At 73.2% G+C, this 54,355-nt stretch carries 57 protein-coding genes (1 of these 57 cut by a window edge); 27 read left to right on the top strand and 30 right to left on the bottom strand.

Annotated elements, in window-relative coordinates:
• On the top strand, positions 1-463 hold the 3' portion of the coding sequence (locus ACFW3D_RS28860) for an SDR family NAD(P)-dependent oxidoreductase (RefSeq protein ID WP_500508787.1). Its footprint begins 230 nt before the window's first position; 463 of the gene's 693 nt are visible here — the last part of the coding sequence; the start codon falls outside the window, past its left edge; it ends in the stop codon at positions 461-463.
• An 8-nt stretch (positions 464-471) separates the two neighbouring features.
• On the opposite strand, the gene ACFW3D_RS28855 is transcribed toward ACFW3D_RS28860, so the two are convergent.
• The gene (locus ACFW3D_RS28855; RefSeq protein ID WP_500508785.1) at positions 472-1,758 is read right to left on the bottom strand and encodes an MFS transporter; all 1,287 of its coding nucleotides are present in this window, start codon (positions 1,756-1,758) and stop codon (positions 472-474) included.
• 3 nt (positions 1,759-1,761) lie between these two features.
• Here ACFW3D_RS28855 and ACFW3D_RS28850 point away from each other — a divergent pair, with 3 nt between their 5' ends.
• Positions 1,762-2,439, top strand: coding sequence for a FadR/GntR family transcriptional regulator (locus ACFW3D_RS28850; RefSeq protein ID WP_500508782.1), 678 nt, complete (start codon positions 1,762-1,764; stop codon positions 2,437-2,439).
• 20 nt (positions 2,440-2,459) lie between these two features.
• Here ACFW3D_RS28850 and ACFW3D_RS28845 read toward each other — a convergent pair whose 3' ends face one another.
• On the bottom strand, positions 2,460-2,822 hold the full coding sequence (locus tag ACFW3D_RS28845) for a DUF1330 domain-containing protein (RefSeq protein ID WP_500508779.1): 363 nt from the start codon (positions 2,820-2,822) through the stop codon (positions 2,460-2,462).
• Between the two features lie 538 nt (positions 2,823-3,360).
• Here ACFW3D_RS28845 and ACFW3D_RS28840 point away from each other — a divergent pair.
• The 4 genes from ACFW3D_RS28840 (at position 3,361) to ACFW3D_RS28825 (ending at position 7,219) form a co-directional block, all read left to right on the top strand.
• Entirely contained in the window at positions 3,361-4,215 is an 855-nt protein-coding gene (locus ACFW3D_RS28840) for a serine hydrolase (RefSeq protein ID WP_500508777.1), read from the top strand.
• A 270-nt stretch (positions 4,216-4,485) separates the two neighbouring features.
• Positions 4,486-5,133: a helix-turn-helix transcriptional regulator gene (locus tag ACFW3D_RS28835; protein WP_500508775.1), complete on the top strand. Its 648-nt coding sequence runs from the start codon at positions 4,486-4,488 to the stop codon at positions 5,131-5,133.
• The gene (locus ACFW3D_RS28830; RefSeq protein ID WP_500508773.1) at positions 5,130-6,263 is read left to right on the top strand and encodes an aminotransferase class I/II-fold pyridoxal phosphate-dependent enzyme; all 1,134 of its coding nucleotides are present in this window, start codon (positions 5,130-5,132) and stop codon (positions 6,261-6,263) included. The genes ACFW3D_RS28835 and ACFW3D_RS28830 overlap by 4 nt, the downstream gene beginning before the upstream one ends.
• The gene (locus ACFW3D_RS28825; RefSeq protein WP_500508770.1) at positions 6,260-7,219 is read left to right on the top strand and encodes an ornithine cyclodeaminase family protein; all 960 of its coding nucleotides are present in this window, start codon (positions 6,260-6,262) and stop codon (positions 7,217-7,219) included. The genes ACFW3D_RS28830 and ACFW3D_RS28825 overlap by 4 nt, the downstream gene beginning before the upstream one ends.
• Positions 7,220-7,248: 29 nt before the next feature.
• On the opposite strand, the gene ACFW3D_RS28820 is transcribed toward ACFW3D_RS28825, so the two are convergent.
• Together ACFW3D_RS28820 and ACFW3D_RS28815 are read right to left on the bottom strand one after the other, a co-directional pair.
• Positions 7,249-8,079 (bottom strand): thioesterase family protein, encoded by an 831-nt coding sequence (locus ACFW3D_RS28820; RefSeq protein ID WP_500508813.1) that lies wholly within the window; start codon positions 8,077-8,079, stop codon positions 7,249-7,251.
• A gap of 89 nt (positions 8,080-8,168) precedes the next feature.
• A complete protein-coding gene (locus tag ACFW3D_RS28815) occupies positions 8,169-8,675 on the bottom strand; it encodes an ATP-binding protein (protein ID WP_500508767.1) in 507 nt (168 codons plus the stop codon).
• A 142-nt stretch (positions 8,676-8,817) separates the two neighbouring features.
• Between ACFW3D_RS28815 and ACFW3D_RS28810 the strand changes: the two genes are divergently transcribed.
• A complete protein-coding gene (locus ACFW3D_RS28810; protein ID WP_500508764.1) occupies positions 8,818-9,435 on the top strand; it encodes a TetR/AcrR family transcriptional regulator in 618 nt (205 codons plus the stop codon).
• A 21-nt stretch (positions 9,436-9,456) separates the two neighbouring features.
• Here ACFW3D_RS28810 and ACFW3D_RS28805 read toward each other — a convergent pair whose 3' ends face one another.
• Entirely contained in the window at positions 9,457-11,028 is a 1,572-nt protein-coding gene (locus ACFW3D_RS28805; protein ID WP_500508762.1) for a glycerol-3-phosphate dehydrogenase/oxidase, read from the bottom strand.
• Positions 11,025-11,624 carry a TetR/AcrR family transcriptional regulator gene (locus ACFW3D_RS28800; RefSeq protein WP_500508759.1) on the bottom strand — a complete coding sequence of 200 codons (600 nt, stop codon included), beginning with the start codon at positions 11,622-11,624 and terminating at the stop codon, positions 11,025-11,027. The genes ACFW3D_RS28805 and ACFW3D_RS28800 overlap by 4 nt, the downstream gene beginning before the upstream one ends.
• A gap of 84 nt (positions 11,625-11,708) precedes the next feature.
• Here ACFW3D_RS28800 and ACFW3D_RS28795 point away from each other — a divergent pair, with 84 nt between their 5' ends.
• The 6 genes from ACFW3D_RS28795 to ACFW3D_RS28770 all read left to right on the top strand — a co-directional run bounded on the left by ACFW3D_RS28795 (position 11,709) and on the right by ACFW3D_RS28770 (position 17,610).
• The gene (locus ACFW3D_RS28795; RefSeq protein ID WP_500508811.1) at positions 11,709-13,295 is read left to right on the top strand and encodes an FAD-binding oxidoreductase; all 1,587 of its coding nucleotides are present in this window, start codon (positions 11,709-11,711) and stop codon (positions 13,293-13,295) included.
• 31 nt (positions 13,296-13,326) lie between these two features.
• Complete coding sequence (locus ACFW3D_RS28790; protein WP_500508757.1) at positions 13,327-14,208, top strand: diacylglycerol kinase family protein; 882 nt, start codon at positions 13,327-13,329, stop codon at positions 14,206-14,208.
• 26 nt (positions 14,209-14,234) lie between these two features.
• Positions 14,235-14,906: a class I SAM-dependent methyltransferase gene (locus tag ACFW3D_RS28785; RefSeq protein WP_500508754.1), complete on the top strand. Its 672-nt coding sequence runs from the start codon at positions 14,235-14,237 to the stop codon at positions 14,904-14,906.
• Positions 14,907-14,980: 74 nt separating this feature from the next.
• Positions 14,981-15,754, top strand: a complete 774-nt coding sequence (locus ACFW3D_RS28780; protein WP_500508751.1) for a MerR family transcriptional regulator — start codon at positions 14,981-14,983, stop codon at positions 15,752-15,754.
• 45 nt (positions 15,755-15,799) lie between these two features.
• Positions 15,800-16,561 carry a hypothetical protein gene (locus tag ACFW3D_RS28775; protein WP_500508747.1) on the top strand — a complete coding sequence of 254 codons (762 nt, stop codon included), beginning with the start codon at positions 15,800-15,802 and terminating at the stop codon, positions 16,559-16,561.
• 83 nt (positions 16,562-16,644) lie between these two features.
• A complete protein-coding gene (locus ACFW3D_RS28770; RefSeq protein ID WP_500508744.1) occupies positions 16,645-17,610 on the top strand; it encodes an RNA polymerase sigma factor in 966 nt (321 codons plus the stop codon).
• Positions 17,611-17,650: 40 nt separating this feature from the next.
• On the opposite strand, the gene ACFW3D_RS28765 is transcribed toward ACFW3D_RS28770, so the two are convergent.
• From ACFW3D_RS28765 to ACFW3D_RS28755, 3 genes are all read right to left on the bottom strand, one after another.
• Entirely contained in the window at positions 17,651-18,151 is a 501-nt protein-coding gene (locus ACFW3D_RS28765) for a lamin tail domain-containing protein (protein ID WP_500508742.1), read from the bottom strand.
• Between the two features lie 77 nt (positions 18,152-18,228).
• Positions 18,229-19,104 carry a hypothetical protein gene (locus ACFW3D_RS28760; protein WP_500508740.1) on the bottom strand — a complete coding sequence of 292 codons (876 nt, stop codon included), beginning with the start codon at positions 19,102-19,104 and terminating at the stop codon, positions 18,229-18,231.
• Positions 19,101-19,313, bottom strand: coding sequence for a hypothetical protein (locus ACFW3D_RS28755; RefSeq protein ID WP_500508737.1), 213 nt, complete (start codon positions 19,311-19,313; stop codon positions 19,101-19,103). The genes ACFW3D_RS28760 and ACFW3D_RS28755 overlap by 4 nt, the downstream gene beginning before the upstream one ends.
• 296 nt (positions 19,314-19,609) lie before the next feature.
• Between ACFW3D_RS28755 and ACFW3D_RS28750 the strand changes: the two genes are divergently transcribed.
• Positions 19,610-20,116 carry a tetratricopeptide repeat protein gene (locus tag ACFW3D_RS28750; RefSeq protein ID WP_500508735.1) on the top strand — a complete coding sequence of 169 codons (507 nt, stop codon included), beginning with the start codon at positions 19,610-19,612 and terminating at the stop codon, positions 20,114-20,116.
• A 482-nt stretch (positions 20,117-20,598) separates the two neighbouring features.
• Positions 20,599-21,381: a maleylpyruvate isomerase N-terminal domain-containing protein gene (locus tag ACFW3D_RS28745; protein ID WP_500508733.1), complete on the top strand. Its 783-nt coding sequence runs from the start codon at positions 20,599-20,601 to the stop codon at positions 21,379-21,381.
• Here the strand turns inward: ACFW3D_RS28745 and ACFW3D_RS28740 are convergent.
• The 3 genes from ACFW3D_RS28740 to phtC are packed head-to-tail and all read right to left on the bottom strand — an operon-like array spanning position 21,375 to position 23,700.
• Positions 21,375-21,788 carry a GNAT family N-acetyltransferase gene (locus ACFW3D_RS28740; protein ID WP_500508730.1) on the bottom strand — a complete coding sequence of 138 codons (414 nt, stop codon included), beginning with the start codon at positions 21,786-21,788 and terminating at the stop codon, positions 21,375-21,377. The genes ACFW3D_RS28745 and ACFW3D_RS28740 overlap by 7 nt on opposite strands.
• 33 nt (positions 21,789-21,821) lie before the next feature.
• Positions 21,822-22,919: an ornithine cyclodeaminase family protein gene (locus ACFW3D_RS28735; RefSeq protein ID WP_500508728.1), complete on the bottom strand. Its 1,098-nt coding sequence runs from the start codon at positions 22,917-22,919 to the stop codon at positions 21,822-21,824.
• A 13-nt stretch (positions 22,920-22,932) separates the two neighbouring features.
• On the bottom strand, positions 22,933-23,700 hold the full coding sequence (gene phtC, locus ACFW3D_RS28730; RefSeq protein ID WP_500508726.1) for a 3,4-dihydroxyphthalate decarboxylase: 768 nt from the start codon (positions 23,698-23,700) through the stop codon (positions 22,933-22,935).
• Positions 23,701-23,810: 110 nt separating this feature from the next.
• Here phtC and ACFW3D_RS28725 point away from each other — a divergent pair, with 110 nt between their 5' ends.
• Both ACFW3D_RS28725 and ACFW3D_RS28720 read left to right on the top strand, forming a co-directional pair.
• A complete protein-coding gene (locus ACFW3D_RS28725) occupies positions 23,811-24,596 on the top strand; it encodes a FadR/GntR family transcriptional regulator (protein ID WP_500508724.1) in 786 nt (261 codons plus the stop codon).
• Between the two features lie 174 nt (positions 24,597-24,770).
• Positions 24,771-25,781, top strand: a complete 1,011-nt coding sequence (locus ACFW3D_RS28720) for a cupin domain-containing protein (protein WP_500508722.1) — start codon at positions 24,771-24,773, stop codon at positions 25,779-25,781.
• Positions 25,782-25,856: 75 nt separating this feature from the next.
• On the opposite strand, the gene ACFW3D_RS28715 is transcribed toward ACFW3D_RS28720, so the two are convergent.
• The 12 genes from ACFW3D_RS28715 to ACFW3D_RS28660 all read right to left on the bottom strand — a co-directional run bounded on the left by ACFW3D_RS28715 (position 25,857) and on the right by ACFW3D_RS28660 (position 40,082).
• Positions 25,857-27,377: a CehA/McbA family metallohydrolase gene (locus ACFW3D_RS28715; protein ID WP_500508720.1), complete on the bottom strand. Its 1,521-nt coding sequence runs from the start codon at positions 27,375-27,377 to the stop codon at positions 25,857-25,859.
• Positions 27,378-27,605: 228 nt separating this feature from the next.
• Complete coding sequence (locus ACFW3D_RS28710) at positions 27,606-28,523, bottom strand: AAA family ATPase (protein WP_500508717.1); 918 nt, start codon at positions 28,521-28,523, stop codon at positions 27,606-27,608.
• 16 nt (positions 28,524-28,539) lie between these two features.
• Complete coding sequence (locus ACFW3D_RS28705; protein WP_500508714.1) at positions 28,540-29,607, bottom strand: cupin domain-containing protein; 1,068 nt, start codon at positions 29,605-29,607, stop codon at positions 28,540-28,542.
• A 73-nt stretch (positions 29,608-29,680) separates the two neighbouring features.
• A complete protein-coding gene (locus ACFW3D_RS28700) occupies positions 29,681-30,901 on the bottom strand; it encodes an MFS transporter (RefSeq protein WP_500508711.1) in 1,221 nt (406 codons plus the stop codon).
• A gap of 3 nt (positions 30,902-30,904) precedes the next feature.
• Entirely contained in the window at positions 30,905-32,041 is a 1,137-nt protein-coding gene (locus ACFW3D_RS28695) for an ABC transporter ATP-binding protein (protein ID WP_500508709.1), read from the bottom strand.
• Positions 32,042-32,058: 17 nt separating this feature from the next.
• Positions 32,059-33,864 (bottom strand): ABC transporter permease, encoded by a 1,806-nt coding sequence (locus ACFW3D_RS28690; RefSeq protein ID WP_500508706.1) that lies wholly within the window; start codon positions 33,862-33,864, stop codon positions 32,059-32,061.
• 6 nt (positions 33,865-33,870) lie between these two features.
• On the bottom strand, positions 33,871-34,773 hold the full coding sequence (locus ACFW3D_RS28685; protein ID WP_500508704.1) for an ABC transporter substrate-binding protein: 903 nt from the start codon (positions 34,771-34,773) through the stop codon (positions 33,871-33,873).
• Complete coding sequence (locus ACFW3D_RS28680) at positions 34,770-34,982, bottom strand: hypothetical protein (RefSeq protein WP_500508702.1); 213 nt, start codon at positions 34,980-34,982, stop codon at positions 34,770-34,772. The genes ACFW3D_RS28685 and ACFW3D_RS28680 overlap by 4 nt, the downstream gene beginning before the upstream one ends.
• A gap of 48 nt (positions 34,983-35,030) precedes the next feature.
• Positions 35,031-36,140 (bottom strand): ABC transporter substrate-binding protein, encoded by a 1,110-nt coding sequence (locus tag ACFW3D_RS28675; RefSeq protein WP_500508699.1) that lies wholly within the window; start codon positions 36,138-36,140, stop codon positions 35,031-35,033.
• Between the two features lie 312 nt (positions 36,141-36,452).
• Positions 36,453-38,051 (bottom strand): ethanolamine ammonia-lyase reactivating factor EutA, encoded by a 1,599-nt coding sequence (locus ACFW3D_RS28670; protein ID WP_500508696.1) that lies wholly within the window; start codon positions 38,049-38,051, stop codon positions 36,453-36,455.
• Between the two features lie 28 nt (positions 38,052-38,079).
• Positions 38,080-39,216 carry a cupin domain-containing protein gene (locus tag ACFW3D_RS28665; RefSeq protein ID WP_500508694.1) on the bottom strand — a complete coding sequence of 379 codons (1,137 nt, stop codon included), beginning with the start codon at positions 39,214-39,216 and terminating at the stop codon, positions 38,080-38,082.
• Positions 39,217-39,320: 104 nt separating this feature from the next.
• Positions 39,321-40,082: a 2,3-bisphosphoglycerate-dependent phosphoglycerate mutase gene (locus tag ACFW3D_RS28660; protein ID WP_500508692.1), complete on the bottom strand. Its 762-nt coding sequence runs from the start codon at positions 40,080-40,082 to the stop codon at positions 39,321-39,323.
• Positions 40,083-40,224: 142 nt separating this feature from the next.
• On the opposite strand from ACFW3D_RS28660, the gene ACFW3D_RS28655 reads away from it, so the two are divergent.
• The 5 genes from ACFW3D_RS28655 (at position 40,225) to ACFW3D_RS28635 (ending at position 44,178) form a co-directional block, all read left to right on the top strand.
• Entirely contained in the window at positions 40,225-40,548 is a 324-nt protein-coding gene (locus ACFW3D_RS28655; RefSeq protein WP_500508689.1) for a 2Fe-2S iron-sulfur cluster-binding protein, read from the top strand.
• Between the two features lie 96 nt (positions 40,549-40,644).
• Complete coding sequence (locus ACFW3D_RS28650) at positions 40,645-41,931, top strand: aromatic ring-hydroxylating dioxygenase subunit alpha (protein ID WP_500508686.1); 1,287 nt, start codon at positions 40,645-40,647, stop codon at positions 41,929-41,931.
• Between the two features lie 76 nt (positions 41,932-42,007).
• Positions 42,008-42,433, top strand: coding sequence for a 3-methyl-2-oxobutanoate hydroxymethyltransferase (locus tag ACFW3D_RS28645; protein WP_500508683.1), 426 nt, complete (start codon positions 42,008-42,010; stop codon positions 42,431-42,433).
• 11 nt (positions 42,434-42,444) lie between these two features.
• A complete protein-coding gene (locus ACFW3D_RS28640) occupies positions 42,445-43,290 on the top strand; it encodes a 3-methyl-2-oxobutanoate hydroxymethyltransferase (RefSeq protein WP_500508681.1) in 846 nt (281 codons plus the stop codon).
• 27 nt (positions 43,291-43,317) lie between these two features.
• Positions 43,318-44,178 (top strand): alpha/beta fold hydrolase, encoded by an 861-nt coding sequence (locus ACFW3D_RS28635; RefSeq protein WP_500508679.1) that lies wholly within the window; start codon positions 43,318-43,320, stop codon positions 44,176-44,178.
• A gap of 188 nt (positions 44,179-44,366) precedes the next feature.
• Here ACFW3D_RS28635 and ACFW3D_RS28630 read toward each other — a convergent pair whose 3' ends face one another.
• Positions 44,367-44,984, bottom strand: coding sequence for a hypothetical protein (locus tag ACFW3D_RS28630; protein WP_500508678.1), 618 nt, complete (start codon positions 44,982-44,984; stop codon positions 44,367-44,369).
• Here ACFW3D_RS28630 and ACFW3D_RS28625 point away from each other — a divergent pair.
• A complete protein-coding gene (locus ACFW3D_RS28625) occupies positions 44,983-45,162 on the top strand; it encodes a hypothetical protein (RefSeq protein ID WP_500508676.1) in 180 nt (59 codons plus the stop codon). The genes ACFW3D_RS28630 and ACFW3D_RS28625 overlap by 2 nt on opposite strands.
• On the opposite strand, the gene ACFW3D_RS28620 is transcribed toward ACFW3D_RS28625, so the two are convergent.
• The 3 genes from ACFW3D_RS28620 to ACFW3D_RS28610 all read right to left on the bottom strand — a co-directional run bounded on the left by ACFW3D_RS28620 (position 45,122) and on the right by ACFW3D_RS28610 (position 47,208).
• Positions 45,122-45,628 (bottom strand): hypothetical protein, encoded by a 507-nt coding sequence (locus ACFW3D_RS28620; RefSeq protein ID WP_500508674.1) that lies wholly within the window; start codon positions 45,626-45,628, stop codon positions 45,122-45,124. The genes ACFW3D_RS28625 and ACFW3D_RS28620 overlap by 41 nt on opposite strands.
• 133 nt (positions 45,629-45,761) lie before the next feature.
• On the bottom strand, positions 45,762-46,235 hold the full coding sequence (gene rpiB / locus ACFW3D_RS28615) for a ribose 5-phosphate isomerase B (protein WP_500508672.1): 474 nt from the start codon (positions 46,233-46,235) through the stop codon (positions 45,762-45,764).
• 22 nt (positions 46,236-46,257) lie between these two features.
• Positions 46,258-47,208, bottom strand: a complete 951-nt coding sequence (locus ACFW3D_RS28610) for a substrate-binding domain-containing protein (RefSeq protein ID WP_500508670.1) — start codon at positions 47,206-47,208, stop codon at positions 46,258-46,260.
• Positions 47,209-47,316: 108 nt separating this feature from the next.
• Between ACFW3D_RS28610 and ACFW3D_RS28605 the strand changes: the two genes are divergently transcribed.
• Genes ACFW3D_RS28605 through ACFW3D_RS28590 form a run of 4 tightly spaced genes read left to right on the top strand, consistent with a single transcriptional unit; the run spans position 47,317 to position 51,149 of the window.
• Positions 47,317-48,432, top strand: coding sequence for a zinc-dependent alcohol dehydrogenase (locus ACFW3D_RS28605; protein ID WP_500508668.1), 1,116 nt, complete (start codon positions 47,317-47,319; stop codon positions 48,430-48,432).
• On the top strand, positions 48,429-49,130 hold the full coding sequence (locus ACFW3D_RS28600) for a 4-carboxy-4-hydroxy-2-oxoadipate aldolase/oxaloacetate decarboxylase (protein WP_500508665.1): 702 nt from the start codon (positions 48,429-48,431) through the stop codon (positions 49,128-49,130). Before ACFW3D_RS28605 ends, ACFW3D_RS28600 begins: the two co-directional genes overlap by 4 nt.
• Positions 49,120-50,142 (top strand): amidohydrolase family protein, encoded by a 1,023-nt coding sequence (locus ACFW3D_RS28595; RefSeq protein ID WP_500508663.1) that lies wholly within the window; start codon positions 49,120-49,122, stop codon positions 50,140-50,142. The genes ACFW3D_RS28600 and ACFW3D_RS28595 overlap by 11 nt, the downstream gene beginning before the upstream one ends.
• Before the next feature lie 8 nt (positions 50,143-50,150).
• Positions 50,151-51,149 (top strand): substrate-binding domain-containing protein, encoded by a 999-nt coding sequence (locus ACFW3D_RS28590; protein ID WP_500508660.1) that lies wholly within the window; start codon positions 50,151-50,153, stop codon positions 51,147-51,149.
• Positions 51,150-51,231: 82 nt separating this feature from the next.
• Here the strand turns inward: ACFW3D_RS28590 and ACFW3D_RS28585 are convergent, their stop codons facing one another.
• A complete protein-coding gene (locus ACFW3D_RS28585) occupies positions 51,232-51,597 on the bottom strand; it encodes a protein-tyrosine phosphatase family protein (RefSeq protein WP_500508658.1) in 366 nt (121 codons plus the stop codon).
• Between the two features lie 221 nt (positions 51,598-51,818).
• Positions 51,819-53,702: a sigma-70 family RNA polymerase sigma factor gene (locus ACFW3D_RS28580; RefSeq protein ID WP_500508656.1), complete on the bottom strand. Its 1,884-nt coding sequence runs from the start codon at positions 53,700-53,702 to the stop codon at positions 51,819-51,821.
• Positions 53,703-54,355 lie beyond the last annotated feature (653 nt).

The following is a 54,355-nucleotide window of genomic DNA, read 5'->3' as shown; positions in this document are numbered from 1 at the left end:
GGTCAACTGCGCGGGGGCTTTCGAGGGCATGCGCGGGGCCGAGGAGGTCACCGCGGACGTCATGCGCCACGTCTTCGAGACCAATGTCTTCGGCGTGGTGCGCATGACGCACGCCTTCCTGCCGCTGCTCGCGGTCTCCGAGGCACCCGTCGTCGTCAACGTCAGCTCGGCGTTCGGCTCGTTCGGGATGGTCACCGACGCGGGCCGCCCGGAGGCCGCGATCCTCCTGCCGGTGTACGCGTCGTCGAAGGCGGCGCTGAACATGCTCACGGTCCAGTACGCGAAAGCCCTGCCCGGCCTGCGCGTCAACGCCGCCGAGCCGGGGCTGACGGGGACGGATCCGTACGGAAGGGGCAGCGGCACGGTCGAGGAGGCCGCCGAGGTGATCGTCCGGCTGGCGACCCTCGGCCCGGACGGACCCACGGGCACCTTCTCCGGCCCGGACGGCGCCCTGCCCTGGTGACACCGCGCTCAGCCCACGCTGCGGTCCCGCCCCGCGAGCAGGCCGGCGATCAGCTGCGCCACCATCAGGACGGCCATGACCACCAGCGGAACCCGCCAGCCGCCGGTGCGCTCGTACAGGGCGCCGACCAGGAACGGGACGGGGATCGAGAGCAGGTAGCCCGTGCTCTGCGCGAAGGCGGAGAGGCGCACCACCGTCGCGCTGTTCCGGCCGCGCAGTCCGATCATCGTCAGGGCGAGCGGGAACGAGCAGTTGGCGACGCCCAGCAGCACCGCCCACACCCAGGGCGCGGCGGCCGGTGCCGCCCACAGCCCCGCGTAGCCGGCCAGCCCGAACACCCCGAGCGCGACCGCGATGCCGCTCTGCCTCCGCAGCCGCCCCGCGAGGGCGGACAGCGCGAAGGACAGCGGCACCCCCAGTAGCGAGGTGACGGCGAACAGCAGGCCCGCCGTACCGGCCGACAGCCCCGCGTCGCGGAACACCTGGGGCAGCCAGCCGATGACGACGTAGGCGGCACCGGCCTGCAGACCGAAGTAGGCGGCCAGCGCCCAGGCGGTGGGGGAGCGGGTCATCCGCACGCCGGACGCGGACCCGGACCCGGACCCGTACGAGGTGCCGGGTCCCGGCCCGGCGCCGGGCGGCGGCACGGACGCGGGCTCCGGCGCCCGGTCCGCCGTACGGACCCGGGCCAGCACGAGCCACGGCGGCACCGCCACCGCGGCGACCACGCCCCAGGCGCCCAGTCCCCACCGCCAGTCGCCGCCGAACGCCCCGGACAGCGGCACGGTGGCGGCCGCCGCGACCGCGGCACCCAGGTTGAGCGCCATGGAGTACAGGCCGGTCATCCGGCCGACCTGACCGGGGAAGCGCTGCTTGACCACCACCGGCAGCAGCACGTTGGCCACCGCGATCCCGGCGAGCGCGACGGCGCTGAGCGCCAGGAACCGAGCGGTGCCGCCGGCGAGCGGCCGCAGCACAAGGCCCACGGCGACCACGGCCGTACCCGCGGCGACGACTGCCGAGGGCCCGTACCGGCGGGCCAACCGGGGCGCGGCGACGCCGACCAGGGCGAAGCAGAGCGCCGGCACGGAGGTGAGCAGCCCGGCCACGGCACCGCTCATTCCCAGGGCCGACCGCGCCTCGGCCAGTACTGGGCCGAGGCTGGTGACGGCGGGGCGGAGGTTGAACGCCACCAGCAGCAGCGCCACCACCGCGAGGCCGCGGGTGCGGCCGCCTTGCCGCGCCGCGTTACGCCGTACCGCGGACGGGCCCGGGACCCTGCGGCGTATAATCATGGGATGAGTCTACGTCCCGTGTCCCGTCCTTCCGGACTCTTCGAGCAGGTGGTGTCCGGACTGCGCCGCCAGATCACCTCCGGGGCGTGGCCGGTGGGCTCGCGCATCCCGACCGAGCCGGAACTCGTACGGCAGTTGGGCGTGGCCCGCAACACCGTCCGCGAGGCCGTGCGCGCCCTCGCCCACAACGGGCTGCTGGACATACGCCACGGCTCCGGCACGTACGTCGCGGCGACCAGCGAGCTCGCCGGGGTGATGCAGCGCCGCTTCGCGGAAGCCGGGCAGCGGGACGTGACCGAGGTGCGCGGAGCCCTGGAATCGGCCGCGGCCGGCCTCGCCGCGACACGCCGCACGGCCGACGACCTCGCCCGCCTCGACACGCTGCTGGACCGGCGTGAGCACGCCTGGGCCTCGGGTGACCGGGACGCCTTCGTGGACGCGGACAGCGCCTTCCACCTGGCGGTGGTGGCGGCCTCGCACAACGAGGTGCTGGCCGAGCTCTACGCGGACCTGGGTCAGGTCGTCAGGGACTCGCTGAGGGACCACTTCGGCGCCCGCGCCCTTGGCGCCGAGGACCACATGGACCACACGCGGCTGCTGGACGCCATCCGCGCCGGCGACGCGGCCACGGCGGCGGGGGAAGCCGCCTCCCACACCTCGGGCTGCGGTCCCGGCGGCTGAGCCCGGGGGCGTGCGGCCCGTCACGCCGGCAGCGCGCCCGTCCGCGTCGCCTCCTCCCTGAGCCGCGCGGCGGTCCGGGTGACGTCGTAGCCGGGGCCGACCCCTTCGACGAGGACGACCTCGCCGTCCAGGTGGCGGGTGCGGAGCGGAAGGATCTCCTGGTAGGCGCTCGACCGGTACCAGGCGCGGGCCCGGTCCATGTCGGGGAACCCGATCATGACGACCGTGCCCGGCCACCGCCCCTCGACGGCCTCCACGGTCGCGCCGTGGACGAGGAACCGGCCCCCGAAGGGGTCCATGGTGGCCTGGATGCGCTCCATGTAGGTGAAGACCTCCTCGTGGGGCTGCGCGGGGCGGAGGTGGGCGACGGCGTAGGCGGTCATGTCTGCTCCCTGGGGTCGAGGTGCCCGGCGTCCGTCCTGCCGTGCCGGACCTCCTTGATCGTGCCGGGGCGGGTACGGGCCGGTCGATGACGCCGGAGGTAATGAGGGCGTGCGAGCTTCATCACATTCGGGTCATATCGGCATGCTTCGGACGATGCTGTGCGGCGCGGCCCGGGGCCCCGCTCGGAGAGGTCGTGGGCGACCGGGGTGACGCCCGTCCTCCCGGGTGGTGGCGCTGCCTCGGGGTCGCCGCTCCCGCGTCGCCGGCCGGCCGCCAACGGCGCCCCGCGGCCCGCGACTTGGGGGCGCCCGGCATGCCGCGGCGGCGGCGCGGAACGTCGTCACGCCGCCGCCCGGCAACGGCCCCCGGGGTGTGCCCCGGTGAACCGTCCGGCCACCCGCGGACCTCGCCGCGCCCGGCCCGCCGGGGCCCCCGCCGCACGGCCGGACGTAGCGGACATCACATCCCGTCCCGTCCAACCGTCCGCCCACACTGGGCAGTCAGCCCGGACGGCAGCAACCCGATGGACGGAGTGACATGGGTCATACGCGAATATCCCGGCGAGCCCTGGCAGCCGCGATCGTCGCAGGCGTCGCGGTTCCCGTGGCCGCGGGAGCCGCGACGGCGGAGGCCGCCGCCGCGACGCCTCGGGTGAGCTGCAGCTCGACGGCGCCCGGGCTGGCCGCGGAACTCCAGCGGGACATCACGACGGCCCTGGCGGGCGGCACCGCCCGTACCGCCGTCTCCCTGCACGACCGCACGACCGGCACGTCGTGCACGCTGCGCGCGGACCAGCACTTCGACTCCGCCAGCACGGTCAAGGTCACCGTCCTGGCGACCCTCCTGCGGGACGTGCAGCAGCACCACCGCCACCTCACCTCCCGTGAGGCCGGACTCGCCACCGCCATGATCACGAAGTCGGACAACGACGCCACGACCGCGCTGTGGAAGCAGCTCGGCGTCGCCAAGGTCAACGGCTTCCTGGCCGCCGCCGGGATGAGCCACACCGTGCCGGACGGGGCCGGGGCCTGGGGTCTCACCCAGATCACCGCCGGGGACGAGCAGAAGCTGCTGGACCTGCTCACCGCGCCGAACGCGGTGCTCGACGACGACGCACGCGCCTACGCCCTCAAGCTGATGAACCAGGTCGTCCCCGCCCAGCGGTGGGGCACCCCCGCGGGCGCGCCCGGCTCCGCTGCCGTCCACGTCAAGAACGGCTGGCTCTCCCGTGCCACCCATGGGTGGCGGGTGCACAGCCTGGGCGCCTTCACCGGCGGCGGGCACGACTACACCATCACCGTCCTCACCGACGACGACAAGACGATGGCCTCCGGCGTCGCCACCATCGAGGCCGTCTCCCGCGCGATCCACCACGACCTCGACGCCGCTTAGGCGTGCGGCCCGGGCTGAAGGCCCTGGAGCCGCTGCGCCGGGGCCCGGGAGCGCGCCGTGCCCATTGCCTCGGGCGGCCGCGGTCCGTGCGGTCCCCGCGTGCTGCCGGCGGAGGCGGGAAGCGCCCGCCCCGGCGGAGTGACGCCATCGGGCGCGTGACGGCTGCCGCACGACGGCGAGCCTTCCCTTGCCGCGTCGCAGGGTCCCAGGACCGCGCCCGTGGCTACCCCGGGCTGTACTTTCCGTCCAGACTGGACGTACAGTCCAGCCATGGAGAAGGTGCGAGTCGCCGAGAGCGACCCCCGGGTACGGCAGTGGGCCCCGGTGTGCCAGGCCGTGGCCCTGCTGCTGAGCCCCTACGCCGAGGTGGTCCTGCACGACGTGGCCGAAGACCGCGTGCTCGGCATCTGGAACCCGATGACGCGGCGCACCGCGGGAGACCCCTCGCTGCTGGGCGAACTCGACGGGCTGGACCCGTCCGCGCGGGACGTCTACGGGCCGTACGAGAAGCTGCTCGCCGACGGGCGCAGGCTCTCGTCCGTGAGCGCGGTCCTGCGGGACGCCGACGGCGAGCCCTCGGCGGTGCTGTGCGTCAACCTCGACCGGACGCCGCTGGAGCAGGCGGCGTCGGTGCTCACCGCCTTCGCCGCGCCCACCGTGCCGCGCCCCGAGCCGCTGTTCGAGCAGGACTGGACCGAGCACGTGCAGCGGACCGTCGGCACCTACACCCGTGAGCGGGGCTGCCCGGTGGAACGCCTCGGCCGCGAGGACCGCCTCGCGATCCTCGAAGAACTCGACCGGGCCGGGGTGTTCGCGATGCGCCGCGCGGTGCCCGTCGTGGCCGGCGCGCTTCAGGCGTCGCGCTCCACCGTCTACGCCCTGCTCGCCGATCTCAAAGCACAGAGGAAGCACCCGTGAGCCGACTGCCCGACTTCCGGCTGGAAACGTACTTCTCCCGCTGGGAGTTCACCGCCCGTCATCATCTGACCGCCTCCGACGCGGAGACCATGACCCTCCCCGCGCTGCTGGAACTCGCCGACGCCGAGGACCGGCACGCCTGGGAGACGCTCTCCCTCGGGTACACGCAGACCTACGGCGATCCCGGGCTGCGCGAAGCGATCGCCGCGACCTACGAACGGGCCGGAGCCGAGGACGTGATCTGCTTCGCCGGCGCGGAGGAGGCGCTCTACCTGGCGATGCAGGTGCTCCTCGGGCCCGGGGACCACGCGGTCGTCGTCACCCCCAACTACCAGGCCGCCGAGACCGTGCCGCTCTCGCTGTGCGAGGTGACGGGCGTGCCGCTCGACCCCGAGCGGGACTGGGCCCTGGACGTGGACCGGGTGGCTGCGGCGCTCCGCCCCCACACCCGCGTCGTCTCCGTGAACTTCCCCAACAACCCGACCGGCAAGGTCATCGGCGGCGCCGAGTTCGCGCGCCTGGCCGAGCTCTGCGACGAGCGCGGCATCCACCTGTTCAGCGACGAGGTCTACCGCGGTCTCGAACGCGACCCGGCCCGCACCCTGCCGCAGGCCGCCGACCTGTCGGAACGGGCGCTGTCGCTGAACGTCACGTCCAAGTCGCTCGGCCTGCCCGGGCTGCGGATCGGCTGGATCGCCTGCCGGGACCGGGAGTTGCGCTCGCGCCTGGAGCGCGCCAAGCACTACACCACCATCTGCAACGCCGCGCCCAGCGAGGTGCTCGCCCGGATCGCCCTCAAGGCCCGCGGCCGGATCCTGGACCGCAACCGCGCCCTGATCGCCGCCAACCTCCCGCTCTTCGACGCCTTCTTCGCCGAGTTCGACGACCTGTTCACGTGGCGGGCCCCGGACGGCGGCTGCGTCGCCTACCCCCGCTACCTCGGCGCCGAGGGCGTGGAGCGCTTCTGCACCGAACTGGTCGAGCAGGCGGGGGTCCTGCTGCTCCCCGCGAGCATCTACCGCTCCGAACTCACCGAGACGCCCGCCGACCGCTTCCGCGTCGGCATCGGGCGCCGCGACCCCGCACCCGCCCTGGACGCCTTCGCCGCCTGGCTGCGAGCGCGCCGATGACCGTACCCGTCCTGGGCCCGGACGAGATCGGCGCCGCCGCGCGGCCGGGGCTGGTGCTGGACGCCGTCCGCGCCGCGCTGATCGCCCACGCGGCCGGCCGCACCACGGTGCCGCCGCCTACGCATCTGACCTTCCCCGCCGCGGACGGCGACTGCCACGTGAAGACGGGCTGGCTCGACGGGTCCGACGACTTCACCGTGAAGATCGCCTCGGGCTTCTACCGCAACCCGCAGCGCGGCGAACCCGTCAACCACGGCCTGGTCTGCGTCATCAGCGCGCACACCGGCCGGGTCCGCGCCGTCCTGGACGACGGCGGACGCCTCACCGCCTGGCGCACGGCTGCCGCCGGTGCCCTCGCCGGCCACGCCCTGGCCCGCCCCGGCGCCCGCACCGTCGGGGTGTTCGGCACCGGCGAGCAGGCCCGGCTGCAGGTGCGGTGGCTGGCGATGCTGCGCCCCGTCGGCCGGGTCCTCGTCCACGGCCGGGACGAACGCCGGGCGGCCGCCCTCTGCGAGCATCTCGCCGCACACGGGCTGGATGCCGTCCCCGCTTCCGCGGCGGAGGCCGCGGGCGCCGACATCGTCGTCACCGCGACGCCGGCCACCGTCCCGGTGCTGGACGCCGACGCGGTCCGTCCCGGGGCGCACGTCACCGCCGTCGGCGCGGACATGCCGCACAAGAACGAACTGCCGCCCGCGCTCTTCGCCCGCGCCGGCGTCATCGCCACCGACGACCACGAGCAGTGCCTCCACCACGGTGACCTCGGGCACGCCGTCCGCGCCGGCGCGGTCCGGGAGGACGCCGACGTCCCGCTCGGTGCGCTGCTCCGCACCCCACCGGGCCGCACCGACCGCACCGAACGCACCGACGCCGCCGTGACGATCGCCGACCTCACGGGCGTCGGCGCCCTCGACGCCGCCGTCGCCTCCGCCGTGGTCCGGGAAATCCTGCACTGATGGGGTGCCGGGCGGCGGCCCGGTCCGTCCTATCGGCGCGGGGCGACGAACAGGCTCTGCACGCCGCGCCCGATGGGGCCCTGCTCGTCGTGGAGGGAGGTCTCCGCCATGCCCACCCCGTACGGGTCGACCGTGGTGCGGGCGTCGAGGCAGACCCACTCGCCCACCGGGTGGCGGTGCAGGTGGACGGTGAGGTCGGGGTTGACGAAGAGGTGCGTGGAGAAGTCCAGCACATTGCTCACGCCGTTGCCGGAGTCCGCGGCGACCAGCACACGATCCAGAGGAGTGGTCTTCTCACCCGCGACGAGCGGCACGCGCATCCGCAGCCAGCAGGTGGCGGGGCCGCGGCCGAGGAAGGAACCGGCGGCGAAGCGGGCCTCCATGGCCGTGTGGTAACCGGTGTCCCACGGCACGGGGAAGAACGGCTCGGGGCGGGCCTGCCCGGGTCCGGGAACGGCGGGCCCCGGGGCGCCGGCGCCGGGATCGCCGCTCGGGTCCGCGGCGGGTACGGTGCCGGGCGCGGTGCGGATGCGAAGGGCCCGTGCGCGCATGACCTCCGCGCCCCCGTCCGGCGCCAGGGAGGCCTCGACCAGCTCCACGCTGCGGCCCTCGCGGAGCACGCGGGTGGTCACGGTGAGCGGGGCGAGCGGCACCGGGCTGTGGATCTCGAAGGTGATCCGGACCAGGCGCATGTCCTCGCGGGCGCCCGGACGCGTCTGCACCGCGCGGCCGAGCAATGCCGCGGGTGGCCCGGCGTGCTGGCTCGCGGCGTCCCAGGGGCCGCGTGTGCGACCGGTCGGGACGAAGCGCTCGTCCGCCACCCGCTCGAAGAAGGCCTCGACATCACTGTGGTCCGGCATGCTCACCGCTGCTCTCCCGCCCGCTGACGACGGAACAGAGGCTACTGGCGGGTAAGTGCCGTGTCACCCGGGCGGGCCTGTCCGTCCCGTCAGGCGGCGGGCACCGTCAGCTCGAACCACGTCGTCTTGCCGGTCGCCGTCCGGTCGGTGCCCCAGGCGTCGCTGAGCAGGTCGAGGATCTCCATGCCGCGTCCGCCCTCCGCGTCGCTGCCGGCGGCACGGCGGACGGCGGCGCGGGGGCTGACGTCCTCGACCTCGCACCGCAGGGAGGCGTCCTGGACGAGCAGGTTCAGCCGGACCGGCCCGCGCGCGTGCCGCAGGGCGTTGGTGACCAGCTCGCTGACCAGGAGTTCCACGGTGTCGGCGAGAGCGTCGAGGCCCCACTCGCCCGTCTGCGCCGTGACCAGCCTGCGGGCGCGGCCGACGGAGGTCAGCTCGCGCTCCAGAGGCCACGAGGAGTCCCGGGCCGTGATGCGCCCGGCCGGAGCGTGCAGGGGACGCACGGGCTCCAGGGCCCGGGACCACAGCCTGAACTGCCTGGCGAGCCAGGACGCGGGGATGCGCGTCTCGTCCGTGCCGACGGCCTGGGCGGCCATGGGGATCATTCCCTTCTCTGCCGGGGCCGAGGGCCCGGCGACCTTTCCTGTAGCACCCGCTACATCTATCAAATATACATGTAGCGGGTGCTACGGTAAAGAAAGCGGCAAATAGTTATGAATCGGCCATCCGGAGGATGTGATGTCACGACGGGCCGATCCCGCCAAGCGGCGGGAACTCCTCGACCGTGTGCGGGAGTACGTGGTCGCGCACGGCCTCGCGGACCTGTCCCTGCGGCCGATGGCCAGGGCGCTGGGCACCAGCGACCGGATGCTCCTCTACTACTTCGGAACCAAGGAACGCCTGGTCGCCGAGGCGCTCGCGCTGGACGCCGACCGGCCGATCCTGCGCTTCCGCAGGATCGTCGCCGCCGTCGGCACCCCCCGGGACGCGGCCGGCACGCGGCGCCTGGCGGAGGCGGTGTGGCAGGAGCTCCGCAGCCCGGAGCGCCGTGCGCTGCTGCCGCTGTACTTCCAGACGATGGCCGCCTCCATGCTGCGGCCCGAGCGGCACGGCCCCTATCTGGGCGGCCTGATCACCGAGTGGACCGAGCTCTTCGTCCCCGTCTTCGAGAGCCTGGGCATCAGCGGGGAACGTGCCCGCATCGAAGCCCGCATGCTGGTGGACGGCGCCTTCGGAATGCTCGTCGCGTTCCTCGCCGACGGCGACGAGGAGCGCGCGGACCGCGCTTTCGGTACGTTCCTCGACCGCCTCGAAGCCGGCTGGTGCGCCGGGTCCGCACCTCCGGGAGCGCCGTGACCCCGTGATCCCGGGCCGGGTTCAGCCGCCGGCCAGTGCCTCCTCGGCCGCCTTCAGCGCCGTGTCGCGGTCGGCCGGCACGAGCCCGACGCGGGTCCGCCGGTCGAGGAGGTCGCCGGTGTCGAGCGCCCCCTCGTGCCGTACGGCCCACATCAGTTCGGCGCGTGTGACGGGGTGACCGGGGACGATCCGCTCCCGCAGGGCGGGGTCGGCTGCGCCGAGGGCGTGCACGGCGGGGGCCTCGGTGCCGTAGCGCTGCACCAGGCGGCGCGGTGCCTTGAGGCCGGTGAGCACGTGCGGCGCGGCGGCGCCCACGAGGGGGAGCGACGTGGTCCGGCAGCGCCCGGCGCCGAGCCCGCGGGCCGCGACGGCCGCGTCGACGGCGTCCTGGGCCATCCGGCGGTAGGTGGTGAGCTTGCCGCCGACCACGGTCACCACCCCCTCGGCGGAGGTGAGCACCGCGTGCTTGCGAGAGATGTCGGCGGTGCGGCCCGAGCCGTCGGCCGCGGTGTCGAGCAGCGGGCGCAGCCCGGCGAACGCGCCCACCACGTCGTCCCGGTGGACGGGTACGTCGAGCGCCGTGCCGAGCACGTCGAGCAGGAAGCCGATGTCCGTCTCGGGCACCTCCGGCACGTCGGGGACGGCGCCGTCGACCGGCTCGTCGGTCAGCCCCACGTAGACCCGGCCGTCGCCCTGCGGCAGGACGAGCACAAAGCGGTTGGACTCGCCGGGGATCGGTATGTGCAGGCCCGCGGGCAGGCCGCCGAGACCGTCGGAGCGCAGGACCAGATGCGTGCCCCGGGAGGGCCGCAGCCGTACGCCGTCGACCAGGCCGCCCGCCCACACGCCGGAGGCGTTGACCACCGCGCGGGCCCGGATCGTGTGCTCCTCGCCGGTCAGTTCGTCGCGGACGAGGGCGCCCGAGCCGCTGAGCGAGACCGCCCGCACCCGCGTCAGGACGCGCGCCCCGTGCGCCGCCGCGGTGCGGGCTATCGCGGTCACCAGGCGGGCGTCGTCGGCGAGTTGGCCATCCCATGACAGCAGGCCCCCGCGCAGCCCAGCGGTGCGCAGGGCGGGCGCGAGGTGGCGGGTCTCCACCGCCGACAGCCTGCGCGGCGCGGGGAGGGTGGCCCGCGCCGTCCGCGCCGACAGGCGCAGTGCGTCGCCGGCCCGGAAGCCGGACCAGGCCAGTGCGGCCTGGCCGCGCGAGACCAGCGGCGTCAGCGGCAGCACGAAGGGCTGGGCGCGGACGAGGTGGGGGGCGGTGCGCTCCATCAGCACGCCGCGCTCCACCGCGCTCTCGTACGCCACGTCCAACTGGCCGGAGGCCAGGTAGCGCAGGCCGCCGTGGATCAGCTTGGAACTCCACCGGGAGGTGCCGAACGCCAGGTCGTGGGCGTCGATCGCGGCGACCGACAGCCCGCGGGACGCCGCGTCCAGGGCCGCGCCGGCGCCGGTGGCGCCGAGGCCGACGACGAGGACGTCCACCTGCTCGCCGGCGGCGAGTTCCGCGAGTCCGCGGGCGCGCCGCGCGGCGGTGAGCGAGGACGCGGGGGAGGCGGCCGGGCTGCTCATGGGACTCGTGGGGCTCATGGGGCGAGGGTCCTCTCCAGGATGTCCCGCAGCTCCCCGAGGAAGGCCGCGGAGTTCAGGTCGGGATCGTCCTCGTCGGTCATGGTGCGCAGCGAGAGCGTGAACGACTGGACGACCAGCAGCACGGAACGGGCCTGCCGGACGAGGTGGTCGGCCCGGACGGAGCCGTCGGCGTGGCCCTCCGCCAGGGCGTCGGTGATGAGCTCCACCAGCGCGTCCTGGCTGGCCCCCCGGCGGTCCAGCACGTAGGGGAGGAGCAGTTCGGGGTCGACGTCGAGGATCTTGACGAACAGCGGGTGGGCGCGGAAGGCGCGCACCCCCGCCACCAGCCCCTCGACCAGGTGTGCCCGGACGCCGGCGCCCCCGCGCCGCTCGGGCATCGCCTCCACGGCGACCGAGACCCACTCGCGGGTCATCAGGTCGCCGACCAGGGTGCGCACGTCGGGCCACCGCCGGTAGAGCGTCATGCGGGAGACGCCGGCCCGGCGGGCCACGTCGGTCAGGGTCGTGCGGCGGACGCCGACGGCCAGGACGCAGTCGCGGACCGCGTCGAGCACCGGATCGCTGTCCGCATGGTTGTGACGAATAGGCGCCATGTGTCACAGTGTAACGCCCAGTGAGGGTCGCAGGAGTCGGCACCCCCAGAAGCAGAGACGACCGGTGAGGACGAGCCCGTGGACATGTTGTGGAGTGGCTGGGGCGACCCGGCCGAAGCGGCCCCGCTGCCCGACACCGTGACCGGACTGCTGCGCGACCTGCTGGGCGTCAAGCCCCGGGGCGCGGAACCCGCCGCGTTGCAGGACATCGCCGTACCCGATTCCCCGCTCACCGACGCGGCCCTGCAGGACCTCGCCGACTGCGTGGGCGATCCGGCCCACGTGCGCACGGACGCCGAGACCCGGATCCGCCACACGCGCGGCAAGTCCACCCCCGACCTGCTGCGCATCCGGGGCGGCGACGCCGGCGACGCCCCGGCGGCCGTCGTGCTGCCCGCCGGCCACGACGAGGTCCTGGCGGTCCTCGCCGTCTGCGCCGAACACGGCCTCGCCGTCGTCCCCTTCGGCGGCGGCACCTCCGTCGTCGGCGGCCTCGCCCCGCTGCGCGGGCGCCCCTTCGTCGCGCTGGACCTGCGCCGCATGAACCGGCTGCTGTCGCTCGACGCCGTCTCGCGGACCGCGATCCTCCAGCCGGGGCTGCGTGCCCCCGAGGCCGAGGCGCTCCTCGCCGAACAGGGCTTCACCCTCGGCCACTTCCCCCAGTCCTACGAATGGGCCACCATCGGCGGATTCGCCGCCGCCCGCTCCAGCGGCCAGGCGTCCGCCGGCTACGGACGCTTCGACGAGATGGTGCTCGGTCTGACCGTCGCCACGCCGCAGGGCACCCTCGACGCCGGCCGGGCCCCCCGTTCCGCGGCCGGACCCGACCTGCGCCAGCTCGTCCTGGGATCCGAGGGCGCCCTCGGCGTCATCACCTCCGTGACGGTGCGCATCCGCCCGCTTCCCGAGGTCAAGGTCTACGAGGGCTGGCGGTTCGCCTCCTTCGCAGAGGGCGCCGCGGCGCTGCGCCGGCTCGCCCAGGACGGGCCCCGCCCGACGGTGCTCCGCCTGTCCGACGAGACCGAGACGATGGTCGGCCTCGCCCACCCCGACGCCATCGGCTCGGAAGGGGCCGCGACCGCCGGCTGCACGGCGATCGCCGGCTACGAGGGCACCGCGCAGGACACCGCGCTGCGCCGGGAGCAGGCCGCGGCCGTACTGCGCGAGTGCGGCGGCGAGTACCTGGGCGAGGAGCCCGGCGAGCGCTGGGCGCACGGCCGCTTCTCCGCCCCCTACCTTCGGGACTCGCTCCTCGACGCGGGCGCCTTCGCCGAGACCCTGGAGACCGCCGGCTTCTGGTCCCGGATCGCCGAGCTGTACGACTCCGTGCGCGAGGCCCTCACCACGACGCTGGCGGCGGCCGGGACGCCGCCACTGGTGATGTGCCACATCTCGCACGTCTACGAGAACGGCGCCTCGCTCTACTTCACCGTCGTCTCGGCGCAGGGCGAGGACCCCGTGGCGCACTGGACCCCCGCCAAGGAGGCCGCCAACGAGGCCATCCTCGCCGCTGGCGGCACCATCAGCCACCACCACGGCGTGGGCACCGACCACCGCGACTGGTACGTACGGGAGGCGGGTCCGCTCGGCATCGAGGCCCTGCGCGCCGTCAAGGACGCGCTCGACCCCGACGGGCTCCTCAACCCCGGCATCCTGCTGCCCACCCGCTGACCCCGTCCCGCCGTCCCCGGAGGCACGCCACATGCGACAGTTCACGGCCGTCGTCAACCCCACCGCCGGGGGTTCCACCGGGGCGGCAGCCCTCCTCCCGCTGGCGAAACTGCTCCGGGAGGCGGGCGCGGAACTGGAGACCGCGTACAGCGACAGCCTCCGGCACGCGCAGGACCTGGCGCGCACGGCCGGCGAGCGCGGCCACGTCGTCCTGGCCGTCGGCGGCGACGGCATCGCGGGCGGCATCGGCGGCGCGCTCAGCGGCACCGGCGCCGTCCTCGGCCTCGTCCCCGCCGGCCGCGGCAACGACTTCGCGCGCGCCCTCGGCCTCCCCTCCGGGCCCGCCGAACTCGCCCGCATCCTGCTGCGGAACGAGCCGCGCGCCGTCGACACCATCGAGGTCGAGTCGGCGGTCCACGACCGGACCGTCGTCCTCGGCAGCGTCTACGCCGGTGTCGACGCCGTCGCCAACCACCACGCCAACACCGCCCGGCTGCTGCGCGGTCCGGCCTCCTACTACGCGGGCGGCCTGCGCGCGGTGGCCTGCTGGCGCGCCGCCGCCTACCGCGTCACCGTCGACGGCGTCGTCCACGAACGCCGCGGCTACACCGTCGTCGCCGCCAACTCCGGCTACTACGGCTCCGGCCGGGCCATCGCGCCCGCCGCCCGGGTCGACGACGGGCTGCTCGACGTCGTCATGATCCACGACGCGCCGCGCCGCCTCTTCTTCGCGCTGATGAACGAACTCAAGACCGGTGCGCACGTCGAGCGCCCCGAGGTCGAGATCGTGCGCGGCAAGGAGATCCGCATCGAGGCCGACCGCGCCGTCCCGTACGGCGCGGACGGCGAGGTGGAGGCCGCCCTCCCGGTCACCGCGCGGATCCGGCCGGGAGCCCTTCGGGTGCTGTGCTGATCCCCTGCGGTGAGTAGGCTCGCCCGGTGCCCGAACACGACTGCGAACACGCCTACCTCGCCGCGGTCCGGGAGTCGTACGACACCGTCGCCGCTGACTACGCCGCCAAGGTCAGCACCCCCGACGGCCTGGATCCGCTCTCCCGCGCCATGCTGGCCGCCTTCGCCGAGACCGTCCGCACCGCCGGCCGGGGCCCGCTGGCGGACCTGGGATGCGGCCCGGGACACGTGACGGCGCACCTCGCCGCACTGGGAGTGCCCGCGTACGGCGTCGACCTGTCACCGCGGATGGTCGAACTGGCCCGGCGGGCCCACCCGCACCTGCGCTTCACGGTCGGCTCCATGACCGCGCTCGACATCGACGACGACGCACTCGGCGCCGCCCTCGCCTACTACTCCACCCACCACACGCCGCCCGGACTGCTGCCCGTCGTCTTCGCCGAGATCCACCGCGTCCTGACACCCGGCGGCCACCTGATGCTCGCCGGCTGGGCGGGCGAGGACGAGCACCTCCGCCCCGAGCACGCGTACGGCGGCCACCCGGTCTCCTACGCGCTGCACATGCTGCCGCCCCCGCGGATCGCCGCGCTGCTCGAGGGGGCCGGCCTCACCGTCACGGCACGCCTCGTGCAGGAACCCGGCGCCGGAGCGAAGCGCCCCGTCGCCACGTTCCTGGCGGAGAAGCCGCGACGCCCCTGAGGCGTCCACACCGGCCGGAGCCCCCGCGCGGCGGGCTTGAACCGGCCGTAACGGGAGGTCATAGCGTTGTCCGCGTGATCGGGAACGACGACTACCGGCGCCTGTGGAGCATCGGCGAGGTGGCCCGCGCCACCGGAACGACCATCCGCACACTGCGCCACTACGACGAGATCGGCCTGCTCGGGGCGAGCGCACGCACCGCCTCGGGACACCGCCGGTACACCGGGCAGGACGTGCGGCGGCTCTACCGGGTGCGTGCCCTGCGCGCGCTCGGGCTGCCGCTGGACGAGATCCAGCGCGTCCTCGCGGACACCGCGGAGGACCTCGGGTCGATACGCGACCTGCTGACCGCCCAGCTGTCCGCCCTGGAGGCGCAGGCCGGACGGATCCAGCGGCTCACCGCGCAGCTCCGCGGGCTCCTCGGGCGGATCGAGGAGACGTCGATGCCCGATCCCGAGCAGTTCATGACGACCCTGGAGATGATGTCCGTGTTCGAGACCCACTTCACCACCGAGCAGCAGGAACAACTGGCCGCGCGCAGGGCCGGGATCGGCCCGGAGGGAGTCGAGGCCGCGAGAACCGAGTGGGCCGGGCTCGTGGAGGCCCTGCTGTCGCACGCGGAGGCGGGCACCCCCGTCGGCGACCCGGAGGTCGCGGACCTGGTCGCCCGGTGGGACGCCCTGGGCAGCCGCTTCCACGCCGCGGGCGAGGACGGCGAGGCGACCAAGGCCGCCGCGCGGCGGCTCTGGGACGAACGCGGCGAGGAACTCGCCCGGAACCTGCCGTGGTCCCCGGACCGGATGCGGGTCCTGCTGCGGTACGTGGAGCAGGTCCGCGAGGCCGACTAGGCTGATGCGTCCGGGGGTTGGGGGAGGGGGAGCCCGATGGACGGGATGTCGCGACGACCGGACGGGCCGCTCTCGCGCGGGCCGCGGAGTCCGTGGGGCGCGGCGGCCGGACCGCCCGGCGGAAGGGTGCACCGGCCCGGTGACCTCAGCGTCTCCCCGGGGCCGGACCGGCACCACTACTGGGCCCTGCTGCCCGACGGGGTCCGCGCCCAGCTGGCGCACGGGGCGGGCACCGTCCTGGAGTGGTGGGCGCACGCGGCGGACGGCGGCGGGATCCAGGCCGTCGTGCTGGGCACCGAGGGCTTGAGCGTGGCCGAGCCGGCGGCCGGTGCGGGCCCCTCGGTGCGCACCCTCCGGCTCGATCCGGACTCCTTCGTCACCCAGTCCTTCCGGAGCGGCCCCCCGACCCCCACGGCGCGCTCCGCCGGCCTCGGGGCCGCCGCCTCGCTGCTCTCGGGGAGGCCGACGGGGACACCACCGCCCCCGGCACCGGAGGCCGCGGAGGCGGAACCCGAGCTCACCCAGGAGGCCAGGGACTTCCTCGGCAACCTGCCCCCGGGTGCCCAGCGCTTCCTGCAGCAGCCCTTCCTCGGCGACGACCGCCACGTCGCCACCCGGTGGTACTTCTACGAGCAGCCCGTCGCCGGAAGCCTCTCGGAGATGTCCGTCCGGTGCCACCTGGAGGGACGCCGCGCGGTGACCTTCCTGTCCGGCACCCGCCGTCTGCCGCGGGGCGCGCCATCCATGCAGGCCCACTGGGCGGTCGTGTGCCGCCGCGCGGCCGTGCTTCCCCCGGCGGTCCGCTGAGGCCCGCCGGGCAGGGCCGTTTCCGGGTCGTCGCGCCGACGCCGTAGCATCCGCTGGAGAGGGACGACGCCGGAAGGGACGCGATGAGCCTGGACGAGTCCGTGGCGGCACGCGCCGAGGACGTGGCGCTCACCCGGGCCGCCCAGGCCGGTGACGTCACGGCGCTCGGCGTGCTCCTGGAGCGCCACCGGGCCGGCATGCGAGCCGTCGCCCTGAGCATCCTGGGCCCCGGGCCCGACGTCGACGACGTGCTGCAGGACGCCGCGCTGACGGCACTGCGCCGCGTGGGCGACGTCCGCGACCCCGCCGCGGTAGGGCCGTGGCTGCGGATGGTCGTCCGCAACGGCGCACGTTCCCTGCTGCGCGACGCGGTCCCCACAGGGCCGGTCGACGACCTCGTCCTGCGCGCGGCGGACTCCGACCCCGGGCGGTGGCTGGAGCGCAACGCGCTGCGGGACTGGGTCTGGGAGGCCATCGAGCAGCTGTCCCCGGCGCTGCGGCTGCCGCTCGTACTGCGCCACTTCACCACCGGCGTCAGCTCGTACGAGCAGATCGCCTCGGCCTGCGGGCTGCCCGTGGGCACCGTGCGCAGCCGGCTCAGCCAGGCCCGGGCCAAGCTCGCCCTGGCGCTCGCCGACACGGCGGACGGCGCCCACGACGACACCGCCCGGCGCACCAGCGCCAGCACGACCGAGGCCCACGAGACCCTGGCCGCGGCCGAACGCGGCCACTTCGCAGACCTCCTGCGCGAACGCTGGTCCCCCGAGGTCGCCCTGCTCAGCGGGAAGGAGCGGGTGGGGGACAGGGACCTGCTGATCCGCGGTATGGACTGCGACCTGACCGCCGGGGTCCGTCAGCGCCTTGCCCACGCCGTCGCCGGGCGCTCACTGACCGTCTGGGAGATGGACATCGTCAACCCGCCGGACAATCCCGGCCACTGCCCGCCCGCCGTCGCCTGGCTGATGACCCACGACTCCGCGGGCCGGGTCGACCGCCTGCGCCTCCACCACCCCCGCCCCGTGCCGATCCCCGGCGCCGCGGCCGCGTGAGCCGAACCGGGGCGGGCGTCCGGGGCGGGGTGGCCGCGCCTCAGCTGTGGAAGCGGATGTAGCCGTTGCCGTCGGCGTCCGAGCCGCTCTTGGTGTACGCGTGGACGTCCGAGCGGCTGCCGGAGGGCTTGTAGAGGTAGACCGTGTCGCGGTCGTTGTTCCACAGGAAGTTGCAGTTGCCGCGGTAGACCACGTTGTTCTTGTCGGAGTCCGTGCCGTGGCCGCCGCGGAGCTTCACGTAGTCGCCGGGCTGGAGGTAGTGGTTCGCGGTGAAGACGAAACGGTTGCCGGTGGCGTCCTTGACGACGTAGCCCCTGAGGTTGACCGTCGCCGAGGCCGAGTAGTTCTTGATCGTCAGGTACTCCTCGCGGGTGTTGCCGGAGGAGCAGCTGTTGGAGTCCCGTCCGGGCGCGTCGTACTGCGCCCCGCGGATCTTGAGGGCCGAGCTGTACTCGGCGGCGTGTGCCTGGGTCGGTATGAGGACGGCGGTCGCGCAGGCGGCGGCGAACGCGGCCACACCGATGCGGGCGTGCTTGGTCATGTATTCCCCCCTGTTGGGAACGGGCCGCGCCCGGGTCACGCGCGCGGCGGAAGCAGGACGTTACATCAGGGCCGGGGTCACGGTGCCTTCAGGGGCACCGGGTCACCCAGCGGGTCGTCGGGGTCGATGGTGAACGTCTTCGGTGAGAACGTCCCGCTCTGCTGTTCGAAGAGGTACTGCGGCGCGCTGCCCGCCGCCGCCACCGAGAAGGGGGAGCCGTCGGCCTCGCGCACCTTGGTGGTCCCGGACCTCCCGTCGCTCGTCCATCTGACGTCCAGTCCGAAGGTGTGGATGTCCGCCGTCGTGAAGGCGGTGATGGTGAGCACCTCCGGGTCGCTGCCGCTCACCTGGACGGGAAATCCCCGGACGCGCATCTTCCCCTCGGAGTTGCGCCCCTCGTGGAAGGTGAGTTCCGGAACCTTCCTGTCGAGGTTCGCCAGGAACGACGTGACGTTGCTGTCCCCGCAGGCGCCGATACGCTGCACGGCGAGGCCGGTCCTGGGAGTCGGTCTCACGTCCAGCACGTCGACCGTCACGTCCTGGACGGTCACCGCGTGGTCGGACTTCCCCTGGAGGGTGAGCTCGATGGTCGTGAGGTCCGCGGTGACCGCGTGGAACCTCCGGTCGAAGGCGGCGAGCCGCTTCCGGTGGGCGGCGTACTCCGCGGTGGTCCTGACGTCGTGGCTGTCGACGTGGGCGGCGATCTCGTCCATGGACGGCGCCGTCGGGTAGACCCGGCCGGTGCCGCCTTCGCAGGCGTCCCACGGGTCGGTCTGCCGGACGTCGAAGGTGAGTGGCGGCCCGCCGGGATCCCGGGAGGGGCTCGCGCTGAAGGCGACGCCGTTCCCGTCGCCGCACACCGAGTTGCCGGAGCACTCGTTGCTCGCGCAACCGAGGGCCAGGGATCCGCCGGCGACGCAGAGGACGGCGAGGAGGAGGGCGCGGCCCCTCATCGTGCGGACTCCTCGGACGCCGTTCCCGTGGGGGCGGTGGACACGCCGAAGTTCGTCGTGTTGCCGTGCCCGCACACGCTCTGGTCCCTGCATTCGTTCCGGTCCCCGCCGATCGTGTCCGTGGCGAAGAGCGTCACCAGCGTGCCCGCCAGCGCGACGACCGCGGCGACGGCGGCGAGCCACACGCGGGTGCGCTGATGTCCGTTCATGGCCATGTCTCCCCCTGGATGGCAACGGGGGAATGCCTGGCCCGCCCGGTGCCTGGTCGATGCCGACCCCGGCCCGCGGAGCGCGCGGAGAACGCGTCACCCCGCCTGCCCGTGCCGGGTGTCCAGCCCCCGCCGGCGTCTTGCGAGGTATCAAACCACTCCAGGTGAACCGGAGTCGGGCTTTCCGGAACTTGGCTTCCCAAGCGAAGCAACCGGTCGGCAACAGGCGCATTCCGCCAGGTCCGTACTGTGCCGGGTCGTGCACCACCACGTCCCGGGGCTGCCAGGATGTGCGCATGAACGAGAACGATCAGGGGCGGGACGAACTGCTTGCGGCCGCGGTGGGGCTGCGCGAGCGCGGGGAGGCGGAGGCGGCGAGGGAGCGGCTGGTCGCCCTCGCGGAGCGGTTCCCGGGGGACGCGGAGGTGGCCTACCAGGCGGCGTGGGCGCACGACGTGCTGGGCCTGGAAGCGGAGGCGGTGCCGTTCTACGAGCAGGCCCTGCGCGGGGCCGGGCTGTCCGATGACGACCGGCGCGGCGCGCTGCTGGGCCTGGGCAGCACCTACCGGATCCTCGGCCGGTACGACGAGGCGGTCCGGTTGCTGCGCGTCGCCCTCATCGACTTCCCCCGCGACGGGGCGCTGCGGACCTTCCTGGCGATGGCCCTCTACAACACCGGCGGTCACCGGGAGGCGATGCGGATCCTGCTGACACTGCTGGCGGACAGCAGCTCCGACCCGGACATCGCCCGCTACCGGGGTGCCGTCGCGTACTACGCGGAGGACCTCGACGCCACCTTGTGAACCGGGTACCCGGCCGCTTCCCTCGCGCCGCGCGCCGGATCGGACGACCGTCGCCAGGACGTCGTCGAAGGCCCGCGTGGACGTGGGCCGGGTGGGGATCGCGTCGCGCGGACCGGCGGCCCCGATGCCGTACCGGACGGCGAGGGCGACGTGCCGACGAGTTCCCGGGCGCCGACGCCCATCAGGGCGGCGCCCAGGGCCTCGTCCGTGCCGGTGTCCGGCACGGACTTCATCGTCCCGCGCGTCTCGTCGACGACGCGGGCGCGCGGCAACGCCGGCCGGCGGCGAGGTGGTGGACTGCCGCGTGGTGTCCATGTGCTTTCCCGTGGGCCCCGGGACACCGGCAGAAGCGCCGCTTATGACGTCCTTCGGGGGCGCGCATGGCCGCCCGCTTGGGATCGGGTGGTGCGGGAGGTTCCCTGGGAGGAAGGGGCGCACGTCCCTTCCGGTCGCTACGGACGGACTCCGCGAGGAGGAGGGCCATGGACACCTGCGACGCCCGACTGACGGCGATGCACACGGTCTCGCGGCGCCTCGGCTCCACGGTCGGCGGCCTGTCCGGCGAGCAACTGCTCAGCCCGTCGTTCGCCGACGGCTGGAGCCTCGCGCAGGTGCTGGTCCACCTGGGCACCGGCGCGCAGTTGTGCACCGCCGCCGTGCGCCGCGGCCTCACCGGGGACCTCACCAGGCCCTCCCGGGAGGAGATCGCCGACGTGTCCGAGCAGTGGATCTCCCTCAGACCGACCGCGCAACGCGACGCCTGGCAGGAGGCGGAATCCGGGTTGCTGCGGCTGCTGGACTCCCTCGACGCCGGTGTGCGCGCCTCGGTGACCGTGCCCTACTTCACCGGGCCGGTCGGTTTCACGGACTTCACCGGCTACTGGCTGTCCGAGCAGTCCGTGCACACCTGGGACGTGGCCGTGGGCCTCGACGGGACCGCGACCATCCCGGCCCCCGAGGTGGCGCTGCTCTGGGACCGGATCGACATGGTCGCCTCGCGCAGCCGCGACGGGGACACCCTCACCCGGCTCGGCCCGCGCCAGATCGCGGTGGAACTCACCGACCCGGAGCGCCTCCTGTGTCTCTCCCTCGGCTCCGAGCTGCACATCCTCCCCTGCGAGGGGGCCGGACCCTCGGGAGCGGTGTCGGGATCCGCCGAGGCCGTCCTCCGCCTCGTCTACGGTCGCAACCGCCCCCAGGACGGGGTGAGCGCGCGCGACGGCGTCACCCTGGACGACCTCCGCGCACTCTTCCCCGGCTACTGAGCCGGATCCCCTCGGAGGGCGATCAGGCCCGCGCTCGTCGGCCTGAACCCGCAGGCGTCGAGGTAGAACTCCCGCATCCCGTCCTCGAAGTCGACGTGCAGCCATGAGCATCTCGCCGCGCGGGCCCGCCGGGCCGCCTCGGCGACGAGCCCGGCGCCGATCCCCGAGCGGCGGGAGCGCGCCGCTACCACCGTGTCCAGCACGAACGCGTGGACGCCCCCGTCCCAGGCGACGTTCACGAAGCCGACGAGCTCCCCCTCCCTGCGTGCGCACACCCAGCCGAGACTGTGGCCGTGGACCTGGGTCAGCCAGTCGACGTCCGCACCCCGATCGCCGAAACCCTCCGCGTGGAGCGCGTTGACGGCCGCGTTGCCGAACTCGCCCCGCCACTCGTACGTGATCGTCATGGCGCGAGCGTAGGACACCCCTGCGTGCGCATCTCAGTCGCGGATGTCCTGCAGCAGCCAGTCGGTGGGGATCTCGTGGCCGAGGCCCCGCTCGCGGGCGCGTTCGTAGACGACGGCCGCGACGGCATGGAACTGGGCTCCCTGGATGTTGCCGCGCTCGGAGAAGGTCAGCTGCGCGTCGTCCTCCCGGGCGTGGGCCCGGCCCGTCAGCACGTCGTCGAGGAGCACTACGCGGGCATCCCGCGGGGGCCGGCGCGAGCCCTTCCCATGGGCGTGCAGTTCCCACACCGGGTCGCCGGGGCGGGCGCGGTAGGCCACGTACTCCTCCTCGGTCGCCCAGGCGGGCAGGGCGTCGGGGGTGTTCGCGGTGCCGAGCCGCAGCCAGACGTCGAAGCGGTCCCAGGCCCGCTCGTCGAGGCGGCCGCCGATGCAGGTGACATGGGTGCCCGGGCGTAGTTCCCGGCCGTGGACGACCTCCCCGACCGCGTCGGTGCAGCCGGCAACGATGTCCGCGCCCTGGTACACCGCCCCGGGAGTGCCGACGGCGACGACGTCCAGGCCGTGCAGCTCGCGCATCTCGGCGGCGAAGCGCTCACGGTGGGCCCGGGTCGGGCTGTACACCTGGATGCGCTCCAGAGGGCGCACGGTGAGGAAGGCCTCCACATGGCTGCGCGCCATGCCGCCCGAGCCGAACAGGCCCAGGACGCGGGCGTCCTCGCGGGCGGCGTACCGGGCGCCGATGGCCGAGTCGGCGCCGACCCGCAGGTGCTGCAGCAGGCCGTCGTTGAGCAGGGCGAGCGGCTCGCCGGTGCGCGCGTCGAGGAGCAGCACCAGACCGCAGAAGAGCCCTGGGCGTACGCAGTGCTTCTCCTGGGTGCGGCGGTCGCCCGTGCCGGTCTCCAGGAGTACGTCGGACTTCATGCGGACGGCGGCGTAGCCGGTACGGGCGGAGCCGCCCTCCATCGTGCCCCACTGGTAGACCCGGCGGTCGTCCACCGGCAGGCGCAGGTCGATCCGGGGCCGGCACACGCCGTCGCCGGTGGCCAGGTCCCGGTAGGAACCCTCCAGCGCGCTAACGACGTCGGGCATGGTCAGCACGGCGGCGGTCACCTGGTTGTCGAGGACGAGCATGATCCTCCGGTCGTCAGGGCCGCAGCGGCAGCCGGGGTCCCTCGTGGGCGGCGCGTGCCGCCAGATGGCGCCACATGGCCGAGACGTTGAACGACGGCCCGAGGTCGGGGAGTTCGGCCAGGTCCTCCTCGGGGATGGCGCGCAGCGGGGCGCCGGTGGCGGCGACGGCCAGGCTCGTTCTCGCCAGCGCGTCCACGGCCAGGGCCTGCGTGACGGCGGCCGCGACGGCATGGGCGGGATCACCGGTGCCGACGGAGACCAGCCCGTGCCCGCGCAGCACGACGACGGGGCGGTCCCCGAGGGCGTTGACCATCTGCTCGGCGAGGTCACGGCGGCGCACCAGCGCGGAGCGGGGCCAGACGGGGATGCCGTCGTGCGCGAGCCGCGCGGCGGGGATGTCGTAGGAACCCACGACCGGGAGCCAGGGGAGCCCGGCCACGGACGCGGCGACGACCGCGGGCGGATGGGCGTGGACGACGGCGGTGACCTCGGGGCGGGCCCGCATCACCTCGCTGTGGATGGGCAGTTCGCTGGGCGCCGTCCAGCCGTCGGTGACCTTGCCCGTGCCGTCGAGGCCGACCTCCTGGACGTCCCCGACGACGGTGAACGCGAGCCCGCTCTCCAGCGGTCCGCGTCCGCGCACGAGGAAGGTCTCCGGTCCGGTGCGGGCGCTCACGTGGCCGAGGATGTGCTCCACCAGGCCGGTCACCGCGAGCACGCGGCACGCCTCGGCCACCCGTTCGCGCAGCGCCTCCGCGGAGGACGCCGGCCGCTCACTCATCGTCCGTGCCGGTCATGGGCGCCCCTTCGGTTCATTGGTATTTTGGTATGACGTTAATCCGTTAGCCGGGAAGCCGTCAACAAGGCCGTTCACCGTGGGAGAATGCGCACATGCCATCGCGACCCAGCCAGTCTCCGGACGCCGTGACCGCCGAGGGGACGTCCGCCAGGCCGATCCCCGTGCCCGACGACCTCTTCAAGACCGTCTCCTCCAGCCGCGTCTCCCAGGTGATCGTCGAGCAGATCCGCCTCCTGCTGAAGGAGGAGCGGCTCAAGCCCGGCGACCGGCTGCCCAGCGAACGCGAACTGTGCGTGCACTTCGGTGTCAGCCGCGTGACCGTGCGCGAGGCGCTGCGCATCCTGGAGGCGAGCGGGCTCGTCGAGATCCGGGTCGGTGCCCGGGGCGGCACCTTCGTGACCGCGCCGACCTCGCGCCGGGTCAGCGAGGGCCTCGCCGACCTGCTGACCCTCTCCCCGCTGACCGCCGCCCAGGTCACCGAGGCGCGGCTGGTCTTCGAGCTGGGGATCGTCCCGCTGGTCGTGGAGCGCGCCACGGACGAGGACATCGCCGAGCTGCGCGCGATGTGCGACGAGCACGCCGAGGTCCTCGAGCGGGGCGAGTACTCCATGGAGCTCTCCGCGGCCTTCCACATCCGGGTCGCGGCGGCGGCGCACAACCCGGCGATCGAGATGCTCGTGCAGTCCTTCCACGGGCCGCTGCTGATGAGCCTGCGCGAGGCGCAGTCCGTCGAGCCGGCCATGGGCGGGCGCGGCTCCAAGGAACACCGCGAGTTCGTCGAGGCGGTCGCGGGGCGTGACCTGGAGGCGGCGAGCCGGATCATGCGCACGCACCTGGAGCGGACGGCGTCTCGCGTGAAGGAGGACGGAGGCGGTTGACCGCCGCGCGGGCCCGGCGGGCCCCATCGGCGAGTGAGCGCCCCGGACCCGAGGGAGGGTCCGGGGCGCTTTCGCGTCCCCGGGCACCCGGCCCGATCCGCCGGGGCACTGGCCCGGCGTGGCTCACAGGTATTATGGTTAGGCCATTGGAGAGCTGTCATCACAGGAGGATCCATGGGCAAGAAGGGACGAGTCTTCGTCCGCGGTCTGACCTCGGAGACGTACGGACTCGGCGAGTTCCGCCGGCAACAGCTCGCCGTCAAGCGGGTCCGTGACGACTCCGTCGTCGTCGACGACGCGAAGGTGGGCCACTCCGGCGACAGCGAACAGTCCCGCACCTGGTGGCGCGTCGGTCCCGGTGACGAGGAGTTCCTGACCCAGACGATCCAGGTGCACTTCGTCGAACTCCCCCCGCGGTCCAGCAACCACGGGCACGGCCACCAGAACGAGGCCGCCTTCTACATCCTCCAGGGCCGCGGCTACGAGATCCACGACGACCAGCGGTACGACTGGACCAAGGACGACCTGGTCTTCGTCCACACCGACTCCGTCCACCGCCACTTCAACCCCTACGACGAGACCGCCACCGCCCTCGTCGTGAAGGCCAAGAGCACCTGGATGTTCATGGGCCTCCTGCAGCAGGGCCGCAGCGGCCCCGTCGAGCGCGAGGCCGAGTTCGGCCCCCGCGAGGACTGGTCCCGGATCTGGACCCCTGGCGTCGCGGACCGCAAGAAGGTCATCGGCCTCGCGGACACCGCCTGGGAGGACACCCCGCTCGGCAGGGTCCGGGTGATGTCCTCGCCCGAGCGCACCGACGCCCGCATCTTCTCCGTCGACGCCTTCGAGCTCGACATCCCCGAGGGCGGCCGCTCCGGCAGGTACTGGAAGATGGCCGACGAGGTCCTCTACGTCCTCGACGGCGGCGGCTACGCCCTCCAGTGGGAGGTCGAGGCCGAGATCGCCGAGAAGTACTACGCCCGCGTCGCCCTCGAACCCACCCGGCACGAGATCACCAGGGGCGACACCCTGTACGTGCCGCAGAACCACGTGTGCCAGCTCTTCGCCCACGACGGCACGCCGCTGCGGCTGCTGTCGGCGCAGAACCGGGTGTTCAAGCACCTCGGATACGACACCGTCCACTTCCTCGAGGACGCCCCCGGGTACGCCGCGGCGCAGCGGGACTGACGGGCGCTCACCGAGCACGACGGCTCCGGCCCCGCACCCCTCGCGCGGGGTGCGGGGCCGGCGCGGTCACGGACGTCAGTCGGTGAGGCGCAGGATGATCGGGTTGGTCAGCGCGGCCATGGGGCCCCACTGGAGGTCGGCTCCCATCGTGTTGCCCTTGCCGGGCGTGCCGTCGGCCCTGGGGTGACGCACCTCGGCCCGCACATACGCCGTGAGCGAGGCGGTGGTGCGCCAGACGACGGTGCCCGATCCGCTCGCGTCCAGCGACTCCTGGTGCATCTGGCCCTCGTCGGTGATGAACCGGACGGTGCCGTTCGGGACACCGGAGACCTCCAGGCGCACGTCGACCGGCGCGTCCGCGCGGAGCCCCAGCGCCTCCGCGATCCCGGCCTGCCGGCCGCCGCCGGCGGCGGTGAACGCGAGGGTCACCGCGGAGGACTCGGCGACGTACGTCCGGCCCTCCCGGATCCCGGTCAGCACGGCCCCGCGGTTGAGGTCCTCGGCGTACACCACCGTCTGGGGGAGGCCGATGACCTGCGGGACGCTGTGGGCGTCGCTGTTGCCCACGGCCGGCAGCCAGTCGTTGCCGGTGCGCATCGCGGTGCCGAGCATGGCGTCCCAGGTGTCGACCGCCGACTCGTCGTCGTAGGTCCAGGGGCCGTTCCACACCTCGACCGCGTCGGCGTCCTCGTAGCCGAACTTCCACTGGCAGGCCACGTACGGGCAGTACGGGTGCGCCGGGACGACCAGCCCGCCCTGGCGGTGGACCTGGCGGGCGAAGCGGGAGAAGGCGTCGTCACGGGTCCGGTAGCGCCAGTCGATCCACGCGCCCGGCTCCAGGCCCAGCGCCAGCCAGTGGCCGTTGCGGGTGGTGACCTCCTCGCCGGTGACGATCAGCAGGTCGGGTCCGGAGTACTCGCCCCACACACCGTGCGCCGAGGAGGTGTTGTGGTCGGTGGAGACGATGAAGTCCAGCCCGGCCTCGCGGGCGCCGGCGGCCACCTCGGACGGCAGCCGCTTGCCGTCGGAGTGCACGGTGTGCAGGTGCGCGTCGCCCCGGTACCAGGCCCGGCCGCGGCCCTTGGCGCGCTCGGCGGGGTAGGACGGCACGAAGGGCGCGCCGGGCTCGCCGTACCGCAAGGTCACGCCGACCGAGTACTCCATGCCCTGCGGGGCGACCTGGTAAGGGCCCAGCACGATGTGCCACGTACCGTGGTTCACGGGCCCCGGCAGGTAACCGGGCGTGGCGCTGTCGCTGTTGACGACGAACGAGCCGCGCGCCCCGCCCGACCAGCCGCGGAAGCCCCGGCCGCCGAGCGCGGTGCCGCGCTCGTCGAAGATTCCGATGTCGCAGGAGTTGCCCGGCGTGCCGGCCGGAACGGGCGGCTTGTCGTAGGTGTAGGAGACCGAGATCTGGTTGACGCCGCGGGGGACCTCGACCGGCAGGTACACGAAGTCGGCGACGCCGGTGCCGAGGTGACCGGTGGTCACCTTGGTGACCTCGCCGTCCTCGGGCGTACCGGCATCGGCCGCCTCGGCGAAGGTGACGGGCGCGAGCGTCAGGACGCCCGCCGCGCCGACGATCCCGCTCGCCATCAGCAGGGCCCGACGACCCAGGCCGGACGGCCCGCCGCCGGCCCCCGGCGCGGCCGAGGACGGTTCGTGACTGTGTTCACAGGCTCCAGGCTGGCACACGGCGGCTCTCCTGAACGGTGGTGTGTGCACGGACTCCGGCACACTCCTCCGCCCGGGTGAACGCCGGGCAGAGCGCGGGGAACCCCCGGCGACGCCTTCCTGAATCCCGTACCGCCCGGGGACCCCTTCTCAGCGGAGCCGCGCAGGCCCTACCGCCCCCTCCTTCACAGCGGCGGCCGCTTCCTCCGCGGCGGCCAGCAGGTCCTCGACACGCAGCGACGCGGGGTCGCGCGCCGTCTCCAGGCGCAGCGCGAGCGCGCCGTGCACGGTCTTGCGGATCCGCCTCCCGTCCAGGCCCGTCAGCAGCTTGCCCACCCGCGCGTGCACCGCGGGGTCCTCGGCCAGCGGCCGCAACTCGGGCCACTGCGCCGCCAGTCCGCGCAGCGAGTCGGCCACGATGAGCGGTACCACCGAGGCGTCCGGAAGCGCGGTCCGCACGACCAGGTCGGCCCGCGACAGGAAGGCGTCGTCCACCGCCTCGGCGAAGTTGGTCGTCACCACCAGCAAGGTCCCCGGACGCCGGGCCCGCAGCGCGTCCAGGCCGCTGAGCACCGCGTCGGTGGCGCGGTGCACGTCCACCGGATTGGTGTCGAAGGAAGCGGCGTGCCTGCGCACCGCGAGGGCCTCGACCTCGTCGACGAGCACCACGGTGTGCGGCCGGCGGGCCGCCAGTTCGGGCAGGGTGTCGTGGAAGAGCCGGGACACCGCCCGCTGGCTCTCCCCGAGCAGTTCGCTGGGGAAGGCGTGCGGATCGACCTCCACCAGCGTCGTCGCCCCGTGCGGCGCCAGCGTCCGCGCGGCGGCCTGGGCGACGCCCTGCGCGAGCGTCGTCTTGCCGGTGCCCGGCGGCCCGGCGAGCACCACGAGCCCGTGCGGCGCCACGGGGGAGCCCGCGAGCCGCCGCCCGTGCCGGAGCACGAGGACGGCGGTCGCGAGCAGCCGCTCCTTGACCCGCGGGTCGGTGATCACGGAGTCCCACGGCCCGTCGTGGTGGTCGGCGGGCAGGGCGTGGATGCCCGCCACGCCGTGCGGCAGTGCGGTGGTCACCGCTCACGCTCCCCTCTTACGGCCAGGTGGGGCGCTCGAGCGCCGGCCACTCGACGGTCGAGGGGTCGCCGGCCTGCGCGTCGCGGATGTGGTCCGGTGGCTCCTCGAAGAGGACCAGCGGATCGCACAGTGCCCGCATGGTCTCCAGCAGGCTGTCGAACATGTGGATCCGCACGACCTTCGCCGTTTGTTCCGGGTCGGTGTTGACGTGCTGGTGCCACAGGAAGTGGTCGACCACGATGATGTCGCCCTTCTTCCACGGGTACCGCTGACCGCCCTCCGGTTCGGTGCCCAGGTAGCTCTCTCCGTGGCCCTCCACGACGTACAGCCACGCCTCGCCCGGGTGGCGGTGCATCGACTGGGCGCGGCCCGGGGCGATCTCGAACATCGCCATCGTGATGCCGGACGCCTGGTAGCCGATGGCCCGGTCCAGGAGGAAGGTGGTGCGGGTGCCGCGCGGGGTGTTGCGCAGCTCCAGTTCGTCCCAGGCGGTGTGCAGCCGCCCGGAGCGACGGGCGTCCTGGTCGCGGGCGAGCCGGCGCAGGCGGGCGGCGTATGGGTCGGCGCCGTCGTGGCCGGGGGAGTACGGCGGGCGCGGTGGCAGTTCGGCGACGGGCGTGTGGCCCGCGTCCTCGATGACGGCCATGCCCATGGTCTCCAGCAGCGGTTCGCTGGAGAAGGTCAGGTAACGCGCCGTCGTGCCGCCCTCGTTGCCGCTGCGGTGCCAGGACCAGGCGGGCAGGTGGAGGGAGTCGCCGGGGCCCCAGTCGACGCGCTTGCCGTCGATCTCGGTCCAGCCGTGCCCGGCGACGACGAAGACCATGGCGTCCCAGGAATGCCGGTGCACGGTCGTGGTCACCCCCGGCTCGAACTCGTGGGCCAGGGCGTCCATGGTGCGGGTCGGCCGGTCGCCGTCGGCGCCGGTGTAGACGCCGACCCGGCTGCCCCGCGCGGTGGGGTGCATCGTGACGTCCTCGAGGGCGACAACGGTGCGGTGGTTGTCCCGCCACTGCTCGATGAACTCGGCCCGGCGGCGTTTCTGGACGTGGTAGTGGGTGACCCCGGTGGTGGTACGGGTACTCAACGTGCCTCCCGACTTGCGTGGACGGACGAAGCGCGGACAGGTGGGCAAGGGGACGGACGGTCGGGGCAGCGGGTCACTCGGTGGCCCCGGCGACGCGGTACTCGCGGACGGTACGGCTGCGCGCGGCGCTGAGCCCGGAGACGAGGGCGGGCACAAGACCGCCCACGCTGAGCGCGGCCACCGGCCCGAGGGCGCCGGCGAAGGCGCCCATCGCCGTGTCGCCGAGCGCGGGACCGCCCCGGGAGCACATCTGGTAGATCGCCGAGACCCGGCCGCGCAGCTCGTCCGGGGTCTCCAGCTGCACCGCGGCGTGCCGGACCGTGGTCGCCACGGCGTCCGCGGCGCCGAGCGCGACCGCCGCCAGCAGCGCCACGGGGAACACCCGTGCCTGGGCGAGGCCCACGATGGCCAGCCCGTACGCGGCCGTGCCCCACAGCACGATGCGTCCTGAGCCGGCCGTGCGCACCAGCCGGAATACCCACGCCGACCCGATCAGGGCCCCCGCCGAGGGCGCGGCGGACAGCAGCCCGTACCCGGTCGCGCCGACGTGCAGGACGTCCGCGGCGAAGGCGGGCAGCAGCACCCGGTACGCCCCGAACACGGTGGCCGCCAGGTCCAGCCCCATCAACTGCCAGACCACCGGCCGCCCGGAGACGTACCCCACGCCCTCCCACAGGCTCTCCAGCAGCGGCCGCCGCTTGCCGTCCACCGCGAGCGGCGGCACCCGCAGCAGCGCGAGGACGACGACGAGCACGGCGTACGTCACGGCGTCGAAGACGTACACCGCTCCGGGGCCGCCCAGCGCGATCAGCACACCGGCGAACGCGGGCCCGACCAGGATCGCCAGTTCCCGCGAGGGGTTGAGCAGTGCGAAGGCGTCGACCAGGCGCTCGCGCGGCACCATCGCGGGGATGAGCGCCTGCCGCGCCGGCTGGTCGAAAGTTGCCGCGGCCGTGGCGAGCAGCGAGGAGACGACGACCGTCCCCACGGTCGCGGCACCGGCCAGGGTGAGCGCGGCCAGTCCCGCCGAGACCAGCAGCGCCAGCGCCTGCGTGGCCTGGAGCAGCCGGCGCCGGTCGAGGCGGTCGGCGTAGATGCCGCCGACGGGGGAGAGCACCAGCAGCGCCACGGCCTGGGCCAGTCCCACCAGGCCCACCTGCGCGGTGGACCCGGTGAGCTCGTACACCTGGTAGAGGTTGGCGGCGACGGCGCCCCTCGTCCCGATCTGGGAGAGGACGACGCCGCCCCAGTAGAGGTCGAAGTCGCGGTTGCGCAGTACCTCGGGTATCGGCATCGGTCAGTCGACCGGGACCAGGGTGACCTTGTCCGGGGCGACGGAGAAGTGGACCTCGGTACCCGGCGGGATCGACAGGTTGGGGTTGGAGCGGTTGCGGATCTCCAGGTCGCCCACCCCCACGATGTGGTCGACGACGTCCCCCATGAACGCGCGGGTCAGGACCCGGCCGGACAGCTCGTTGGGGACGTCGCCGCGCCGGTCGGTCGACAGGTCGACGCACTCGGGGCGGATGGAGATCAGCACCGTGTCACCCACCGACGGCACCCGCTCCACCTTCCGGGCCACCAGCCGGCCGGGCGCGGTGTCGACCACGACCTCGTCGCCGTCCACGCCCACCACCTTCGCCTCGATGAAGTTGGACGTGCCGATGAACTCGGCGACGAAGCGGGTGGCCGGCTTGGTGTAGATCTCGCGGGGCTTGCCGATCTGCTCGATGCGTCCCTCGTTCATCACCGCGATCCGGTTCGACATCACCAGCGCCTCGGACTGGTCGTGGGTCACGTAGATCGCGGTGAGGTTCAGCTCGCGCTGCAGCCGCTTCAGCTCGAAGCGCATGGACTCGCGGAGCTTGGCGTCCAGGTTGGACAGCGGTTCGTCCAGCAGCATCAGCTCGGGCCGGGTCACCAGGGCGCGGGCCAGCGCCAGGCGCTGCTGCTGGCCCCCGGAGAGCTTGGTGGCCGGCCGCCCGGCGTATGCGCCGAGCTCGATGACGTCGAGGACCTGCTGGACGCGCTCCTCGATCTCCTGGCGTCCCGGGCGCTTCGCGCGCGGCATGACCTCCAGCGGGAACGAGACGTTCTTGAAGACCGTCATGTGCGGCCAGATGGCGTACGACTGGAAGACCATGCCGAAGCCGCGGCGGTTGGCGCGCAGGTTGACCCCCTGCCGCGCGTCGAACAGCACCCGGCCGCCGAGGGTGACCCGGCCCTCGGTCGGCCGCTCCAGGCCCGCGACCGAGCGCAGCGTCGTCGTCTTGCCGCACCCGGAGGGGCCGAGCAGCGTGAACAGTTCGCCGTCGTGGACCTCGAAGTCGACCCCGCCGACCGCGTAGACCCGTGTGCCCTCGGCGGCCTTGCGGCGGGAGGCGCGTCCCCCGGTTTCCTCGTAGCTCTTCTTGAGGGATTCGACCGTCAGCATCCCTGTGATTCCTATCGCTAGTTCGCGGAGTCGCCCTGCAGCCCGAAGCGGGCGCCGAGACGGTAGGCAATGGAGACGAGCAGGACGAGGAGCACGACCATGCAGACGCCGAGCGCGGCGAGCGTGGTGAACTGGCCGTTCTCGAACTGCTCCCAGATCAGCACCGACAGCACCTCCTTGCCCGGGCTGTACAGCAGGATCGTGCTGGACAGCTCCCGGAAGGAGACCACCAGGATGTAGACCCAGCCGGCGAGGATGCCGCTGCTCATCAACGGCAGCAGCACCCGCCGGAAGGTCTGGAACCACGAGGCGCCGGACACCGCGGCCGACTCCTCCAGCTCCGGCGACATCTGGGCCATCGCCGACGACGCGTAGCGCATGCCGTAGGGCAGGTAGCGCGTGCAGTACGACACCAGCAGGATGAGCAGCGTGCCGTAGACCGGCAGCGGCATCCGCAGGTAGACGAAGGACAGCGCGAGGCCCAGGACCAGGCCGGGGATGACGATGGGCGTGAAGGCCAGCAGGTCCAGCAGCCGCCGGCCCGGTGCCTTGGTGCGCAGCACGACCCAGGAGACGATCGCGGTGAGCACCATGACCACGGTCGCGGCGCCCACCCCGACGATGAGCGAGTTCTTCAGCGCCGTGAACGCCAGCGGCATGTCCGCGACCTCGCGGTAGTTGTCGAGCGTCATCGTGCTCAGCGTCTTGCGGGAGGGCGCGGTGTAGTACTTGAGCAGGCTCGCGTAGACCAGGACGGCGACCGGCAGGACCACCGTGAGCAGGAAGTAGCCGATGACGGCGGCGCCCACGAACGGCCGGGCGCGCCCCAGCTCCACCGGGCGGGGCCGGAACGCCTTGCCGGTGACCGTCTGGAAGTTGCGCGAGGAGCGCTGCAGCCAGCCGGAGACCAGCACGCCCGCCGCGGCGATCACCAGCAGGCCGATCGCGTACGCCCCGGCGGCACCGTAGTCGGCCGGGTAGGAGCGCAGCACGAAGTAGATCCGGCTGGTGAAGACGTAGATGCCGTTCTGCAGCCCCAGCAGGCCGGGCACCTCGAAGCTCTCCAGTGACTGCACGAACATCAGCAGCGCCGCCGAGATCATCGCCGGGCGCAGCAGGGGGACGGTGACCCGGCGCAGCACGGTGAGCCGGCCCGCTCCCGACATGGCCGCCGACTCCTCCAGCGAGGGGTCCATCGCCCGGAAGGCGGCCACCATCAGCAGGAACGCGACCGGGGCGAGGTGCAGCCCCTGCACCCAGATCATGCCCCACACGCTGAAGATGTTGATCGGCGAGGTGCCGAACAGAGGCTTGAAGACCAACGAGTTGAGCACGCCGCTGGACGGGTCACCGAGGAAGATCCAGGAGGTGGCGTACAGGATGCCCGGCACGATGAGCGGCACCAGCGAGGCCGCGAAGAACAGCCCCTTGAACGGGGTGTCGGTGCGCACCTGCACGTAGGCGAGCACGGTGCCGAGCACGAGGGCGAGCGCGGCCGAGCCGAACGCGAACCACAGCGAGTTCAGCATCATCGAGCCGGCCTGGGAGTTGCCCCCGTAGGCCCGGGAGAAGGCCGAGACGGACACGCCCGTGCCGTCGGCGCTCAGGAAGGTGTCGTGGACCAGGTAGCCGAGCGGGACGACGGCGAGGTAGCCGACGATCACGACGGCCGCGCCGACCAGCAGGCCCTGCAGGGACAGCGGACGCCTCAGCAGCCGGGCGAGGCGGCCCGGTCCCGCGGTGCCGGCCGGTCCGGGGACGGTGTCCGCCCCGGGGGACCGGTCGTCGTCGCGGGACGCGGCGGGTGCGGGTACGAGGGTCATCGGCGGTCAGTTCCCCACCGTGGCGGCGCCGCGCAGCAGCGCGTCGTACTTCTTGTCCCAGCTGCCGTCGTCGTTGCTCAGTCCCTCGACGTCGAACGGGACGAGGGTGAGGCCGTCGAGGCTCTTGTCGCCGGGGACCTTGGTGGAGGGGGTCAGACCCAGCTTGACCAGCTCCTTCTGCCCGTCGGTGAGCAACCAGTGGTAGAACAGCCAGGCCGCGGCCGGGTGCTGGGCGCCCTTGATCATGCCGACGCCGTTGGGCCGGGCGAACGCGGGGATCTTCGACACCCCGCCCTGCGGGAGGTAGGTGACGGGGGCGCCCTCCTGGGTGGCCCGGTAGGTGATGTAGGTGTAGTTCATCGCCTCCATCGGGGTCTGGCCCGCGGTGAGGAACTGCATCATCGTGGTGTGGCCCTTGGCGACCTTGGCGTTGGCCGCGATCTGCTTCCAGAGCGTGTCGACCTCGCCCTGGGACTTCCCGTGCGCCAGCCAGTACTTGGTGACGTTCTCGAACCAGTCGCTGTCGCTGAGCTCCAGGGTGATCTTGCCCTTGTACTTGGGCAGGGCCAGGTCCTCCCAGCTCTGCGGTTCGTCGGCAGGCTTGATCAGGTTCGTGTTCCAGGCGGGCTGGAAGACGTTCAGCCGGCTGGCCGTCCACTGGTCGAACTTGCCGGTCTTCTCGACCTTGTCGAGGGCGGAGCCGTTGAACGGGACCAGGTAGTGGTTGTCGGCGAGCGCGGTCATCTCCAGGAAGTTGGTCTCGACGGCGTCGGCCCCCGGCCGGTTCGCCTTCTCCTCCTGGAGCGTGCGCTGCAGCACCGTCTCGGAGTTGCCGCGGAAGACGCTGACGTGGATGCCGTACTGCTTCTCGAAGGCCTTGCCTATGGGCGTGGCGATGTCGGCGGTCATCGAGGTGTAGAGAGAGAGAGCACTCTCCCTTCCTTGCCCGCGAGTTCCCTGGCCTTGGCGACCTGCTGGTCCTTGGGGAGCCCGGCGATCTGGGAATAGACGGACTCGGCCTGGCTGTTGGAAGCGCCCGGGACGGCGCCGCCGCACCCTGTGGTGACGGCCGTGACCAGCAGTCCGGCCACGGCGAGAGTCGAGTTGCGGGTCCTCATGTGGAGCTCTCCTGTATCGAGGGTGCGAGAGGGGGTGTGGGTGTGCGGTCAGCCGGTGGCGGGGACGCCGCGCAGCAGCGCGTCGTAGGCGGCGTTCCACTTCTTGCTGTCGGTCTCGGCGGTCTTGGAGAGGCTGTACGTGGTGGTGCCGGGCGGGATCGGGTCCTTGAAGCCCTCAACGGTCTTCGCGGCCGGGATGCGCAGGGAGTCGGCGATGACCTTCTGGCCCTCGCTGAGCACCCAGTCCGTCCACAGCAGCGCCGCGGCGGGGTGGCGCGGGTGAGCCATCAGGCCAACGCCGTTGGGCCGCAGGATCACCGGCTCGACGACCGGCTTGTACGTCACGGGCGCGCCCTTCCTGGCGGCCTTGTCGACGGTGTGGGAGTAGACGGACAAGGCCACGGAGAACTGACCGGCGCTGAGCAGTTCGCCCTGCACGGTGTGGCCCTTGGTGACCTTGACGTTGGCGGCGATGCGCCGGAAGAGGTCGTCGACGGCGGAGGGGCTCATGCCCTTCGCGTCGGTGAGGTAGGTGTGCATCGACGCGTACCAGTCCCAGTCGCCGATCTCGACGGAGAGCTTGCCCTTCCACCTCGGGTCGGCGAGGTCGGCGAAGTCCCTGGGCTCCTGGCCGGCCGGGACCTGGTCGGTGTTCCAGCCGACGACGAAGGCGTTGAAGCGCTCGGCGGTCCAGCCGCCGAACTGTTTCGCGGCGTCCCTCAGGCCCTCCTTGGCGGGGCCGTCGTAGGGGGTGAGCAGGTGCTGGGAGTCCAGGGCGCGCAGCTCCAGGTCGTTGGTGTCCACGACGTCGTTCTGCGGCTTGCCCGCCTGGTTCTCCTGGAGCGCCCGCTGCAGGACGGTCTCGGAGTTGGCGCGGAACGCACGGACCTTGACGGCGGGGTAGGCCTTTTCGAAGCCGTCGACGAGGTCCTGGATGTCGGTGTTGGAGGTGTAGAGGTCCAGCACTCCGCCCTCGGACCGGGCGTCGGCGAGCAGCCTCTCGGTGCGCGCGCTCCCGGTCAGCGCGGTGTAGTCGGTGTAGGGGTCCGCCCCCTCGGGTGCGGGGCCGCCCGCCCCGGTCGTGGTGGGCGCGGAGCCGCAGCCGGCGAGGACGAGGCCGGCGGCCAGGAGGCCGGCGGTGAGGGCACCATGACGCATCGCACACTCCTTGGACGAAAGCCGGAGGGTCGTCAAGAGCAGTCGGATGAGCGCAAAGCCGTGGGGGGAGGGGACCGGGACGGGCCCGCGGTCAGCGGGACGGGTCCTTCACGACCGGTGGCGGCCGGTCGGGGGTGACGCCGGGTGGCGCCCGGGCCCTTCGGTCCGTCGGCCCGGCCGGCCGCTGTCACACATCGGTGTCACCTTCCGGTAGCCGGGTCTGTCCCTGCATGAAACATGAGGTTAGGTCTTATGGTCTAACCATCGGACTCGGATGTTACGTTATCGTTACCGGTCGGGGTTGACGCACCGTCAAGCGTCGGCAAAGCCGCCCTGGTGGGAGTCCTCGCCGAACACCAGGGACTTGATCGTCACCGGCACCGTGTTGGACGGATGGCGCATCCGCCCGATGTCGATCCAGTCGAAGTCCCGCAGGTGCAGCCCGTCGACCACCAGCACGTCTACCGTCACGTCGAGCTCGTCGCGCAGCAGCCGGCCGAGCGTCATGGCGACGTCCCCGTCGAGCATCACGTAGACCGGCAGCCCCTGGTCGATGCGTTCCGCCAGCCCGTCGCGGATGCCGCGGGCGAAGGGCAGCAGCCGGTCGTGGCCCGGCGGACCGCTCCACGACATCGCGAGGGCGACGTCGGCGCCGTTCCGCCCCGCGTCCAGGGCGACCAGCCGGCGACGGACCGCGGCGGCGACCGCTTCCGGGTCGACGGTCTCCCCGAGCTCGTACGCCGGCCTGACCACCTGCAGGTTGCGGCGCGGCAGCAGCGCCCCCGGATCGGTGACGCACCCGGTGTTGCCGCTGAGCTGGACGCTGTACTCCGAGGCCCCGAGCGCCGTGGCGCGGATGCACTCGCCGGGCGGCAGCAAGGGGAAGGGCAGCGAGCCGTCCTCGATCCTGCGGCGCAGCGCACGGCCGAGCGGCCGGCCGAGGTCGCCGAACCCGCGCCGCTCCCGGTCGTATACGTACTCCGCGACGCCGCCGGAGAACATCACTCCGTCGAAAGGGCCGGTGTCCGGCAGAGCGTCGGTCAGATACAGCCGGCCGGCGTCCGGGGGAGGCGGATCGCCGGGAGCGGTCAGCAGGCGGACGAGGGCGTCCGCCATCGTCTCCGCCACCCGCTCGGACTCGGCGTCGGCCACGGTGTCGCCGAGTTCCCAGCCGTACCCCGCGCGGGCCGCGTGCCGGCGGCCCGCCGGATCGAGCCGTACCAGACGGCCCCGCTCGTCGGTCACCTGCAGCCGCCCGCCGACGTGCACGGCGGCGGTGGCCACCACCTGCCCGCGGTCGAGCACGGCGAGCTTGGTCGTCCCGCCGCCGATGTCGACGTTGAGGACGCGCAGTCCGCGGTCGTACGAGACCTTCGCCGCGCCCGAGCCGTACGCGGCGAGCATGGCCTCCATGTGGTGGCCGGCCGTCGCGGTGACCAGTTCGCCGCCGCGCTCGGCCAGCACCCCCGCGATGACCTCGGCGTTGCGCCGGCGCAGTGCCTCGCCGGTCAGGATCACCACCCCGGTGTCGATGTCCGCCGGATCGACGGCCGCGTCGTGGTACGCCTTGTCGATGATCGCGCCGAGCGCACCGGCGTCGATGTGCTCGTCGCTCGCGTACGGGGTCAGTTCGACGGGGGACCGGTACACGGTGTCCCTGCGGACCACCAGGTACCGGCTCGTCAGGTCCTCCCCGATCCGGCGCAGGTGCAGCCGGGAGAAGACCACTTGGGTGCCGGACGACCCGATGTCCATCCCGACGCTGTGCAGCGTGACGTTGTCCTGCCGCCAGATCGGGTTGTCCTCCAGGGCGCCGGCCACGTCGTCGTCGTGCACGTGGTCGTGGGCGGGGGTGTACGCCGAGTGGACCGTGCGCCCCCCGTCGTCGCTGTGGTCACCGGAGTGCCGCACGGTTCCCGCTCCTTGGGTGCGTCGGTCGTCAGGCGGAGACGGATTCCCCGGTGGGCGCGGGCGGCAGGGTGGCCAGTTCCGCCTCGTACACGGCGTCCATCCGCGGCTCCATGCCGTGCTTGGACAACGCCTCGCGGAAGGTCTCGCGCACGTAGGACGACTCGTCGGCGTAGTCGATCTGGTCACCGCCGATACGCCGGCTGATCCAGGCCTTGGGTACGCCCTGGGCGTTCCGCACCGAGACCACCTCGTGCTTGAAGGCCAGGTAGCGGGCCGGTTCCGGGCCGGTGTTGAAGTGCTGGTGGAACCACATGTTGGGCGGCACGATCAGCGTGCCGGGACCCCACTCGTAGCGCCGCGGCTCCTCGCCCTCGGGCCACATCAGGCTGTAGCCCTCGCCCGAAAGGATGATCACGTGGGCGCCCGGGCCGTGCCGGTGGCCCTTCTTGTAGGTGGCGGTCGGGAACTGCGATATGTGGCTGTTCATCGAGCCCTTGGCCATGGCGAAGCGGATGTGGCCGCCGCCCGCGCCGCGCTCCTTCGCCTCGACCAGCGGCAGGTCGACCGCGTCCGCGACGAAGTTGGTGTCCAGCAGCAGGCCCTTCTGCTCGCCCTTGGGGGAGAAGTAGTCCGGCTCGCCGGCGAAGCGGTCGGTGAAGTCCCTGGGCGTGTGGAAGACGAAGTCGGCGTCCCCGTAGAGGTTGAGCACCGGCGGCAGGTTCGTGGAGGAGACGAAGCGTGCGGTCTTCCGGCCGGAGCCGTTGAAGTGCTGGTGGTGGGCGTTGAGCGGGATGGCGAAGATCGACCCGGCCTGCCACTCGAAGGTGACCTCGGCGCCGGCGTCGTTCCACACCCGCGTCGAGCCCTGTCCGTCGAGGACGAGGATCATCTCCTCGAACAGCTGCCGCTGCGGTGCCAGCCTCCCGCCCGCAGGGATCTCGCACACGTAGCAGTCGTTCGAGGTCCGGGTGGCCTCGTGGTTGATGAACACGCCCCGTCCGCCGCGCCGTTCCCACGGCTTCAGCTCGACCGTGCGCAGGTCGGGCACGTAGTGGGCGGCGATGATGTCCAGCCCCTCGGCGGCGACCCAGCGGGTGTACGGGGATTCCTTCTCCGTGGCGAACTTGGCCGCCAGGTTCTCGTTGACGATCGCGTCCTTGGCCATGCGTCGGCCCTTCGTGTTTCGGCTCTCACAGCACCGAGCGGGCTGCGTGGATGGGCTGGATGGGTGGCAGATTGGTAGAACCATAAGTCCACTGTGAAAGCCCGTCAACGCTGTGTCGCGGTCGGTTCGCGCCCCTGCCCGGCCACCTCCGCGGCGGCCTCGGCGGCACCCGGGCCGAGGTAGCGACCCCCGCGCACGAGCGGTCGCAGCCCCTCGTCCAGGCCGTAGACCAGCGGGTTCCCGGTCGGGATGTTCAGTGCCGTCACCTCCTCACGGCCGAGTCGGTCCAGGTGTGCGACCAGCGCCCGCAGGGAGTTGCTGTGGGCGACGATCAAGACCGTACGCCCGGCGCGGAGATCGGGCACGACCGCGTCGCGCCAGTGCGGCAGCAGGCGTGCCGTGACGTCCGCCAGCGACTCGGTGCGCGGCAGCAGGCCGGCCGGCAGGTGCGCGTAACGGGGATCGTCCGAGGTGTCCCAGGGGTCGCCCGGTGCGAGCGGGGGCGGGGTGCCGTCGTACGAGCGGCGCCAGTGCCGGAACCGCTCCTCGCCGTAGCGGCGCAGCGTCTCGTGCTTGTCGCGTCCCTGGAGCGCCCCGTAGTGACGTTCGTTCAGCCGCCAGTGCTGCGTGGCCGGTACGCCGGGGCGGCCCGACGCCATCGCGGTGAGCGTGCCGGTGCGCACCGCCCGGGTCAGCACCGAGGTGTGCAGCGCGTCCGGGAGCAGCCCCGCCTCGCGCAGCAACCGGCCGCTGCGCCGCGCCTGTTCCTCGCCGTGTGCCGTCAGGCCGACGTCGACCCAGCCGGTGAACCGGTTCTCCGCGTTCCATTCGCTCTCGCCGTGACGGAGCAGGATCAGTGTCCGCATGGCGCCGATTGTGGCCCGTGCGACGGTCCCTTGTTTCGTTCTCACGGCATCTGGTCTAATGGACAGACCATGAACCGATGGCCATGGCCCTTCGGCCTGTCCATCGCTTCGGCAATGTCCCACCACGAGAGAAAGAGGGACCGTGCCCAAGGTGATCTTCGTCGGCAGTGACGGTCCCGAATACACCGTCGACGCGGCGCTCGGTGACTCGGTCATGTCGGCCGCGGTCAGGAACGGTGTCCCCGGGATCGTCGCGGAATGCGGCGGCAATCAGTCCTGCGCGACCTGCCATGTGTGGGTCCGTGAGGAGTTCGCGGCCCTGGTCGGCCCGCCCGGTGAGATGGAGGACGACCTCCTCGACCTCGCCGTCGAGGAACGGCGCGGCACCAGCCGGCTGGCCTGCCAGATCCGCGTCACGCAGGACCTCGGCGGACTGACCGTCGACATCCCCCCGCAGCAGCCCTGACCGGCCCGGCCGGCCCTCCCGGCCGGCGCTGCCGCACCGCACGCTCACCCACCGATCCGCCGCCGTCCGGCGGTCAGTTCCGAAAGGGAAACGGCCGTGCTCAGAAAAGACATCAACGAGCTGCTCACGCAGACCGGCCCCGGCACGCCCATGGGCGAGCTGTTCCGGCAGTACTGGATCCCCGCGCTGCTCGCCGAGGAACTGCCCGAGGACGACTGCCCGCCGGTGCGCGTGAAGCTGCTGTCGGAACGCATGGTCGCCTTCCGCGACAGCGAGGGACGCTACGGCCTGATCGACGAGTTCTGCGCCCACCGCGGCGCCTCCCTCTGGTTCGGCCGCAACGAGGGCTCCGGGCTGCGCTGCCCGTACCACGGCTGGAAGTACGACGTCACCGGTCAGTGCATCGAGGTGCCCTCCGAGGCCGACAACAGCAGCTTCTGCCAGAACGTCCAGCTCACCTCGTACCCGCTGGTCAGGATCGGCGACGTGTTGTGGACGTACATGGGCGACAAGGCCACCCAGCCGCCGCTGCCCGAGTTCGAGTGGTGCCACGTGCCGGCCGAGCAGACCTACACCTCCAAGCGCTTGCAGCAGTGCAACTGGCTGCAGGCCTTCGAGGGCGGCATCGACTCCAGCCACGTGACGTTCCTGCACTCCGGCGGACTGAAGACCGATCCGCTGTTCAAGGGCGCCAAGGGCAACGAGTACAACATGAAGGACACCAAGCCCTTCTTCGAGGTCGCCGACAGCGACGGCGGACTCTTCGTCGGCGCCCGCCGCAACGCCGAGGACGGCACCTACTACTGGCGCATCACCCCTTGGGTGATGCCGGCGTTCACGATGGTGCCGCCGCGCGGCGACCACCCCGTGCACGGCCACTTCTGGGTGCCGATCGACGACGAGAACTGCTGGACCTACTCCTTCGACTACCACCCCGTCCGCGCGCTCACCGGCACCGAGCGGCAGGCGATGGCCGACGGCCACGGCGTCCACAGCAAGAACATCCCCGGCACCTACCGGCCCGTCGCCAACATGGACAACGACTACCTGATCGACCGTGCGGCCCAGCGCCGCGGCGACACCTACTCCGGCGTCGCCGGGATCGCCATGCAGGACGCCTCGCTCCAGGAGAGCATGGGCCCGATCGTCGACCGCACCCGCGAGCGGCTCGTCCCCGCCGACAGCGGGATCATCAAGGCCCGCCAGAAGCTCCGCAAGGCCGCGCTCGCCCTGCGGGACGAGGGCGCGACGCCGCCCGGGGTCGACCCCGCGCACCACAAGGTCCGCTCGGCGGCGGTGGTCCTGCCGCAGGCCGAGTCCTTTCTCGACTCCTGCCGCGACGCGGTCAAGGTCACCCCCGGCGTCCCCCAGGCCTCGGTCTGACATGGCGGCGCCCACCGTGTACCCGAGCGAGAGCGCCCGGGCGGCCTCCGCGGGCGAGTCCCGGTTCAGGATCCGTGTGCCCATCGCGCCGGCCCGTGCCGCCCGGGTCATCGGGCTGGACGGCCGGGCGACCGCCGTCGCCCGCCGGCTGGCCGAACACCCCTGGGCCCACGCCCGGTTCTACACCGGCGGTGGCCCCGGGCCGGACGGCACCGGCGACCCGCTGCTGCACGCGCTCGACGGCACGCGCGTGCCGCTGCCCGCAGTCCTGGACGGCAGCGACGTCGTCGTCGTCCTCGCCACCGAGGACGGGGGCCGGGACACGGCCGCGGCCATCGGCCGCTTCTGCTGGCGGCACGGCATCACCACCGCGGGCGTCGTGCTCGGCGACGGCTTCGAGGCCGACGACGCCGTCTCGGCGCTGCGCCCCTACGCGCGGGTGCTGATGCTGTCCGCCGACGAGAGCGACGTCTTCGAACTGCTCACCGCACTCAGGGTCTAGGAGGACGTGGCATGCCCGGCAAGACCAGCCTGCGTGATCTGCGGCGCATGAAGGAGGAGGGCCGCAAGATCGTCGGCGTCGTCGCCTGGGACCACCAGATGGCGCGCATCGTGGACCGGGCCGAGGTCGACCTGGTCTCCGTCGGCGACACGGTCGGGGTGAACCTGTGGGGGCACGCCAACCCCCTCGAGATCACGATGGACGAGATGATCGTGGTCACCAAGGCCGTCCGGCGGGGCGTCAGCAGGGCACTGCTCAGCGCCGACTTCCCCTTCGGCCCGCTCCAGGAGGGCACCGCCGGCGCCGTACGGGCCGCCGTCCGCTTCGTGAAGGAGGCCGGCGTCGACATGGTCAAGCTCGACGCCGCCCCGGACTTCCTCGAGTCGGTGGAGGCCATCACCCGCGCCGGCATTCCGGTGTTCGCCCAGTTCGGCATCACGCCGCAGACCGCGCTGCGCTATGGGGTCGCGTACCGGGCTGTCCCCTCGGCCGCCGACCAGGTGCCGGAGGAGATGACGGACGCCCTCGTCGCCGAGGCCAGACGGCTCGAGGAGGCGGGCGCCGCGCTGCTCAACTTCACCAACTCCGGCCCCGTCGTCGGCGCCGCCGTCGCCGCCGCCGTCTCGGTCCCGGTCCTCGGCGGCTTCGGCGGCGGCCCCTGGCTCGACGGCCGGATGCGGATGGCCCACGCGGCCATCGGCTATTCCGCGGACGCCATCGACGACCCGCCCGACACCTACGCCAACGTCGCCGCCGTCACGCTCGACGCGATCACCGCGTACGCGGCGGACGTCCGCGCGGCCCGGCAGATCGCCGGCGGCATCCCCGTGCCGCCCGCTGTCCCGCCCGCCGGCTGACCCGCACCACCGAGAGGACCACCGCCCATGCCCACCGCCGTCATCGACGGGATCCCCACGCGTTATGAGACGGCCGGTTTCGGGCCGCCGCTGCTGATGTTCTCGCCCGGTGGCTTCGACTCCAGTCTGGAGGGCTGGCGGACGGTCGGCGTGTACCGGAGGCTGCGGCTGCTCGACCGGCTCACCGAGCGGTACACCTGCATCACCTTCGACCGGCGCGAGTCCGGGCGCTCCGGCGGCCGGATCGAGCGCCTGTCCTGGGCGGCCTACGCCGCCCAGGGCCGCGGCCTCCTCGACCACCTCGGTATCGAACGGGCCCACCTGATGGGCGGCTGCGTCGGCTGCTCGACCGCGGCCGCGCTCGCGGTGGCCCACCCGGAACGGGTGCTCGGCATGGTGCTGTACTCCCCGGCGGGCGGGGTCAAGTACCGCATGAAGCAGCACGCCCGCTTCGAGCGGCACCTGGCGTACGCGGCGGAGCACGGGCTCGGCGGGGTCGTCGACCTCGCCGGGACGACCGGCGCCGGCTTCACCGACGACCCCCGCGTCGGGCCGTGGGCCCATGTCATCCGCGGCGAACCGGAGTTCGCCGACGCCTACGCCCGCACCGACCCCGAGCGGTACCGGGTGGCCGTCGCCGGCTCGGCCCGGCTGCTCTTCGACCGCGACACGGTCCCCGGCCCCGAGCCCGAGGACCTGCTCCTGCTCGACGTGCCGACCCTGATCGTCCCCGGCCAGGACGACTCCCACGCGCCCTCCGCGGCCCGCTACCTCCAGGAGTGCCTGCCGCGCGCGGAGTTCTGGGACGTCCCGGTCGCGGAGCAGACGGAGGTGACGGCGGCGGACCGGGTGCTGGCCTTCCTGGGCGGCGCGGGGGACGGCGGCTGACGGCCGCGCACGTGCACGGACGAGTGCCGGCCGCTGCGGTGCCGGGGGCGTTGCGGGTCCTCGGCGCGGGAGGTGGTGGCGGGGGAGCGGGTGCTCGAGTTCGTGGCGACCGCATGGCCTGGCTTCCCGGCGCGGGCCGTGGCCGGGGCCGGCCTCCCCGCGGACCCCACCCGGCCGCTGGTCCGTGCTCAGCGGCGCAGCAGGCGGCGGCTGACGGCGGCGCAGATCGCGATGAGCAGCGTGGCGAAGCCGAGAAGCGCCAGTCGCTGCGAGACGTAGAGCGTGCCGACGCCGAGCCCGAGGACGGGCACCGCCAGGCCGATGTGCGCGGCCAGGAACAGGCCCGCGAGGGCCTCGCCGCGGCGGTGCGGCTCCGCGAGGGAGACCACCGTGGAGACGGTGCCCTTGAAGAGCACCCCGGCACCGGCACCGGCGGCCATGCCGCCCGCCACGAACAGGCCGAGGCTCGGCAGCCACACGGCCGCGGTCACGGCCGCCAGGCCCGCCGCCATCGACGCGAGGCCGGTCGCCAGCTGAAGCCGGGCGGTGACCCGCAGCAGCAGCGCCTGCGCGCCGGCCGCGGAACCGAAGACCAGGAACGGCACCAGACCGGCCAGCGCGCGCGACGGCTGGTGCAGCGTACCGGCGACGAACGCCGGCCCCAGCGAGGTGAACAGGCCCAGCACCGCGAAGGCCGCCAGCGTCGCCCCGCAGGCGGCGAAGAACGCGGGGCGCGTCGCCGCGGGCACCGAGACGCGCTGCGGCCGGTAGGCCGGCGTCCGGCAGGGCCTGGGCGTCGCCCTCATGCCCTCCTTCGCGGTCGCCGCGGGCGACCCGGGCGTGCGGGTGCGCCCCGTCGCGGGCGCACCCCTCGAATGGTCGATGGGCGTCGCCTACTCCTCGGTGCGCCGGCCCGGCGCCGCGCTGACGGCGCTGCTCGCGCTCATCGCGGAATTCGTACGCGTCCCGCCCGGAGCCCCGTGAGGACGGCAGTGGTGACCAGGGCGTACGCCACGTGCGGCACGATGTCGGAGATCCAGTCCGAGCGCGACCAGGTGCGCGGATCGGTCACCCGCAGCACGGTCATCGGGCCGTTGGTGCCGATCAGCGCGCCCACGGTCGCCGTCGCCGTCAGCACGACGGTCGCCGGCCGCCAGCCGCAGCCCAGGGCCAGTCCCAGCGTCGCGCCCATGCCGGCCCCGGCCGCGATGCCGGTGAGGGCGCCCAGGGACGAGATGCGGTTGCGGCGGGCGCTGTCGTCACCGGGGATCGGCACGTGCGTGGTCTCGGAGAGCCGCTCGACGGTCGCCGCCGGGGCGGAGCTGGCGGCCCGGCCGCGCAGCAGCATGTCCAGGTAGCCCACGGTGTTGAGGGCGGTCGTGCCCGCCGCGCCCGCGGCCGCCCCGCACAGCACGCCGTGCGCGGGCCCGAAGCCGCCGCGGCCGGTCACGGGATCACCGGGCCACGGGGAGGCGCGCCGTCGCGCCAGGGGGAGGGAGTGCGGGTCGTCGCCTGCATACCTTCCAGTAACGCGCCGGACCGCGCGCCGCGCCACCGGAACCGGGGCCCTGCTCGCCGCGTGGTCAGGCCCCCGGGGATCCCGGCACGGTGGGGGAGGAGCGCTGTTCGAGCGCCGCGATCTGCTCGACGCGGCGCTGGTGCACCCCGCCCTTGAACGGGGTCTCCAGCCAGGCCGCCACGATCTCCTCGGCCAAGTCGGCGGTGAGCACCATCGCCGCCAGCACGAGCACGTTGGAGTCGTTGTTGCCCCGCGAGATGCTGGCGCTCCACACGTCGTGGCACAGGCCGGCCCGGATGCCGGCGATCTTGTTGCAGGCGACGGTCTCCCCCAGGCCGCTGCCGCCCAGGACGATGCCGCGGTCGGCCGCACCGGCGACCACCCGGTCGCAGACGTCCGCGCAGAGCGGCGGGTAGTCGACGGTGTCGGCGCTGTGGCTGCCGCGGTCGTCGACGGTGTGGCCGCGGTCGCTGAGCCATGCCGTCAGCCGGGCCTTCAGGGCGACCCCGTTGTGGTCGCCGGCGATGGCGATGCGCATCGTGTCTCCCTCTTCGCGGACGTCAGGCCGTCAGATCGCGGGTGGTCTCGGCGAAGAGGCCGTCCAGCGGCACCGCACGGTCGAGGATGCGCTGGTCGACGGCGTGCCGCAGCAGCTCCTCCAGCACCGCACGGTTGGGTTCGATGCCGTACGGCAGCGGGTCGGCGCCGGTGGTCTCCATGACCCGCCGGTACATGCGGTCCGTCGCCGTGACGGAGCCGAGGGTGTCGTGCCGCAGCCGCTCGACGTAGTGCAGCTTGGCGCGGGCGAAGGCGTCGAAGACCTCGGCGCCCAGTTCGGGCCGTGCGGCGAGGAGTTCGTCCTTGACGACGACGAGGTGGTTGACCGGATAGAGGCCGCGCTCGCGCAGGGCGGTGAAGCCCGCCTCCTGCGGGTCGGGGATCAGCGGCGCGAGCGCGGGCGATTGCGGGGCCGGTCCGATCACCGCGGCGAGTTCACCGGCGAGCAGCATCTCCTCCAGCGAGCGGCCCGGCTCCATGGGGATGACGTTGGAGGGCGGCCGGTAGCCGGCCACGTGCTCGTCGCCGGAGAGCACCCAGGTCACCCGGCTGAGGTCGACGCCGTGCTCGTCGCGCAGGACGGCCCGCGCCCACACGCCCGTGGTGACGGTGTAGCCGCGGCTCACACCGACCCGGCGGCCCTCCAGGTCCTTGGGCCCGCTCACGTCCGAGGCGGGGTCGTGGTGGATCGCGCCGTGGTGGAAGCCCCGGACGAGGAAGGCGGGGACGGCGGTGAACCGCGCGCCGTGTGCCTTCGCCACCAGGTAGGTGGTGAGCGCCATCTCGCTGATGTCGAACTCCAGCCCGCGGACCATGCGCCGGAAGGCGTGGACGAGGACGGGCACCTCCTCGAAGTCGAAGCGGAAGCCGCGCGGGGGCACCGCGCCGGTCTTGAGTGCCTCGTTGTTGCCCTGGGTGCGCGTGACCGTCCTGAGCCGCGGTGTCCCGTCCATGCCGTCTGCCCTCCTGACGCTTCCTGACGACGAGAAAGGTACCATGGTCAGACCATAAGGCCATAGACTAAGGTGCCACGCGAACAGCCCCCGACACAAGGAGAGGCCATGGCGGAAAAGGTGCTGGCGGCGGTCAGGACGGGCCCGGGCACGACCGAGCTGCGCGAGTTCGCGATGCCCGAGGTCCCCGACGACGGAGCCCTGTTGAAGGTCGAGGTCGCGGGAATCTGCGGCACCGACGTGAAGATGTACCGCAAGCCGCCGTTCGCCGGCCCCGTGATCATGGGGCACGAGAACGTCGGCGTCATCGCACGGGCGGGCCGCGCCTTCACCGAGCGCAAGGGCCTGCGGGAGGGCGACCGGGTCTTCGTCGAGCACTACGTCGGCTGCTTCCGCTGCGAATGGTGCCACCGCGGCGAGTACCGGCACTGCGAGGCCACCGACTGGCGCACCAACCCCGACGCCCGCCGCTACGGCTACACCTCGGCCGACAACCCCTACCACCTGTGGGGCGGCTTCGCGCAGTACCTCTACCTGCCGTGGAACTCCGTGACCCACCGCGTCCCCGACGGGGTCTCGGCCGAACTCGCCGGCCTGGTCACCCCGTTGTCCAACGGCATCGAATGGGCCCTGGTCACTGCCGGCGTCGGCTATGCCTCGACCGTCCTCATCCAGGGCCCCGGACAGCAGGGCCTGTCCCAGGTCGTCGCCTGCAGGCAGGCCGGCGCTTCCACCGTGATCGTCACCGGCACCACCCGCGATGCCGCGCGGCTCTCCCTCGCCCGCGAACTCGGCGCCGACCACGTCGTCGACGTCCAGCGGGAGGACGCCCTCACCCGCGTGCTGGAGATCACCGGCGGCCGCGGCGTCGACGTGGTCCTCGACTGCACCGCGGGCGCCGGCACGGCACCCGTACTCCTCGGCATCGACGCGCTCAAGCGGCGCGAGGGCGTCATGGTGGTCCAGGGCGAACTCGCCGCCTTCCCCGACTTCCCGATGAAGAAGCTCACCGAGAAGTCCATCAGCCTCAAGAGCGCCCGCGGCCACAGCCACCGCTCCTGCGAACTCGCCCTCGAACAGCTCGCGTCCGGCCGCTTCCCGCTGGAGAAGCTGAGCACCCACAGCTTCCCGCTCGCCGAGACCGACCGCGCCATCAGGACCGTCGGGGGCGAGGACGGCGCGGACGCCGTGCACGTCTCCCTGCTGCCGTGGGCGGCGGCATGAGCGTCGTCGTCCGCAACCCCCGCCGCGCCGACCGCGCCGGCGTCGACGCCCTCGCCGCGTACGGGGTCGCCACCGTCCACGAGGCCCAGGGCCGCACCGGGCTGCTCTCCCCACGGCTGCGCCCCGTCTGGGCGGGCGCGCACATCGCCGGCACCGCGGTCACCGTCGCCGTCCCGCCGGGCGACAACTGGATGATCCACGTCGCGGTCGAGCAGTGCCGCGACGGCGACGTCCTCGTCGTCGCCCCCACCTCCCCCTCGGAGGCCGGATACTTCGGTGATCTGCTCGCCACCTCCGCCGCCGCCCGTGGCGTGCGCGGACTCGTCATCGACGCCGGCTGCCGCGACGTCGCCGACCTGCGGCGGATGGGCTTCCCCGTCTGGGCACGGCACATCAGCGCCTTCGGCACCGTCAAGGAGACCCTCGGCGACGTCAACCTCCCCGTGGTGTGCGCCGGGCAGCACGTCGCCCCCGGAGACGTGATCGTCGCCGACGACGACGGCGTGGTCGTCGTCCCCCGGCTGCGCGCCGCCGCCGTCCTGGCGGCCTGCCGCTCCCGCGAGGAGAAGGAGGCCGGCACTCGCGAGCGCTACGCGAACGGCGAACTCGGCCTCGACGTGAACGCCATGCGCGACCGCCTCGCCCGGAAGGGCCTGACCTACGTCGACGCCGACCAGGAGACCACCGGTGATCATTGACGTCCACGGCCACTACACCACCGCCCCGCCCGCGCACCAGGCGTACCGCGACGCGCAGCTCGCCCGGCTCCGCGACCCCGCGCTACCCGCCCCGGCGCCCCCCGCCATCAGTGACGACGCAGTCCGCGAGAGCATCGGGAACCACCAGCTCAAGCTGCTCCGCGAACGCGGCGCCGACCTCATGCTCCTCTCCCCGAAGGCCTCCGGGATGGAGCACCACGTCCCCGACCCGGCCACCGCCCGCGACTGGGCCCGCGTGAACAACGACCTCGTCCACCGCGTCACCGCCCTCTTCCCCCGGCACTTCGCCGGGGTGTGTCAGCTGCCCCAGACCCCCGGCGGTCCGCTCGACGACGCCGTCGCCGAACTGCGCCGCTGCGTCACCGGCCTCGGGTTCGTCGGCTGCAACCTCAACCCCGACCCCTCGGGCGGCCACTGGACCTCGCCGCCGCTCACCGACCCGTACTGGTACCCCCTCTACGAGGCCATGACCGAGCTGGACGTCCCCGCGATGATCCACGTCTCGGCCTCCTGCAACCCCAGCTTCCACGCGCTCGGCGCGCACTACCTCAACGCCGACACCTCCGCCTTCATGCAGTTCGTGGAGGGCGACCTCTTCGCGCGCTTCCCCGCGCTGCGCTTCGTCGTCCCCCACGGCGGCGGCGCCGTCCCCTACCACTGGGGCCGCTACCGGGGCCTGGCCGTCCGGCTCGGCCGCCCCGACCCAGCCGAACACGTCATGAAGAACGTCTGGTTCGACACCTGCGTCTACCACCAGCCCGGCATCGACCTGCTGCACCGGGTCGTGGACACCGGCAACATCCTCTTCGCCTCGGAGATGCTCGGCGCCGTCCGCGGCGTCGACCCCGACTCCGGCATCGCCTGGGACGACACCAAGCGGTACGTCGACCGGGCCGGCCTCACCGACGAACAACTGCGCAAGGTCTACGAGGGCAACGCCCGGCGCGTCTACCCGCGCCTGGACGCCCGGCTCACAGCGGAAGGCAGGTAGCCCGCACCATGGCCCGACTGCACCTCACCTTCGCCTGCGGCGACTACGACCGCACCCGCGCCCTGGAGGAGGGCACGATCCGCCCCGACGGCGTCGACCTGACCTACCTGCGGCTGCCCGTGGAAGAGACCTTCTTCCGGATGATGCGGCACCGCGAGTTCGAGGTCGCCGAGATGTCGCTCTCCTCGTACGTCCTGTCCCTGGGCGACGGCACCGAGCCCTCGCCCTTCGTGGCCCTGCCGGTCTTCACCTCCCGCATGTTCCGGCACGGCGCCCTGTACTGCCACACCGGTTCCGGCATCAGCGGCCCCGAGGACCTGCGAGGCAAGCGCGTCGGCACCCCGGAGTTCCAGCTCACCGCCTGCGTGTGGATGCGCGGCATCCTCGCCGACCGGCACGGCGTGCCCTTCGACTCCGTCACCTATGTCACGGGTGGCCAGGAGACCCCCGGCCGCGTCGAGAAGGCCGCGGTCGACCTCCCCGGCACGGTGCGGGTCGAGCGCGTCGGCCAGGGCCGCACCCTCTCCGAGCTCCTCGCCTCCGGAGAGATCGACGCCCTGTGCACCCCGCGCGTCCCCGGCCCCTTCACCGCCGGCGACCCCCGGGTGCGCCGGGTCTTCCCCGACGTCGTCGCCGCGGAGAAGGAGTACCACACGGCGACGGGGATCTTCCCGATCATGCACGTGGTCGTCGTCCGCCGAGACGTGTACGAGCGTCACCGCTGGGTCGCCCAGTCCCTCTACAAGGCACTGCTCGCCGCCAAGGACGCCGCCTACGCCAACCTCTACGACACCTCGGCGCTGCGCTTCATGCTGCCCTGGCTCACCCCTCAACTGGAGGAGGCCCGCGCCCTCCTGGGCCGCGACTACTGGTCGTACGGTCTCGACGCCAACCACGACACCCTCGCCACCTTCCTGCGCTACCACCACGAGCAGGGGCTCTCCGGCCGCCGCTGGACCCCGGAGGAGCTCTTCGCCCCGGAGTCGCTGGAGGCTGCGGTCATCTGAGCGTGGGGTCCAGCCCCGTCAGCAGGCGCGCCACGTCCAGGCCCGCGGTGAGGTACTCCACGAAGGTCCCGTTGTTCAGCGCTCACGGCGAGCGCCGCTCCCGGACGAGCGCGACGGCGGCGGTCACCTTGCGGCCGTTCTCCGCGAGCGCCTGCGCCACGACCAGCCCGGAACGGTTGTAGCCGGAGTGACAGCGCACCAGGGTGCGGCGCCCGTCCCGCACGGCCCCGACGACCGTGCGGGCGAGCCGCTGCACCACCTCGATCTGCCCCGGGGCGAGCGGCCCGTCCGGGATCTCGGCCACGATGTGCTCCACGCCGGGCGGCGGGCCGTGCCCGGAGCGGGTGAACAGACTGACGACGAGGCCGAACTCGTCACCCACCACCGCCGGGTGCAGCTCGCCCCGTGGGCCGGTCCAGTAGCGCCCGCCCATCCACAGCCCCGGCACGACCTCGTTCCACGCCGCGCCCGGCCCGGGGACGTCACGATCCTACTGACGCGTCCTCATGCCCCACCCCTCCGGTTCCCCAACGGTCCCCGTCCGGACGGAGGTTCCCCTTCTCGGGGAACGGCTGCATGAACCCGCCCCGCCCGGGAACCCGAGCAGTACGGCCGCGCCTGCGACTACCCACCCCCCCGGTCGCCGGCGCGGCCATCATCCGAGGCCGCTCAGCCGGCCGCCTGGAATGCGCGGCCCGCCGGGGTCGTGTGCGTACCGTCGGTGAACAGGCCGCTGCTCGGGCGGGCCGGGTCGGCGCCGAGGCCGAACCAGGCGTAACGCTGTACGTAGGGGAGCGCCTCCAGGGCCTTGGTGGATGCCGTGACGAAGGCGGCCTGCTGGTCCGGGGTGGGGAAACGGGTGCCCTGGGAGAAGTCGATCAGGGCGTACTCGGTCAGCCAGATCGGCTTGTGGTAGCGCTGGTGGACAGCCTCCAGATAGGACGTCAGCTGGGACACGGCCTCCGCGGTGCGGAAGTCGCCCCCGTACCAGTGGAGCGTGACGAAGTCGACCCGATAGCCCTTGGCCTCGGCCCCCGACATGAAGCGGTCGAGCCAGCCGCCCGGGGTTGCGCCGTTCGTGGCGACAGCCGGGCTGCCGAGGATCCGTCCGGCCTCCATCAGTCGCGGCCACAGCGTCAGGGCCTGCTCCACCGACATGTTCGACTGCTGGGACATGTCGGGCTCGTTGAAGCCGAGCAGGTACGGGCCCTGTGCCTTCGCCCGGGCCAGTGAGTCCGCGGTGACGGACGCGGGGCCCCAGATCATGGGGACGAACCGGCCCGACGGTGGCGAGGCGACGTCCTGGTGGCCCGTGGACCACGTGTAGTACCAGCTCGCGCCGGACGAGGCGAGGGCCTTGCCCACGCCGGGGAAGGTCCACACCCCGACGCCCTTCTTGCCGGACGAGGCGACCCGCACCGCGGGTGCCTGCCGCGTCGGCTTCGGTGACGCGGCCTTCTTCGTGGGCTTCTTGGAGGGGCTCGGCGAGGCGGACGGGCTGGGGGAGCGGGGCGAGGGCGTGACCGTTTCCGTGACGGCCGGTGCGGAGGCGGCGGGGAGCGCGTCCGCTTCCGGCGCCGGCGCCGGACCGTTCATCAGCCGCGCGGCCACCAGCGCCGCGGCCACCACCGCCGCGACGGCCGCCCCGCCGAGTACGGGGGTGCGCACTCCGCGCGGAGCGGCCCGGTGAGCGCCGCGCACGGCCGGGCGGGGCACCGGCGCCGGCCCGGTCGCGCCCTGCCCGGTCACGGTGGCGACCACCAGGCCCGGGTCGAGCGCCGGGGGCGGCGCCAGCAGCGGCAGCCCGCTGAGCAGCCGGTCCATGGGGAGCAGGCCCTGCTCCATCCCACCGCAGACACCGCACCCGCGGATGTGCCGCGCGAACCGCTTGCGCCACAGCGGACTCGGCGCACCGTCCCAGGTGGCGGCCGTCGCCCGCAGCTCTCCGCAGCCGGGCGTGGCGCCCAGCGCCCGGACGACGACGCGGGAGGCCTCCATCTGTTTTTTCATGCGCTGCACCCGCACCGCCGCGTGCCGGTCCGACAGGCCCAGCGCGGAGGCCAGTTCGGCCCGGTCCAGCTCCCCGGTCCCCTCCAGCCACCACAGCGCAAGCAGCTCCCGGTCGTCCTCGTCGAGCCACCGGGTGGCCTCGGCGACCTCACGCCGCTGCTCGGTGAGCCCGAGGCGCAGGATCGTCAGCCCCGCGAAGTCCAGGGCCGGGTCCGGTATGCGCTCGGCGTCCTCCAGTACGGCGCTGCGGTGCCGCGCAACGGCACGGTCCCGCTCACGGTCGCGGACCTGCCGGATCGTGATCGCCACCAGCCAGGACCGGAACGCCGACGGGTCCCGAAGCTCCGAAAGCCCCCGCACCATGCGCAACAGCGTCTCCTGTACGACGTCGTCCACGTCGGCATGGCCGTTCAGCGCCCGTCCGACGATGTTGTAGACCAGCGGCAGGCACTCGGCCACCAGCCGGTCGAGGGCCTGCCGGTCGCCCGAGCGTGCCGCCACCACCACCCCGGCGCCGGGTCCGCTCCGGTGCGTCTTGCGCATGTGGCCCCACTCTTCCCTACTTGGTCTCGCTGTCCACGACCGCGCGGCCGCCCCGGCGACCGCGATGCCTCCACGTACAGGAGACGGGCGGCCCGCGCCCGGACAACAGAAATCCGCGAGGTCCGTCCGCGGATTTGTGTTGTCCACCGGTGGTCCCTGCGGTCCCCGATACGTGCGCACGCACCAGCCGAGGACGAGGAAGGCACAAGAATGGCACGACACAGCCGGAACGGAACCGGAACCGGAACCGGACCCAGGCCGGTCCGGGGACGGTGGGCAGCCGTCGCGGTGCTCGTGGGTACCGGGATCGTCGTCACGGCGCTGATCGCCGGCGGGGCGCTGGCACCGTTCCGCCCCGGCCGTGCGCCGGCCGGAGGCGAGTACGGTACGACCGCGGCCCATGGCGCCCCCGCGGCCCCCTCACGCGAGGCGCGCCCGTCCGCGTCGCCCTCGGCGACGTCGCGTCCTTCGCCGAGCGCCCGCCCCTCGGCGACCCGCCGGCCGAAGCCCGGCACTTCGGGGACCACCACCCCCGGGGGCCCGGGGGGGGCCGCCCCCCCCCCCTCACGGCCCCACCGGGGGGACCGCGGGCCCCGCCGGGGGGGGGGGGGCTCCCACCCCACGCCCCCCTCTTCCCGTGCGCCGTACGGGCG

The sequence above is a fragment of the Streptomyces sp. NPDC058864 genome, from assembly GCF_042742985.1.
GTDB lineage: Bacteria > Actinomycetota > Actinomycetes > Streptomycetales > Streptomycetaceae > Actinacidiphila.
The sequence above is the reverse complement of the archived record's forward strand: the minus strand, read 5'-3'. Positions and strand labels throughout refer to the sequence as shown.

Bases quoted from the DNA above. Each gene is read 5' to 3' on its own strand.
- ACFW3D_RS28855 (WP_500508785.1), bottom strand. From the start codon at position 1,758: ATGATTATACGCCGCAGGGTCCCGGGCCCGTCCGCGGTACGGCGTAAC.
- ACFW3D_RS28850 (WP_500508782.1), top strand. From the start codon at position 1,762: ATGAGTCTACGTCCCGTGTCCCGTCCTTCCGGACTCTTCGAGCAGGTG.
- ACFW3D_RS28845 (WP_500508779.1), bottom strand. From the start codon at position 2,822: ATGACCGCCTACGCCGTCGCCCACCTCCGCCCCGCGCAGCCCCACGAG.
- ACFW3D_RS28840 (WP_500508777.1), top strand. From the start codon at position 3,361: ATGGGTCATACGCGAATATCCCGGCGAGCCCTGGCAGCCGCGATCGTC.
- ACFW3D_RS28835 (WP_500508775.1), top strand. From the start codon at position 4,486: ATGGAGAAGGTGCGAGTCGCCGAGAGCGACCCCCGGGTACGGCAGTGG.
- ACFW3D_RS28825 (WP_500508770.1), top strand. From the start codon at position 6,260: ATGACCGTACCCGTCCTGGGCCCGGACGAGATCGGCGCCGCCGCGCGG.
- ACFW3D_RS28820 (WP_500508813.1), bottom strand. From the start codon at position 8,079: ATGCCGGACCACAGTGATGTCGAGGCCTTCTTCGAGCGGGTGGCGGAC.
- ACFW3D_RS28815 (WP_500508767.1), bottom strand. From the start codon at position 8,675: ATGGCCGCCCAGGCCGTCGGCACGGACGAGACGCGCATCCCCGCGTCC.
- ACFW3D_RS28810 (WP_500508764.1), top strand. From the start codon at position 8,818: ATGTCACGACGGGCCGATCCCGCCAAGCGGCGGGAACTCCTCGACCGT.
- ACFW3D_RS28805 (WP_500508762.1), bottom strand. From the start codon at position 11,028: ATGAGCCCCACGAGTCCCATGAGCAGCCCGGCCGCCTCCCCCGCGTCC.
- ACFW3D_RS28800 (WP_500508759.1), bottom strand. From the start codon at position 11,624: ATGGCGCCTATTCGTCACAACCATGCGGACAGCGATCCGGTGCTCGAC.
- ACFW3D_RS28795 (WP_500508811.1), top strand. From the start codon at position 11,709: ATGTTGTGGAGTGGCTGGGGCGACCCGGCCGAAGCGGCCCCGCTGCCC.
- ACFW3D_RS28790 (WP_500508757.1), top strand. From the start codon at position 13,327: ATGCGACAGTTCACGGCCGTCGTCAACCCCACCGCCGGGGGTTCCACC.
- ACFW3D_RS28775 (WP_500508747.1), top strand. From the start codon at position 15,800: ATGTCGCGACGACCGGACGGGCCGCTCTCGCGCGGGCCGCGGAGTCCG.
- ACFW3D_RS28770 (WP_500508744.1), top strand. From the start codon at position 16,645: ATGAGCCTGGACGAGTCCGTGGCGGCACGCGCCGAGGACGTGGCGCTC.
- ACFW3D_RS28765 (WP_500508742.1), bottom strand. From the start codon at position 18,151: ATGACCAAGCACGCCCGCATCGGTGTGGCCGCGTTCGCCGCCGCCTGC.
- ACFW3D_RS28760 (WP_500508740.1), bottom strand. From the start codon at position 19,104: ATGAGGGGCCGCGCCCTCCTCCTCGCCGTCCTCTGCGTCGCCGGCGGA.
- ACFW3D_RS28755 (WP_500508737.1), bottom strand. From the start codon at position 19,313: ATGAACGGACATCAGCGCACCCGCGTGTGGCTCGCCGCCGTCGCCGCG.
- ACFW3D_RS28750 (WP_500508735.1), top strand. From the start codon at position 19,610: ATGAACGAGAACGATCAGGGGCGGGACGAACTGCTTGCGGCCGCGGTG.
- ACFW3D_RS28745 (WP_500508733.1), top strand. From the start codon at position 20,599: ATGGACACCTGCGACGCCCGACTGACGGCGATGCACACGGTCTCGCGG.
- ACFW3D_RS28740 (WP_500508730.1), bottom strand. From the start codon at position 21,788: ATGACGATCACGTACGAGTGGCGGGGCGAGTTCGGCAACGCGGCCGTC.
- ACFW3D_RS28735 (WP_500508728.1), bottom strand. From the start codon at position 22,919: ATGCTCGTCCTCGACAACCAGGTGACCGCCGCCGTGCTGACCATGCCC.
- phtC (WP_500508726.1), bottom strand. From the start codon at position 23,700: ATGAGTGAGCGGCCGGCGTCCTCCGCGGAGGCGCTGCGCGAACGGGTG.
- ACFW3D_RS28725 (WP_500508724.1), top strand. From the start codon at position 23,811: ATGCCATCGCGACCCAGCCAGTCTCCGGACGCCGTGACCGCCGAGGGG.
- ACFW3D_RS28720 (WP_500508722.1), top strand. From the start codon at position 24,771: ATGGGCAAGAAGGGACGAGTCTTCGTCCGCGGTCTGACCTCGGAGACG.
- ACFW3D_RS28715 (WP_500508720.1), bottom strand. From the start codon at position 27,377: ATGGCGAGCGGGATCGTCGGCGCGGCGGGCGTCCTGACGCTCGCGCCC.
- ACFW3D_RS28700 (WP_500508711.1), bottom strand. From the start codon at position 30,901: ATGCCGATACCCGAGGTACTGCGCAACCGCGACTTCGACCTCTACTGG.
- ACFW3D_RS28695 (WP_500508709.1), bottom strand. From the start codon at position 32,041: ATGCTGACGGTCGAATCCCTCAAGAAGAGCTACGAGGAAACCGGGGGA.
- ACFW3D_RS28690 (WP_500508706.1), bottom strand. From the start codon at position 33,864: ATGACCCTCGTACCCGCACCCGCCGCGTCCCGCGACGACGACCGGTCC.
- ACFW3D_RS28685 (WP_500508704.1), bottom strand. From the start codon at position 34,773: ATGACCGCCGACATCGCCACGCCCATAGGCAAGGCCTTCGAGAAGCAG.
- ACFW3D_RS28680 (WP_500508702.1), bottom strand. From the start codon at position 34,982: ATGAGGACCCGCAACTCGACTCTCGCCGTGGCCGGACTGCTGGTCACG.
- ACFW3D_RS28675 (WP_500508699.1), bottom strand. From the start codon at position 36,140: ATGCGTCATGGTGCCCTCACCGCCGGCCTCCTGGCCGCCGGCCTCGTC.
- ACFW3D_RS28665 (WP_500508694.1), bottom strand. From the start codon at position 39,216: ATGGCCAAGGACGCGATCGTCAACGAGAACCTGGCGGCCAAGTTCGCC.
- ACFW3D_RS28660 (WP_500508692.1), bottom strand. From the start codon at position 40,082: ATGCGGACACTGATCCTGCTCCGTCACGGCGAGAGCGAATGGAACGCG.
- ACFW3D_RS28640 (WP_500508681.1), top strand. From the start codon at position 42,445: ATGCCCGGCAAGACCAGCCTGCGTGATCTGCGGCGCATGAAGGAGGAG.
- ACFW3D_RS28635 (WP_500508679.1), top strand. From the start codon at position 43,318: ATGCCCACCGCCGTCATCGACGGGATCCCCACGCGTTATGAGACGGCC.
- ACFW3D_RS28625 (WP_500508676.1), top strand. From the start codon at position 44,983: ATGCCCTCCTTCGCGGTCGCCGCGGGCGACCCGGGCGTGCGGGTGCGC.
- ACFW3D_RS28630 (WP_500508678.1), bottom strand. From the start codon at position 44,984: ATGAGGGCGACGCCCAGGCCCTGCCGGACGCCGGCCTACCGGCCGCAG.
- rpiB (WP_500508672.1), bottom strand. From the start codon at position 46,235: ATGCGCATCGCCATCGCCGGCGACCACAACGGGGTCGCCCTGAAGGCC.
- ACFW3D_RS28610 (WP_500508670.1), bottom strand. From the start codon at position 47,208: ATGGACGGGACACCGCGGCTCAGGACGGTCACGCGCACCCAGGGCAAC.
- ACFW3D_RS28605 (WP_500508668.1), top strand. From the start codon at position 47,317: ATGGCGGAAAAGGTGCTGGCGGCGGTCAGGACGGGCCCGGGCACGACC.
- ACFW3D_RS28600 (WP_500508665.1), top strand. From the start codon at position 48,429: ATGAGCGTCGTCGTCCGCAACCCCCGCCGCGCCGACCGCGCCGGCGTC.
- ACFW3D_RS28590 (WP_500508660.1), top strand. From the start codon at position 50,151: ATGGCCCGACTGCACCTCACCTTCGCCTGCGGCGACTACGACCGCACC.
- ACFW3D_RS28580 (WP_500508656.1), bottom strand. From the start codon at position 53,702: ATGCGCAAGACGCACCGGAGCGGACCCGGCGCCGGGGTGGTGGTGGCG.